55 protein-coding genes and 1 tRNA gene (2 of these 56 only partly in view) are annotated in these 57,671 nt (G+C 52.9%); 47 read left to right on the top strand and 9 right to left on the bottom strand.

The window, feature by feature from the left end:
- The 36 genes from D5270_RS01935 to D5270_RS01760 form a co-directional block, all read left to right on the top strand.
- A protein-coding gene (locus D5270_RS01935) for a DUF3795 domain-containing protein (protein WP_166542498.1) crosses the window boundary here: on the top strand, positions 1–152 show its final stretch. 316 nt of this gene lie to the left of the window's left edge; only the last 152 of its 468 coding nucleotides appear in the window; the start codon falls outside the window, past its left edge; the stop codon is at positions 150–152.
- Complete coding sequence (gene pyrH / locus D5270_RS01930; RefSeq protein WP_161473824.1) at positions 149–853, top strand: UMP kinase; 705 nt, start codon at positions 149–151, stop codon at positions 851–853. Before D5270_RS01935 ends, pyrH begins: the two co-directional genes overlap by 4 nt.
- Before the next feature lie 53 nt (positions 854–906).
- Positions 907–1,461 (top strand): ribosome recycling factor, encoded by a 555-nt coding sequence (gene frr, locus D5270_RS01925; protein ID WP_166542765.1) that lies wholly within the window; start codon positions 907–909, stop codon positions 1,459–1,461.
- A gap of 9 nt (positions 1,462–1,470) precedes the next feature.
- Positions 1,471–2,199, top strand: a complete 729-nt coding sequence (locus D5270_RS01920; protein ID WP_166542497.1) for an isoprenyl transferase — start codon at positions 1,471–1,473, stop codon at positions 2,197–2,199.
- A gap of 28 nt (positions 2,200–2,227) precedes the next feature.
- A complete protein-coding gene (locus D5270_RS01915) occupies positions 2,228–3,049 on the top strand; it encodes a phosphatidate cytidylyltransferase (protein WP_166542496.1) in 822 nt (273 codons plus the stop codon).
- A 14-nt stretch (positions 3,050–3,063) separates the two neighbouring features.
- Positions 3,064–3,627, top strand: a complete 564-nt coding sequence (locus tag D5270_RS01910) for a hypothetical protein (RefSeq protein WP_166542495.1) — start codon at positions 3,064–3,066, stop codon at positions 3,625–3,627.
- Between the two features lie 17 nt (positions 3,628–3,644).
- A complete protein-coding gene (locus tag D5270_RS01905; RefSeq protein ID WP_166542494.1) occupies positions 3,645–4,808 on the top strand; it encodes a 1-deoxy-D-xylulose-5-phosphate reductoisomerase in 1,164 nt (387 codons plus the stop codon).
- Positions 4,809–4,835: 27 nt separating this feature from the next.
- Positions 4,836–5,903 (top strand): M50 family metallopeptidase, encoded by a 1,068-nt coding sequence (locus D5270_RS01900; RefSeq protein ID WP_207709273.1) that lies wholly within the window; start codon positions 4,836–4,838, stop codon positions 5,901–5,903.
- Positions 5,904–5,982: 79 nt separating this feature from the next.
- Positions 5,983–7,032 (top strand): flavodoxin-dependent (E)-4-hydroxy-3-methylbut-2-enyl-diphosphate synthase, encoded by a 1,050-nt coding sequence (ispG, locus tag D5270_RS01895; RefSeq protein ID WP_166542493.1) that lies wholly within the window; start codon positions 5,983–5,985, stop codon positions 7,030–7,032.
- Positions 7,033–7,845, top strand: a complete 813-nt coding sequence (locus D5270_RS01890; RefSeq protein WP_166542492.1) for an alpha/beta fold hydrolase — start codon at positions 7,033–7,035, stop codon at positions 7,843–7,845.
- The gene (locus tag D5270_RS01885) at positions 7,842–8,456 is read left to right on the top strand and encodes a histidine phosphatase family protein (RefSeq protein ID WP_166542491.1); all 615 of its coding nucleotides are present in this window, start codon (positions 7,842–7,844) and stop codon (positions 8,454–8,456) included. The genes D5270_RS01890 and D5270_RS01885 overlap by 4 nt, the downstream gene beginning before the upstream one ends.
- A gap of 28 nt (positions 8,457–8,484) precedes the next feature.
- Entirely contained in the window at positions 8,485–12,816 is a 4,332-nt protein-coding gene (locus tag D5270_RS01880; RefSeq protein ID WP_166542763.1) for a PolC-type DNA polymerase III, read from the top strand.
- 25 nt (positions 12,817–12,841) lie between these two features.
- A complete protein-coding gene (locus D5270_RS01875; protein WP_166542490.1) occupies positions 12,842–13,858 on the top strand; it encodes a S66 family peptidase in 1,017 nt (338 codons plus the stop codon).
- A gap of 110 nt (positions 13,859–13,968) precedes the next feature.
- Positions 13,969–15,171 carry an ATP phosphoribosyltransferase regulatory subunit gene (gene hisZ, locus D5270_RS01870; RefSeq protein ID WP_166542489.1) on the top strand — a complete coding sequence of 401 codons (1,203 nt, stop codon included), beginning with the start codon at positions 13,969–13,971 and terminating at the stop codon, positions 15,169–15,171.
- Complete coding sequence (gene hisG / locus D5270_RS01865; RefSeq protein ID WP_166542488.1) at positions 15,168–15,797, top strand: ATP phosphoribosyltransferase; 630 nt, start codon at positions 15,168–15,170, stop codon at positions 15,795–15,797. Before hisZ ends, hisG begins: the two co-directional genes overlap by 4 nt.
- Positions 15,798–15,818: 21 nt before the next feature.
- The gene (gene hisD, locus D5270_RS01860) at positions 15,819–17,108 is read left to right on the top strand and encodes a histidinol dehydrogenase (protein WP_166542487.1); all 1,290 of its coding nucleotides are present in this window, start codon (positions 15,819–15,821) and stop codon (positions 17,106–17,108) included.
- Complete coding sequence (locus D5270_RS01855; RefSeq protein WP_166542486.1) at positions 17,108–17,395, top strand: hypothetical protein; 288 nt, start codon at positions 17,108–17,110, stop codon at positions 17,393–17,395. The genes hisD and D5270_RS01855 overlap by 1 nt, the downstream gene beginning before the upstream one ends.
- 11 nt (positions 17,396–17,406) lie before the next feature.
- Positions 17,407–18,462, top strand: coding sequence for a pyridoxal phosphate-dependent aminotransferase (locus D5270_RS01850; protein WP_166542485.1), 1,056 nt, complete (start codon positions 17,407–17,409; stop codon positions 18,460–18,462).
- Positions 18,459–19,034, top strand: a complete 576-nt coding sequence (gene hisB / locus D5270_RS01845) for an imidazoleglycerol-phosphate dehydratase HisB (RefSeq protein WP_166542484.1) — start codon at positions 18,459–18,461, stop codon at positions 19,032–19,034. Before D5270_RS01850 ends, hisB begins: the two co-directional genes overlap by 4 nt.
- A 14-nt stretch (positions 19,035–19,048) precedes the next feature.
- On the top strand, positions 19,049–20,116 hold the full coding sequence (locus D5270_RS01840; RefSeq protein WP_166542483.1) for a radical SAM protein: 1,068 nt from the start codon (positions 19,049–19,051) through the stop codon (positions 20,114–20,116).
- On the top strand, positions 20,113–21,204 hold the full coding sequence (gene hisA, locus D5270_RS17105; RefSeq protein ID WP_166542482.1) for a 1-(5-phosphoribosyl)-5-[(5-phosphoribosylamino)methylideneamino]imidazole-4-carboxamide isomerase: 1,092 nt from the start codon (positions 20,113–20,115) through the stop codon (positions 21,202–21,204). The genes D5270_RS01840 and hisA overlap by 4 nt, the downstream gene beginning before the upstream one ends.
- Positions 21,201–21,524 (top strand): phosphoribosyl-ATP diphosphatase, encoded by a 324-nt coding sequence (gene hisE, locus D5270_RS01830; protein ID WP_166542481.1) that lies wholly within the window; start codon positions 21,201–21,203, stop codon positions 21,522–21,524. Before hisA ends, hisE begins: the two co-directional genes overlap by 4 nt.
- A gap of 2 nt (positions 21,525–21,526) precedes the next feature.
- Complete coding sequence (locus tag D5270_RS01825) at positions 21,527–21,907, top strand: hypothetical protein (protein ID WP_166542480.1); 381 nt, start codon at positions 21,527–21,529, stop codon at positions 21,905–21,907.
- A 10-nt stretch (positions 21,908–21,917) separates the two neighbouring features.
- Positions 21,918–22,598, top strand: coding sequence for a DUF3795 domain-containing protein (locus D5270_RS01820; RefSeq protein ID WP_166542479.1), 681 nt, complete (start codon positions 21,918–21,920; stop codon positions 22,596–22,598).
- A gap of 161 nt (positions 22,599–22,759) precedes the next feature.
- A complete protein-coding gene (locus tag D5270_RS01815) occupies positions 22,760–23,536 on the top strand; it encodes a YdcF family protein (protein WP_166542478.1) in 777 nt (258 codons plus the stop codon).
- Between the two features lie 22 nt (positions 23,537–23,558).
- Positions 23,559–24,821, top strand: coding sequence for a dihydroorotase (locus D5270_RS01810; protein ID WP_330587332.1), 1,263 nt, complete (start codon positions 23,559–23,561; stop codon positions 24,819–24,821).
- Between the two features lie 25 nt (positions 24,822–24,846).
- Positions 24,847–25,791: an orotidine-5'-phosphate decarboxylase gene (pyrF, locus tag D5270_RS01805; protein ID WP_166542476.1), complete on the top strand. Its 945-nt coding sequence runs from the start codon at positions 24,847–24,849 to the stop codon at positions 25,789–25,791.
- A gap of 21 nt (positions 25,792–25,812) precedes the next feature.
- On the top strand, positions 25,813–27,798 hold the full coding sequence (gene ligA / locus D5270_RS01800; protein ID WP_166542475.1) for an NAD-dependent DNA ligase LigA: 1,986 nt from the start codon (positions 25,813–25,815) through the stop codon (positions 27,796–27,798).
- A gap of 57 nt (positions 27,799–27,855) precedes the next feature.
- Entirely contained in the window at positions 27,856–29,091 is a 1,236-nt protein-coding gene (locus D5270_RS01795) for a galactokinase (protein ID WP_166542474.1), read from the top strand.
- A 21-nt stretch (positions 29,092–29,112) separates the two neighbouring features.
- Entirely contained in the window at positions 29,113–29,583 is a 471-nt protein-coding gene (locus D5270_RS01790; RefSeq protein ID WP_166542473.1) for an NUDIX hydrolase, read from the top strand.
- Between the two features lie 3 nt (positions 29,584–29,586).
- Positions 29,587–30,486: a 4Fe-4S dicluster domain-containing protein gene (locus D5270_RS01785; protein WP_166542472.1), complete on the top strand. Its 900-nt coding sequence runs from the start codon at positions 29,587–29,589 to the stop codon at positions 30,484–30,486.
- A gap of 130 nt (positions 30,487–30,616) precedes the next feature.
- A complete protein-coding gene (locus tag D5270_RS01780; RefSeq protein WP_166542471.1) occupies positions 30,617–30,802 on the top strand; it encodes a FeoB-associated Cys-rich membrane protein in 186 nt (61 codons plus the stop codon).
- Positions 30,803–30,962: 160 nt separating this feature from the next.
- Positions 30,963–32,549, top strand: coding sequence for a PASTA domain-containing protein (locus tag D5270_RS01775; RefSeq protein ID WP_166542470.1), 1,587 nt, complete (start codon positions 30,963–30,965; stop codon positions 32,547–32,549).
- A 181-nt stretch (positions 32,550–32,730) separates the two neighbouring features.
- On the top strand, positions 32,731–33,753 hold the full coding sequence (locus D5270_RS01770; RefSeq protein WP_243150050.1) for a rod shape-determining protein: 1,023 nt from the start codon (positions 32,731–32,733) through the stop codon (positions 33,751–33,753).
- 42 nt (positions 33,754–33,795) lie between these two features.
- Positions 33,796–34,842: a lysylphosphatidylglycerol synthase transmembrane domain-containing protein gene (locus tag D5270_RS01765; protein WP_166542468.1), complete on the top strand. Its 1,047-nt coding sequence runs from the start codon at positions 33,796–33,798 to the stop codon at positions 34,840–34,842.
- A 3-nt stretch (positions 34,843–34,845) separates the two neighbouring features.
- Positions 34,846–35,436 carry a histidine phosphatase family protein gene (locus tag D5270_RS01760; protein WP_166542467.1) on the top strand — a complete coding sequence of 197 codons (591 nt, stop codon included), beginning with the start codon at positions 34,846–34,848 and terminating at the stop codon, positions 35,434–35,436.
- Here D5270_RS01760 and D5270_RS01755 read toward each other — a convergent pair whose 3' ends face one another.
- On the bottom strand, positions 35,437–36,018 hold the full coding sequence (locus D5270_RS01755; RefSeq protein WP_166542466.1) for a uracil-DNA glycosylase: 582 nt from the start codon (positions 36,016–36,018) through the stop codon (positions 35,437–35,439).
- A gap of 110 nt (positions 36,019–36,128) precedes the next feature.
- Between D5270_RS01755 and D5270_RS01750 the strand changes: the two genes are divergently transcribed.
- The 3 genes from D5270_RS01750 to D5270_RS01740 all read left to right on the top strand — a co-directional run bounded on the left by D5270_RS01750 (position 36,129) and on the right by D5270_RS01740 (position 39,426).
- The gene (locus tag D5270_RS01750; protein ID WP_166542465.1) at positions 36,129–36,743 is read left to right on the top strand and encodes a class I SAM-dependent methyltransferase; all 615 of its coding nucleotides are present in this window, start codon (positions 36,129–36,131) and stop codon (positions 36,741–36,743) included.
- Between the two features lie 90 nt (positions 36,744–36,833).
- Complete coding sequence (locus D5270_RS01745) at positions 36,834–37,400, top strand: PduL/EutD family phosphate acyltransferase (RefSeq protein ID WP_207709271.1); 567 nt, start codon at positions 36,834–36,836, stop codon at positions 37,398–37,400.
- A 79-nt stretch (positions 37,401–37,479) separates the two neighbouring features.
- A complete protein-coding gene (locus D5270_RS01740) occupies positions 37,480–39,426 on the top strand; it encodes an elongation factor G (RefSeq protein WP_166542464.1) in 1,947 nt (648 codons plus the stop codon).
- A gap of 23 nt (positions 39,427–39,449) precedes the next feature.
- Here D5270_RS01740 and D5270_RS01735 read toward each other — a convergent pair whose 3' ends face one another.
- The 6 genes from D5270_RS01735 to D5270_RS01710 form a co-directional block, all read right to left on the bottom strand.
- The gene (locus tag D5270_RS01735; protein WP_166542463.1) at positions 39,450–40,451 is read right to left on the bottom strand and encodes a Gfo/Idh/MocA family protein; all 1,002 of its coding nucleotides are present in this window, start codon (positions 40,449–40,451) and stop codon (positions 39,450–39,452) included.
- 111 nt (positions 40,452–40,562) lie between these two features.
- A complete protein-coding gene (locus D5270_RS01730; protein WP_166542462.1) occupies positions 40,563–41,438 on the bottom strand; it encodes a sugar phosphate isomerase/epimerase family protein in 876 nt (291 codons plus the stop codon).
- A gap of 47 nt (positions 41,439–41,485) precedes the next feature.
- Entirely contained in the window at positions 41,486–41,962 is a 477-nt protein-coding gene (locus D5270_RS01725; RefSeq protein WP_166542461.1) for a GyrI-like domain-containing protein, read from the bottom strand.
- 63 nt (positions 41,963–42,025) lie between these two features.
- A complete protein-coding gene (locus D5270_RS01720; protein ID WP_166542460.1) occupies positions 42,026–43,102 on the bottom strand; it encodes a 6-phosphofructokinase in 1,077 nt (358 codons plus the stop codon).
- Between the two features lie 37 nt (positions 43,103–43,139).
- Positions 43,140–45,266, bottom strand: coding sequence for an RNA degradosome polyphosphate kinase (locus D5270_RS01715; RefSeq protein WP_166542459.1), 2,127 nt, complete (start codon positions 45,264–45,266; stop codon positions 43,140–43,142).
- 10 nt (positions 45,267–45,276) lie between these two features.
- A complete protein-coding gene (locus tag D5270_RS01710; RefSeq protein ID WP_166542458.1) occupies positions 45,277–46,818 on the bottom strand; it encodes a Ppx/GppA phosphatase family protein in 1,542 nt (513 codons plus the stop codon).
- A gap of 171 nt (positions 46,819–46,989) precedes the next feature.
- Between D5270_RS01710 and D5270_RS01705 the strand changes: the two genes are divergently transcribed.
- The 7 genes from D5270_RS01705 (at position 46,990) to asnS (ending at position 51,070) form a co-directional block, all read left to right on the top strand.
- On the top strand, positions 46,990–47,460 hold the full coding sequence (locus tag D5270_RS01705; RefSeq protein ID WP_166542457.1) for a GNAT family N-acetyltransferase: 471 nt from the start codon (positions 46,990–46,992) through the stop codon (positions 47,458–47,460).
- Between the two features lie 86 nt (positions 47,461–47,546).
- Positions 47,547–47,633: transfer RNA gene (locus tag D5270_RS01700), tRNA-Ser, on the top strand.
- A gap of 54 nt (positions 47,634–47,687) precedes the next feature.
- Positions 47,688–48,146, top strand: coding sequence for an 8-oxo-dGTP diphosphatase (locus D5270_RS01695; protein ID WP_166542456.1), 459 nt, complete (start codon positions 47,688–47,690; stop codon positions 48,144–48,146).
- A 20-nt stretch (positions 48,147–48,166) separates the two neighbouring features.
- On the top strand, positions 48,167–48,628 hold the full coding sequence (locus tag D5270_RS01690; protein WP_161473864.1) for an 8-oxo-dGTP diphosphatase: 462 nt from the start codon (positions 48,167–48,169) through the stop codon (positions 48,626–48,628).
- 176 nt (positions 48,629–48,804) lie between these two features.
- A complete protein-coding gene (locus D5270_RS01685) occupies positions 48,805–49,107 on the top strand; it encodes an 8-oxo-dGTP diphosphatase (protein ID WP_330587328.1) in 303 nt (100 codons plus the stop codon).
- A 71-nt stretch (positions 49,108–49,178) separates the two neighbouring features.
- Positions 49,179–49,655, top strand: coding sequence for an 8-oxo-dGTP diphosphatase (locus D5270_RS01680; RefSeq protein WP_243150049.1), 477 nt, complete (start codon positions 49,179–49,181; stop codon positions 49,653–49,655).
- Positions 49,656–49,678: 23 nt separating this feature from the next.
- The gene (gene asnS, locus D5270_RS01675) at positions 49,679–51,070 is read left to right on the top strand and encodes an asparagine--tRNA ligase (protein ID WP_161473865.1); all 1,392 of its coding nucleotides are present in this window, start codon (positions 49,679–49,681) and stop codon (positions 51,068–51,070) included.
- A 47-nt stretch (positions 51,071–51,117) separates the two neighbouring features.
- On the opposite strand, the gene murC is transcribed toward asnS, so the two are convergent.
- Entirely contained in the window at positions 51,118–52,488 is a 1,371-nt protein-coding gene (murC, locus tag D5270_RS01670; RefSeq protein WP_166542455.1) for a UDP-N-acetylmuramate--L-alanine ligase, read from the bottom strand.
- Between the two features lie 155 nt (positions 52,489–52,643).
- Here murC and D5270_RS01665 point away from each other — a divergent pair, with 155 nt between their 5' ends.
- On the top strand, positions 52,644–54,224 hold the full coding sequence (locus D5270_RS01665; RefSeq protein ID WP_166542454.1) for an ABC transporter substrate-binding protein: 1,581 nt from the start codon (positions 52,644–52,646) through the stop codon (positions 54,222–54,224).
- Positions 54,225–54,297: 73 nt separating this feature from the next.
- On the opposite strand, the gene nifJ is transcribed toward D5270_RS01665, so the two are convergent.
- A protein-coding gene (gene nifJ / locus D5270_RS01660; RefSeq protein WP_166542453.1) for a pyruvate:ferredoxin (flavodoxin) oxidoreductase crosses the window boundary here: on the bottom strand, positions 54,298–57,671 show its 3' portion. 298 nt of this gene lie beyond the right edge of the window; 3,374 of the gene's 3,672 nt are visible here — the last part of the coding sequence; its start codon lies off the right edge, out of view; it ends in the stop codon at positions 54,298–54,300.

Raw genomic sequence — 57,671 nt, 5'->3', positions numbered from 1 at the left:
GGGTGTATCTTGGCAATCAGCTTGAGAAGCTTGGCAGCGGCCGCTGCTACGGACTTCTGGCGGACGAGAAATACCTCATGGTCTGCGAGTACGGCCAGGACGGGGCGGACCCGGAAATAATCATATTCAAGAAACGGAGTGTGGGTTTATGACACCAAAATATAAGAGGGTGCTTTTAAAGCTCAGTGGTGAGGCCCTGGCAGGTTCTTTAGGCCACGGCATTGACTTCGACACAGTTGTGGACATCTGCAGGCCGGTGAAAACCCTTCATGATATGGGCGCTGAGGTGGCCATTGTGGTGGGCGGCGGCAACTTCTGGCGCGGACGGAGCAGCGGCAGCATGGACCGTACCCGGGCCGACCATATGGGTATGCTTGCTACTGTAATCAACGCCCTGGGTGTAGCCGACGGCCTGGAGCAGATGGGCCTTGATGTGCGGGTGCAGACTGCTATTGCCATGCAGGAGGTGGCTGAGCCCTATATCCGTAACAGGGCAGTGAGGCACCTGGAGAAGGGCCGGGTGATAGTCTTTGGCTGCGGCACAGGCAACCCGTTCTTTTCCACGGACACAGGAGCTGCCTTGCGCGCGGCTGAGATTGAGGCGGATATTATCCTAAAGGCCACGATGGTGGATGGGGTTTACGACAGCGACCCCAAGAAAAATCCCAATGCCAAGCGCTATGACGAGCTAACCTTTATGGAGGTCCTAAACCAGAACCTGGGCGTTATGGACATGACAGCCGCCTCCTTCTGTAAGGACCGGGGGATACCCTGGCTGGTGTTCAGCATAGAGGACCCGGAGAATATCGTTCGTGCGGTCACTGGTGAAGCGGTGGGCACACTGGTAAAATAACTTAAACTATAATATTAAAACCAACTATCAGGAGGGAAATCAAAATGGCAGAGATGAAGGATGTTTTTGACAAGGCTGAAAGCAAGATGAAAAAGGCAGTGGGCCATCTCCAGGAGGAGTATGCGGCTATACGCGCCGGGCGGGCAAATCCCGCTGTGCTGGATAAAATTATGGTAAACTACTACGACACCCCCACGCCCATAAACCAGCTGGCGGCGGTGGCTGTTACCGAGGCCAGGGTGCTTACCATCCAGCCCTGGGACGCCTCTGTGCTTAGGGGTATTGAGAAGGCAATACAGACTTCGGACCTGGGAGTGAATCCCCAGAACGACGGTAAAATTATCCGCCTCACTTTCCCGCCGCTGAACGAGGAGCGCCGCAGGGAGCTGGTTAAGGAGACCAGCAAGCTGGCGGAAGAGGCAAAGGTGGCTGTGCGCTCAATACGCCGGGACGGCATTGAGAAGCTGAAGGATATGAAGAAGAAGTCCGAGATAACCGAGGACGACCTGAAGCAGGCTGAGAAGAAGGCCCAGGAGCTCACCGACAAGTATGTAAAGAACATCGACACCTGCGCCGCGGACAAAGAGAAAGAGATTCTGGAGATTTAAGGAGAGCCTATGCCGGAGAAAGAGAGCGCTGTCATGAAACAGCCTGTACCCGCGCATGTGGGTATAATTATGGACGGCAATGGGCGCTGGGCCAAGAAGCATTTCCAGCCCCGCTCCATGGGGCATAGGGCCGGGGCCCAGAATTTCCGCACTATCACCAAGTATGCCTCAAAAATTGGGCTAAAGTATCTGACGGTATACGCTTTTTCTACAGAAAACTGGTCTCGCCCGGCAGATGAGGTTGGGGCATTGATGGGCCTTTTCAAAGACTATCTGCGGGAGGCCCTTAGGGACTTTATGAACGAAAACATCCGGGTGCGTTTCATCGGGGATGTGGGTGCCTTTTCCCGGGATTTGCAGGAGCTTATCGCCGAGGTAGAGGAGGTCAGCTCCTCTAAGACGGGCATGGTGCTAAACCTTGCCATGAATTACGGCGGCAGGGCAGAGATTTTACACGCCGCCCGGAACTTTGCGGAAGATGTGCGGGCGGGTAAATTTGAGCCTGCGGCGCTTACTGATGAACTGTTTGACAACTATCTCTATACCGCCGGGCAGCCTGCCCCTGACCTTATCATCCGTCCCAGCGGTGAGCAGCGTATCTCGAATTTCCTTTTGTGGCAGTGCGCCTATGCGGAGTTTGTCTATTTTGACATTCTCTGGCCGGACTTCAAGCCCGGGGACCTGGACCAGGCCATTGCCATATACAACTCCCGTCAGCGGCGCTTTGGCGGGGTGTGAATTTCTCAGGAGAAAGGTGAATTTCACCATGGTACAACGAGTTTTATCCGGTATTGTGCTGGCGGTGTTTATGATTGCCGTTATAGTGTTTGACAAGATATTCCCTCTGGCTCTGAATATTGCCGTTGCAGTTATATCGGTGATGGCGGTGCATGAGCTGGCCGCCGCTTTGGGACTGCAGAATAAGTGGTTTTTGTGCCTGCCTTCACTGGCAGCGGCGGCGATTGTGCCCTTCTGCAACGAGCAGTTCCAGTTCATGACATACTGCGTCTACACCCTAATTATCTTTTCTGCGCTGATTGTCTGCCATAGGGAGACCACCTTTAAAGAAGTGGCGGTGCTGTACAGCATGGTGGTGATAATACCATGCGCGCTGCACACGCTGGTCTCTTTAAGGGAATTAAATCTAAGCCATGGCATGTTCTATGTGCTCATAGCGGTACTGGCGGCGTGGGTGGCAGATGTTGGGGCGTACTTTGCGGGGACACTTTTCGGACGGCATAAGCTATGCCCTGAGATTAGCCCAAAGAAGACTGTAGAGGGCCTTGTCGGAGGCACGGTAGTGGATATGGTGGTCATGCTGCTCTGCGGTGTCTGGTTTTCTGCGGTGTTTTATCAGGGCCAGGTGGGGGTCAATTATATTGCCCTGCTGCTTATCGGCCTTTTCGGCTCACTGATATCTGTGCTAGGGGATTTGAGCTTCTCCATCATCAAGCGCAGCTGCCATATAAAAGATTTCGGACAGGTGATACCGGGACACGGCGGTGTGCTGGACAGGTTTGACAGCGTCATATTTACGGCGCCATATGTGTATCTATTGGTAATGTTCCTGCCTCTGGCGGGAGTGTAGGAGAGAAGTTCAGAATGGATATAAGCATAATGCCGCTGACCCCCGGAATGGCTGGGGAGTTCTTCCGATACTTCGAGGAGAGCGCCTTTATGCCCGGAGACCCCAGGGCAAACTGCTACTGCCTTGAGAGCCATATGGCTGACGAGGCAAGCTACAAAGAGGTGTTCGACCGCAGAATGCTGGCGAAAAACCTAATAGATTCCGGCAGGATGACCGGCTATCTTTTGTTTGATGGAGATTTGCCGATGGGCTGGTGCAATGCGGGAGATAAGTGCTCCTATGAGACAGTCTATGGGGATGAGAGGTTTTATTCCACGGACTGCGCTCCTGGGCAAATAAGTATAATGTACTGTATGGACATAGCCGAGGGTTACAAGTGCAGAGGACTTGGAACAATGGTCTTGGAGCGCTTTCTGAATGACGCCAGGTCCCGGGGATATATTTATGCCGAAGGATATCCCTTTACCAATGGCGGATACCCCTGGCAGTACCACGGTACGGTGGGGCAGTATGAGAGGCTGGGATTTAGTCTTTTTGCAGAGCGGCCCGGTTTCTACATCTATAGGAAAGAGCTATGAGAGGAGAGTTTGCCAGAATGAAAACCCTGTCTATCCTGGGATCCACCGGCTCGATTGGCACTCAGGCGCTGAAGGTTGTGAGGGAGCTGAACAGGACCGGACGCACACAGTTCCGTGTAGCTGTGATGGCGGCGCACCATAATGTGGAGTTGCTGGAACAGCAGGTGCGTGAGTTTTCCCCGGAGGCTGTGGCGGTGTATGACTCGGCAGCAGCGGCAGATTTACGCATACGCCTGCGGGATATGGACGTGAAGGTGCTGGAGGGTATTGACGGCCTCTGTGAGGCCGCGGCATGGGAAGGCGTTGACATTACATTAAACTCTGTGGTGGGCATGGTAGGACTGAGGCCTACGCTTGCGGCTATAAAAGCAAAGAAGACTCTGGCTCTGGCAAACAAGGAGACACTTGTGGCAGGCGGAGCGCTGGTTATGGAGGCCGCGAAACAGAACGGCGTGGATATTTTGCCGGTGGACAGCGAGCACTCTGCCATATTCCAGTGTCTTCAGGGAAATAATAAGAGAGAGTTGCGGAGAATGCTGCTGACAGCCTCCGGCGGGCCGTTTTTTGGCAGGACCAGGGAGGAACTGGAGAATGTGACCCCGGAACAGGCCCTTGCTCACCCCAACTGGTCCATGGGGGCGAAGGTCACTATAGACTCAGCCACTATGATGAACAAGGGCCTGGAGGTCATGGAGGCCAGGTGGCTGTTTGATGTGCTCCCGGATAAAATACAAGTAGTGGTACACAGGGAGAGCATTGTACACTCTATGGTGGAGTATGACGACCGCTCGGTGATAGCCCAGCTGGGTGTGCCGGACATGTGCCTGCCTATACAGTACGCCCTCACCTATCCTGAGCGCCTGCCCTCACCGGTGGGGGAGCTGGATTTATTTGCTGTACAGTCTCTGAGCTTTTACCCGCCTGACTTAAATGCGTTCCCCTGTCTTGATATCGCTATACGTGCCCTGAAAAGAGGAGGGCTGGCTCCGGCGGCAGTGAACGGTGCAAATGAGGAGGCAGTGAGTGCTTTCCTGCAGGGCAGGCTTGGGTTTATGCAGATACCTGAGCTCTGCGCCCAGGCGATGGAGCGTCAGCCGGACCAGCCGGCTGACAACGTTGAGGATGTTTTGGAGGCTGATATTGCTGCACGGGAATTTGTGAAATCGGTACTTTTCGCTTAGTAAAGTTATAGTTTAGGAGATGGTAGCTTGCAAATACTCTACACGGCCCTGCTGATAATCATTGGCATACTGCTTTTTGGCTTCGTAGTATTTTTCCATGAGCTGGGGCATTTTCTTATGGCGAAGCTCTCAGGTATCAGGGTAAATGAATTCGCCGTGGGTATGGGACCGAAGCTATTTGGATTCCAGCGGGGAGAGACCCAGTATGCCCTGCGACTGTTTCCAATAGGAGGCTTCTGCGCCATGGAGGGTGAGGACGAGGAGAGCAGCGATGAGAGGGCTTTCGGCAATAAGCCGGTATGGCGGCGTTTCCTGGTTGTGGTTGCCGGAGGGATATTCAATATCATTTTGGGCTTTATCCTTATGATTCTTGTGCTGGCTCCCCAGGAGACATTTGCTACAACTACCTTCTCGAAGTTCACGGAGAACTCAGCCACAGAAGCTGCAGGGGCCCGGGCAGGGGACAGGATTGTGGAGATAAACGGCTATGCTGTCTATACTGACCGGGATTTGTCATTTGCCATGGCTCTTGCTGACCCTAAGGCAGTGCACATGACTGTGGAGCGTGACGGAGTGCGCGTAGAACTTAATGAGTTTGCCATGCACACCCGGGTGCTGGAGGACGGCAGTGAGGCGCCTGCCTTGGATTTCTACGTTATGCCGGAGCAACGCAGTTTTTCCGGTGTGCTGCGCAGGGCCGGTACTGACACCTTTTCCATGGCTCGCATGGTGGTGGAGAGCCTTAAGGGACTGCTCACCGGCAGGTTTGGGCTCAATGAGATAGCCGGGCCGGTCGGTACTGCACAGGCCATTTCCCAGGCGGCGGGAGCGGGGTTGAGCCAGGGATTCGGCCAGGCGGTGAGCAATATAGTGTTCATGATGATAATGATAACCGTGAACCTGGGCATTATCAACCTGCTGCCACTGCCTGCCCTGGATGGCGGGCGGCTGCTGTTCCTAATATGGGAGGGAGTGACCCGCAGGCCAGTGCCCGCGAAATACGAGGGATATGTGCATGCGGCGGGCTTTATGCTGCTTATAGGCTTGATGGTGCTTATCACTTTCCATGATATATGGCGTATTGTAACAGGATAGGAAAATAAACTTAGCATAGCAAGGTCTCGCCCTGAGGGGTGGGGCCTTATATTTGCAATTTGCGGAAAGGAAGTATAATATGAACAGAAGGCAGACGCGGCAGGTTAAGGCCGGAAACGTACTTATAGGCGGGGGAGCGTCCATACCGGTACAGTCCATGCTCAGCACACGGTCAACAGATATTCCCGGCAGCGTGGCCCAGGCAAGGGCGCTGGAAAAGGCAGGGTGCCAAATACTGCGCATTGCCATACCCGACATGGCGGCGGTGCGGGAGCTGATACCCGCCATAAAGCAGGCGGTGCATATCCCTGTGGTGGCTGATATACATTTCGACTATAAGCTGGCTCTGGAGTCGGCGGCTGCGGGCATAGACAAGATTCGCATAAACCCCGGCAATATTGGCGACGACAGCCGTGTAAAGGCCGTGGCAGACGCGTGCCGGCAGAAAAACATACCCATTCGTATTGGCGTGAACGACGGCTCGCTTGAGAAGCATATCCTGGCGAAATACGGTCACCCCACCCCTGAAGCGCTGTGTGAGAGTGCTCTTTATCATGCCTCTTTGCTGGAAAAATTTGATTTTACCGACATTGTGCTGTCCATGAAGGCCTCTTCAGTCGACTTTGCCATACAAGCCTATCAGCAGGCCTCAAGCCGGTGCAACTACCCATTGCACCTGGGTATTACACATGCGGGCACCGCACGTATGGGGACGGTTAAGTCCGCAATAGGAATTGGAAGCCTCTTGCAGCAGGGGATAGGAGATACCCTGAGGGTATCATTGGCGGCTGACCCGGTGGAGGAGGTGCGTACAGGTATAGATATCCTCAAGGCCCTGGGGCTGCGGGGAGGCGTGAAGCTGATAGCCTGCCCAACCTGCGGACGCACGCGCATTGACCTGATACCCCTGGCAAATCGCGTAGAGCAGGCGCTTTCAGCCTGTGAAAAAAATCTCACGGTGGCAGTGATGGGCTGTGCAGTCAACGGACCTGGTGAGGCCAGAGAGGCTGATGTGGGCGTTGCCGGCGGCAAGGGCGAAGGGCTGATATTCAGCAAGGGGGAAATTCTGCGCAAGGTGCCAGAGGACAGGCTTCTGGAGGAGCTTCTCCTGGAGATAGAGAGGCTGTAAATGACAGAGAAAATATTTCACACAAAGCTGGGAGATATACACTACAGGATAGGCAAATCAAGCGGGAACCGGCTGTGGCTTGCATTTCTGCCGGGGCTTACGGCAGATTTCCACCTTTTCGACAAGCAAATCGAGTATTTTGAGGGCAGATATAACTGCTTCGTGTGGGACGCACCCGCTCACGGCAGTTCACGGCCCTTTAAGCTGGAATTTTACATGGACGAGCTAACGGCATATCTCTATGATATTTTCCAGAGGGAGGGCATAGACAGACCCTTTCTGGCGGGGCAGTCCATGGGTGGATATATCGCTCAGGCATACATAAAGCGCTTTCCCGGCACGGTGCAAGGCTTTGTGTCCGTCGACTCCGCGCCGCTGAGCCGCAGCTATTTTTCCGGCTGGGAGCTGGCGCTCTTAAAGCACGCCTATTGGATTTACCGCTGCATTCCCTGGGAGTGGCTGGTGAAGCTGGGCAGCACAGGCACGGCCCAGTCAGAGTATGGGCGCGGGCTGATGGAGCGCACTATGAGGGAATATACGCCCAAAGAATACTGCAAGCTTGCCGACCATGGATACAGGCTGCTTAGCCTTGCGGCCCAGGCCCACGGAGATTGGGAGCCGGACTGCTCGGTGCTGCTGCTCTGCGGCGAAAAGGACGGCGCGGGCTCTTCAAAGCGTTATAATAGGCGGTGGACAAAACGCACAGGCTTCCCGCTTATCTGGCTCAAGGGGGCTGGACACAACTCAAATACAGACGTACCGGATGAAGTAAACAGGCTTATTGAGACATTTATGAAGGAGAATACGGCATGAAGCGTATAATCACTATCCAGCACTGCCAGTCGGAGCAGCATATAAACGGAATGATGGGCGGCTGGAATGACTGGGAGCTTACAGAACTTGGCAGGGAGCAGGCACGGAGAATAGGCGAGCGGCTTGGCGCAGAACTTGAGGGACAGTCGGTAAAGCTGTACTCCTCAGACCTGAAAAGAGCCAGCCAAACTGCCGCGCCGTTGGCTGAAAAGCTTGGGATTGAGGTAGAGTACCGCCAGGAGCTGCGGGAGAGAAATTCTGGACCGCTGGTCATGGGAAAGAGCAAGGAGTGGTATCGTGAGCATTGTGATAATTTCGGCGATATGATTGACGAGCGTCCTATGCCCGGTGCGGAGACAAAGAGGGAGATGTATGAGCGCCTTCTGCCCTTCTGCCGGGAGGTACAGGAGCGGGCGGAGGATACTGTTATATTTGTCTCCCACGGTGGGGCTCTCAGTGTATGGAACATAGTATGGCTTGGTCTGCCGCCGGAGGTTATGAACACCTGCGGTATCTTTGGTAGGGCCGGGGCCATAGGCGAGTTCGATGTGTATAGGGGCTGGGAGCACAGGATTTTGCGAATTGGAGATTTGTCGTACATCAGGGATTAAGCCATAGGGAGGAAAGAGCTTGAGCAGCATAGGAGCATTTTTTCAAAAGGAGATAAACGGCGTAGCTTTTCCCCAGCCGCTTTTAGATGGGATTATAGAGGCCATTGACCTCTGCCGGGAGGACCGCTCTGCGCGGCTGACAGCCAGGTTTCAGGAGGCCGTGGAGTATAAGGAGCTTCAGCGATTTGGAACGCAGGTTGCGGGAGAAAAACTGAGGAGGGTGTCGGTACGGCCCCGCTTTCCGGCAGAAGTCTTCGACCCGAAGCTGCTGGATTCCTTTGCCGCGGCACTGAAAGAAAATGACGCCTCATTAAACGGCAGCCTGCGCGGGGCTCAGGCGGTATTTCATGAGGGGAAGCTCACCGTTACCCTGGCCCACGGAGGTTACGAGCTGCTCACAGCAAGGGGCACCGCTGAGAAGCTTGCGGGGCTGATTGGAGAATGGTTTGGCATTGAATGTACCGTGGAGTTTGCAGGGAAGCTCACAGTAAAAGAGGGGGACGGCTCGCTTCTTGAGCAGGTGCACCATCAGGAGGAGAAGCTCCAGAGGGAAGCTGTAGTCCGGGAGATAGAGGCCTACGAGGAGTCCATGGCTCGGGAGACCGCCAAGCGTAAGATAGAGATACGCGAGGGCGACAGCCTTCTGCCGCAGATAATCCCGGAGACAGCCAGGCCGCTGCTGGGACAGGTGCCAAAGGGCAGGCCGGTGCCTCTGAGCAGCCTGACTCTGGACCTGGGGACTGCCATTGTATGGGGAGAGATATTTGATATCGAGAGCAAGGAGACAAGGGACAAGAGTAAGAAGATATACTCCATAGACATAACAGACTATAGCGGCTCCACAACTCTGAAGGTAATACAGGACTTAAGCCAGTGCAAGGAGCTGGATAACCTGAAAAAGGGGCGGTCCATACTTGTGCGGGGCAGCCTTGAGTATGATAAATACGACCGGGAGAACGTGCTGCGTCCAAAAGCCATAGCTACAGTGGACCAGGTGGAGATAGTGGACAACGCCCCAGCCGACAAAAAGCGTGTGGAGCTGCATATGCACACAAGCATGTCTGAGATGGACGGAATTACCCCTGCCGAAGACCTGATACAACAGGCATATAAGTGGGGGCACCACGCAGTCGCCATCACAGACCACGGCGTGGCCCAGGCCTTCCCGGACGCAATGAATGCCCAGGCGGCCATAAATAAGGAGGACCCGGAATTTAAGGTTATTTACGGCACTGAGGCATATTTTATCAACGACCTGGTCCCTGCCACTGTGGGAGAATGTGCCAGGAATCTGGACGGCGAGTTTATCTGCTTTGACTTGGAGACCACCGGACTTTCGGCGAGAAAGGAACGTATCACCGAGATAGGCGCGGTACGGATGAAAAACGGGAAGATTCTGGACCGTTTCGACACATTTGTGAACCCCGAGAAGCCAATCCCGCCTAAGATAACAGAACTTACAGGGATTACTGACGAGATGGTAAAGGACGCGCCGGATGAGCAAACGGCGCTGATGATGTTTTTTGAGTTCTGCGGAGAGGACCCTGTGTTGGTGGCGCATAACGCGGGATTTGACATGAGTTTTCTGAGGGCTGCGGGGCAGCGCCATGATATGGAAGTCAACTGCCCATATATTGACACAGTACCTATGTGCCGCTCACTTTTAAAGGACATAAAGGACTGCAAGCTGGATACCGTTGCAAAATACCTGAAGCTGGGCGACTTTAACCACCACCGTGCCGACGACGACGCGGCAATGCTGGGGGAGATATTTGCCGCTCTAAAAAGCAGGCTTACAGAGGACCAGGGAGCCCTCACGGTTGCGGACATAAACCGTGCGCTGGTGGGCGGCGACCATAAAAAGCTACGCTCATACCATCAGATAATCCTTGTGAAGAACAATACCGGGCTCAAGAACCTGTATAGGCTCATTTCAGCCGGACATCTTGACTATTTCAACCGCCGCCCGCGTATACCAAAGAGCCTGTTAAACCAGTACCGGGAGGGACTTATAATTGGCAGTGCATGTGAGGCCGGGGAGCTGTTTAGGGCCATAGTCAATGGGGAGAGCTTTGATGAGCTGTGCAGGATAGCCGAGTTCTACGACTATCTGGAGATACAGCCTATTGGCAATAATATGTTTATGGTGAGAAACGGCGATACGGACGAGGCGGGCCTTAGGGAGTATAACCGCACGGTGATAAAGATAGGCGAGAAGCTGAAGAAGCCAGTGGTAGCCACCGGGGACGTGCATTTCAAGGACCCTAAGGACGCTGACTACCGCCGGGTCATTATGAAGGATTTTGACGACGGAGACCAGCAGGCGCCTCTATATCTGCGCACCACAGCCGAGATGCTGAAGGAGTTTGAGTATCTGGGCAAAGAAAAGGCTTTCGAGGTGGTAGTTACTAATCCAAACTTAATTGCAGATATGTGCGACAGTATCAGGCCGGTGCCCATGGGCAACTTCCCTCCCTTTATTGAGGGAGCTCAGGAGCAGCTGGTTGATATCACCTGGACCAGGGCGAAGGAACGCTATGGAGACCCCTTGCCCGAGATAGTTGAAGCACGGCTCAATAAGGAGCTGGGTTCAATAATCAAGCACGGTTTCTCGGTGCTGTATATGACTGCCCAGAAGCTCGTGGCTGACAGCGAGGCACATGGATACTTGGTGGGCTCCAGAGGCTCGGTCGGCTCGTCCTTTGTTGCCAGTATGTCCGGTATCTCAGAGGTAAACCCGCTTGAGCCCCACTATATCTGTCCAAAATGCAAGCACAGCGAGTTCATAACCGACGGCAGCTATGACTCGGGCTTTGACCTGCCGCCTAAAAACTGCCCGGTCTGCGGCGAGCCCATGGACCGTGACGGACATACCATACCCTTTGAGACGTTCCTGGGCTTTGATGGTGATAAGGTGCCGGATATTGATCTGAACTTCTCCGGCGAGCAGCAGAGCAGCTCCCACCGCTATACAGAGGAGCTATTCGGCAGGGACAACGTGTTTAAAGCGGGGACCATATCCGGCGTGCAGGAGAAAACAGCCTACGGCTATGTAAAGAGCTATTCTGAAAAGCGGGACCGCACACTGCATAAGGCCGAAGAGAAGCGGCTGGCCCTGGGCTGTACCGGCGTGAAGCGCACCACGGGCCAGCATCCCGGCGGCATGATAGTAATTCCCAGAGGCATGGAGGTCTACGATTTCTGCCCAATACAGCACCCGGCCAATAAGCAGGACTCCCCAAATATAACCACCCACTTCGATTTCCACTCCATACACGACAACGTATGTAAGCTGGACGAGCTGGGCCACGATGTGCCCACCATATACCACTATCTTGAGGAGTACACAGGTATTCCTGTGATGGAGGTAAGCATGAGCGACCCGGAGGTCATGAGCCTCTTTAACTCTCCGGCGGCTCTGCATGTTACCCCGGAGGACCTGGACGGCGTTAAGACAGGCACCCTGTCCCTGCCGGAGCTGGGCACCAATTTCGTGCGCGGTATGCTGGAGGAGTGTCAGCCAACTACATTTGCAGACTTTTTGCAGATATCCGGTCTTTCCCACGGCACGGCGGTGTGGCTTGGCAACGGACAGGAGCTTATCCGCAATGGTACCTGTACTATAAAGGAGGTCATAGGCACCAGGGACAATATCATGAAATACCTGCTGCTGAGAGGTATGGAGCCGAAGCTGGCCTTTAAAATCACGGAGATAGTCCGTAAGGGAAAGGCCAAGAAGCTGCTTACCGAGGAGCATGTTGCCGCCATGAAGGACCACGGTGTGCCCCAGTGGTACATTGATTCATGCTTTAAAATACAGTACATGTTTCCTAAGGCACACGCAGCGGCCTATATGATAGCAGCCCTGCGCCTTGGATGGTATAAGGTGCATAAGCCCATAGAATTTTACGCCGCTTACTTCACTGTGCGCAGCGAGGATTTCGATGGGGCAACGGCCTTGGGAGGCCGTGACCAGGTGCTTCGCCGGATGCATGACATCGACCAGAGGATAAAAAACCGTGAGGCAAGCGCTAAAGAAGAAGGCGAGTTTGAAACCCTGCAGATTGTCAATGAGATGATGGCCCGGGGTATAGAGCTCCTGGGTATAGACCTATACAAATCCTCAGCCACGCGCTTCATTGTGGAGGAAGGCAAGATACGCCTGCCCTTCTCCAGCTTAAAGGGCGTGGGTGAATCGGCGGCGCTGAGTCTTGAGGACGCAAAAAAGACCGGCGGCGAGTATATATCTATCGACGACCTGCAGGACAGGGCCAAGGTGTCCAGTGCAGTTATAGACACATTGAGACAGGTGGGCGCCCTGCGGGGCCTGCCGGAGAGCAGCCAGACCACGTTATTTTAAAATAATCGCATAGGAGTGTACAAGTATGAAGGAATTTATTAAACCGGAGCGTCTGCGCCCGGGAGACACGGTAGCCACTATTTCCATATCAGGGGGCCGCGCGGGGGACGCGGACATGCTCTGGCGCTATGAGCTGGGCAAAAAGCGGCTGGAGGACATATTCGGCCTGAAGGTGGTGGAGACCCCCCACGCCCTTATGGGCAGCGAATATCTGTACAGTCACCCGGAGGACAGGGTGGCGGACCTCCATTGGGCGCTGGAGGCCCCGGAGGTCAAAGGCATAATAACCAACATGGGCGGGGACGACTCCTACCGCCTGCTGCCTTACCTTGACTATGAGCTTATCCGCACCCACCCCAAAATCTATATGGGCTTCTCCGACATCACCACCACGTGCTGCTGCTTTGCCCATGCCGGGGTCATGAACTATTACGGCCCGGGCCTCCTGACACCCATAGCCCAGCCCGGCAGGCTGGATGAATATACGGAAAACGCCATGCGCAAAGCGCTCTTTTCCGGGGAGACGATAGGCCGGGTGGAGCCATGTCGGAGGTACACGTCCATCGAGTGGCGCAATCTGCCGGAGAGTGATATCCCCTGGCAGGATAACCCCGGCTACCAGCTCATCCAAGGCCATGGAAAGGTCTGCGGTAGGCTGATAGGCGGCTGTATGGGGCCGCTTCAGCAGATCATGGGCACGGAGATTTTTCCCGGGCGAGAGCTCTGGGAGGGGAGCATACTGTTCATAGAGAACCTCTCCCCATATAACAGCGCCCTGGCAGCACTTCACGGCTGGCGGGCCCTGGCGGCCAGCGGAGCGCTGGACGTATGCGCGGGACTTATCACCCCCATGATGCCCGAGGAGGACCGGCAGGTCCTGCAAAAGGTGCTGAAATATGAGGTGAACAGGGAGGACCTGCCGGTGCTTTCCAACGTGGATTTCGGGCATAGGACACCCATGACCGTACTGCCCATAGGGGCCATGGCCGAGGTCGACTGTGATTCGTTGACTTTCACAATATTGGAGAGCGGCGTGGAGTGAGAACATATATAATTTACTATATTACTGCGTTAGTGCGATAAAGTGCTTGACAATATAAAGCGGAAGCCTTATTATATTAGCACAGTAAATTGCGAGGAGAACCAAAGCCCATGAAAAATTACAGCAAGCTTACCCCTGAGGGCGTCCGTGATGTGCTCTTTGATGAGTGCCGGGCCCATAGGGAGGCCCAGCGACGGCTGACAACTATTTTTACAAGGCGCGGATATAGGGAGGTAATTACCCCGGGTCTGGAGTATTACGATGTGTTCAGTCTTCTGGGCGCTGCAATCCCCCAGCAGGAGATGTATAAATCCACCGACAGCGGCGGCAGACTCCTGGTGTTTCGGCCCGACTCAACCCTGCCGATAGCCCGTATGGCGGCGGCAAGGCTGCAGGGCCACCGCAGGCCTATACGCCTATACTACAGCCAGAGCGTATACCGCACATGGCCCGAGCTCTCCGGGCGAAGCCACGAATCCTCACAGATGGGAGTGGAGCTGCTGGGAGCGGCGGGCCTGAGGGCGGACCTGGAGGTAATCGGAGCCGCCATAGAGGCCATTAAGGCTGTGGCGGGGGATTACCGTATAGAGCTGGGCCATGCCGGGCTGTTCAGACACCTTGTGGAGCGCTTAGACCTGCCGCCGGAGGCTAGGGAGGAGATAAGGGCTACAATAGAGGCGAAAAACTACGGTGCGTTAGGCGGACTGCTTGACCCGCTGGGGAACAGCCCCGAGGCCCAGGCGCTGCGGCGTCTCCCCAGGCTTTTTGGCGGTGAGGAAGTCCTCTCTGAGGCTGAGAGCTGGGAGCTGGACGGAGGCGCCGCCCAGGCACTGGGTTATCTGCGTACACTGTACACAGCCTTGCAGGAGCTGGGATTGGGCCAGCGGCTTATGGTGGACCTGGGGCTTGTACAGCGCAACGACTATTACACCGGGGTGGTGTTCAGCGGCTATGTTCAGGGCCGAGGAGGCCCGGTGCTCACCGGCGGGCGCTATGATAATCTCTGCGGGCGCTTCGGCCCGGAGATGCCAGCTGCGGGCTTTGCTATGGATATGGACGCCGCCGCTAGTCTTTTAGAGCCGCATATGTTCCAAAACGGAGCGGCCCAGGTGCTGGTCCATGGCGAGCCAGGCTTTGAGCCAAAGGCCCAGCATGAGCTTTTAAAACGGACAGCCGCGGGACAGGTATGTGAGGGCTCGGTATGGGAGACCATTGACGAGGCGATGGAATATGCCAGGGCCGAGGGCATACCTACAGTAGCCATAGTTGGTGAGGATACCAGGACCATAGATATCATGGGGGGAAGAGTATGAAGCCGCTGCGTATTGCAATGACAAAAGGCAGGCTCGAGAACTCCACGGCAAAGCTCATGGAAAAATCAGGCCTGGACTGTACTGCTCTGCGCGACAAGGGCCGCAAGCTTATACTGCCAATAGGGGACAATCTGGAGGCTGTTTTGGCAAAGGCAGGAGATGTGATAACCTACCTGGAGCACGGCGTCTGTGACCTGGGTGTTGTGGGCAAGGATGTGATAATGGAGCGGGGCGGCCAATTTTTTGAGATACTTGATTTACGGTTTGGCAAGTGCAGCTTTGCGTTGGCGGCGCCAGAGGGCGTTGATTTCTACGGAGGGTATGGACGCAAGACCATAGCAACAAAGTATCCGAATGTTGCGAGACGTTTTTTTCAGAGCAAGAATATGGATGTGCGTGTCATAAAGATAGAGGGCTCGGTGGAGCTGGCGCCGCTATTGGGCCTTGCGGACGGCATCGTGGACCTTGTAGAGACCGGCGCAACGCTCAGAGAAAACGGCCTTGGGGTGGTTGAGCCGGTAGCGGAGGTATCTGCGCGGCTGATAGTAAACGCGGCAAGCTTAAAACTGCGTAAACGTGAGATTGAGGACTTGGCTGCGAGACTGGAAGCCCACCTGGAAAAGTAAATAAAAAGGGAGGATTACACTATGATAAAGACAGTAAACGCCGGTGAGCAGGAACGGCGTGCATTTATAAAGGAGCTGAAGCTTCGGGTTGGCAGGACTGACCCGGAGATAGAGCGAAAGGTAGCTGAAATTGTAGAAAATGTGCGCACCGGCGGCGACGAGGCGGTGAAGTCATACTCGAAAAAGTTTGACGGCTGGACGCCGGATGTTCTTGAGATGAGCAGAGAGGAGATGGAAAAGCTTTCGGGCCAGTGCAGTAAGGAATTTCTGGACTCCCTGCGCCGGGCAGCCAATAACATCTACGACTTCCACAGCCGCCAAAAGCAGCAGAGCAGGATAGACCCCCAGCCGAATGGGATTATAATGGGTCAGAGGGTGCGCGGGCTGCACCAGGCAGGGGTCTATGTGCCCGGAGGCACGGCAGGCTACCCGTCATCGGTGCTCATGAATGTGATACCCGCTAAGGTGGCGGGTGTTAAGGAGATAGTTATGGCTACCCCTCCTGGGCGGGCGGGACACCCCGACCCCAATATAATAGCTGCCGCGCTTGTAGCCGGAGTTGACCGTGTTTTCCTTATGGGAGGGGCACAGGCTGTGGCGGCGCTGGCGTACGGTACCGAGAGCATACCGAAGGTTGACAAGATAGTTGGCCCGGGAAATATATTCGTGGCAACGGCAAAGAAACAGCTCTACGGCGTGGTCGACATCGACATGATTGCCGGGCCAAGCGAGATACTGATAATTGCCGACAGCTCCGCTGACCCGGAATACCTTGCCGCCGACCTGATGAGTCAGGCGGAGCACGACCCTATGGCCTCGGCAATTCTCATAACTGACGATAAGAAGCTGGCTGAAAATACGGTCGCTGCGCTGTACCGGCAGCTGGAGACTCTGTCACGGAAGGATATAATCGAAAAATCCCTTGACGGATACGGTGCGGTGATAGTCTGCGGAAATATGGATGAGGCTGTAGAGTTTGCAAACGAGCTGGCTCCTGAGCACCTGGAGGTCTGCTGTAATAACCCCTTTGAGTATCTGGGCAAGCTGGACAACGCCGGGTCGGTGTTTCTGGGCAATTACTCCCCGGAACCGCTGGGGGACTACTTCGCCGGAGCAAACCATGTGCTTCCTACCGGCGGTACCGCCAGATTTTTCTCCCCCCTTTCAGTAGATGACTTTATCAAGAAATCCAGCTTTATCTATTACCCCAGGGAGGAGCTGCTGAAGGCTGCTGATGACATCATACTTTTGGCAGAGACTGAAGATCTCACGGCTCACGCCAACTCCATAAAGGTGAGGCTAAAGGATTGATGAAGACTCTCGAGGAGGTCTACAGTGCGCTGACAGGCCAGGGACGCCTGGAATGGATAGGCGAAAAGAAAGCTGCTGCGGTGCTGTATTTTAACCGGGGACGGAAACAGTATAAGGTATATTTTGACGAGAGCAACGTGGAGATATCAGTAAAGAAAAGCTTCTTCGGAAATGAATACTGGGATAGCATTGGACTGCGCCGGTATATTACTCCCGGAGACTCCCCGGACGACGTGTTCGACACCGTAATGTGGTGCATAAAAGAGTATGGCTGGAAAGACAGATAAAGGAGTAGGCTATGTATGAATTAAACAAAAAGCTGAAGGCGCTTAGAGCGTATGTCCCGGTGGAAGCAGAGGGCTGTGTGCGCCTTGACGCCAACGAGTCATTCCTGAGCCTGCCGGAGGAGATTATTGCCGAGGCAAAGGCTGCCATAGACAAGCTCGACTTCAACCGCTACCCCGACCCATCGGCGGCTGAGCTCTGCCGGGCATTTGCTGAGTATTATAAGGTGGATTCTGGACATGTGGTAGCAGCAAACGGCTCGGACGAGTTAATATCCATAATATTCTCAGGCTTTATTATGCGCGGTGAAGCATTTGCCACCATTGAGCCGGATTTCTCCATGTACGCCCAGGGGGGGCACTTAGCTGAGGCAAGACATGTAGCAATCAGCAAGCACGGCTGGGCTGTTGACGTGGACGAGGTGATAGAAACCTGCAACAGAGAGAACGTGCGGCTGCTGATATTCAGCAACCCCTGTAACCCCACCTCTCTGGTGCTTGGCAGGGAACAGGTGCGCTGGCTGGTGCATGGAGTAAACGGCTTAGTGGTGCTGGACGAGGCCTATATGGACTTCTCAGGTCAAAGCCTGCTGGGTGAGGAGGAGAGCTTTGATAATCTGATTATCCTGCGTACATGTTCAAAGGCTATGGGTATGGCGGCACTGAGGCTGGGCTTTGCCATAGCTAAGCCGGAGCTCATAAACGCATTGAGGGCAGCGAAATCACCGTACAATGTAAACAGTATGTCACAGGCTTTGGGAATTGCGGTGCTGAAACACCCGGAGCTGCTTCGGGAGGCCCTGGGACTCATTATGCTCTCACGCAAGGAGCTGCTGGGAGGATTAGCGGAAATAGGCGCAAAGTACCCGGGCAAGTTTATACTGCTTCCAGGTGAGACCAACTTCGCTGCTATAGATATGGAAAACGGCAGAGCAGTACAGCAGCAGCTTTTAGAGCGAGGCGTGGCTGTACGGTACACCGGCGGGCTGCTGCGTGTGACCTGCGGGGCTCCTGAGGAAAACCGGGAGTTCCTGGAAAAATTTGGGGAAATACTGGAGGAGACCAAATGAGGGCGGCTGAGATACACCGTAAAACCAATGAGACCGATATAGAACTGAGCCTCTCCCTGGATGGAGGCGCCCGTAACATTTCTACCGGTATCGGATTCTTCGACCATATGCTCACGGCTTTGAGCGTGCACGGCGGTCTGGGGCTGGAACTGAGGGTCAAAGGAGACCTTGAGGTTGACTGCCACCATACAGTTGAGGACACAGGTATCGTACTGGGGCAGGCTCTTGCAAACGCCCTGGGGGATAGGTCGGGAATAAGGCGCTATGGTCACGCGTTTATCCCAATGGACGAAGCTCTGGGCTTTTGCGCTCTGGATATCAGCGGAAGGCCGTTTTTGGTATTTGAGGGAGATTTTCCACAGGCTGTTGCAGGGGCCTTTGACTGCTGCATGACCGAGGAGTTTTTTCGAGCTGTATCGGTAAATTCCGGGCTGACCCTGCACCTTAGGTGTGAGTACGGCAAGAACTCCCACCACATGATAGAGGCGCTGTTTAAGGCCTTCGCCCACGCCTTAAAGGGTGCGGTGGAGGTCACCGGCGGGGGAGTGCTCTCCTCTAAAGGGGTATTATAGGTAGGAGGTACCAAGTGAAGTATGATAATATATTGATAGCCCTGGACATGCTGGGCTGTCCAAACCGCTGCTGCCACTGTTTTGTAGGCTGGCGGCCAAATCCAAAGCTGTCAGAAAATGACCTTATCTCTACTGCCGAGGCCTTTAGGCCATTTGCAGAAACGCTCACAGTCTATGACTGGAACCGTGAGCCGGACTTTGGGGACGATTATAAAGAGAAGTGGGAGCTGTGCAACAAGCTTTCCTCCAAGCTGCCGGAGCACTACGAGCTGGCTAGCGTATGGCGTTTGGCTAGGGATGAAGGGTACGCTCTATGGCTCAAGTCACTTGACGTAAAGTACGTACAGCTCACCCTGTTTGGAGGGGAAGAACTAACGGACTATTTCACCGGTCGAAAAGGGGCATACCAGGACATACTAAAGGCGATAGACGTGTTGCTTGAAAATGGAATCGCCCCAAGGATACAGGCATTTGTAAATAAAACGACTGCCCCGGAGCTTGTGAAGGTGGCAGAGCTCATAGACCGCCTGGAGCTTGAGAAGCGCTGTGAGGCAATAGGCATACCATTTGTGTGCTTTGTGCACCAGGGCTCCTGTGACGGAGAGGCAGAGAAGCTTTACTCAGTTTGGATAACAAGCGATGACGTGGAAAAGATACCCGAAAAGCTGGCACAGTACACGGTTAGGCATTTTAAGAAGCAGTCCATACAGGAAGTCCTTGGTAGGGAAGAGCGGGAGATATACAGTGAGCTCATAAACGACCACACAACAGAGAGCCTGGGCACGACAGCTCCGGCGGTGTTTTATATAGACGGTGAGTTCAATGTAACACCCAATATTGGCGTACCCGCAAGGCAGTGGTTTTTGGGGAATCTTAGGGAAGACGGCGCAGGGGAGATACTGTCCAGGCTGGCAGGGGACCAGAGCCGTGCCCAGCACATACGGGCTACTGTGCCGCTGAGCGAGCTTGTCAAAGTCTGCGGTGCTCCTGATAGCAAGAGGCTTTTTGATAGAGAGGACTATATAGAATACCTGCTAAACAGATACTGCCAGAGGCAGGAAATACAGGGGGAATTATTATGATACTTTTACCTGCCATAGACATACACGAGGGCAAATGTGTAAGGCTATTCAGGGGCGACTACTCAACCGCGGAGGTGGTTGCCGGGGACCCGATGGAGACGGCAAAGAGCTTTAGGGAGCAGGGAGCCCACTGGCTGCATATGGTAGACCTTGACGGAGCAAAGGCCGGTAAGCCCATAAACCATGAGCTGATACTCAGCACGGCTGATACAGTGAACATGCACGTGGAGGTGGGAGGCGGTATACGTACCATGCGGACGGTGGAGGATTACCTGATGGGTGGTGCCTCAAGGGTGATACTGGGCTCGGCGGCTTTGGAGGACCCGGCCTTCGTGAAGGAGGCAGTTAGAGCCTACGGCAGGCAGATAGCCGTGGGCATAGACGCACTGGACGGCATTGCTGCAGCTGAAGGCTGGACCAAGCAGAGCGGCATGGACTATATTGAAGTGGCTAAGCGCATGGAGGATATCGGGGTGCAGTATATAATCTGCACAGATATCCATAAGGACGGCACCCAGTCAGGCCCTAATTTAGAGATGCTGGACAAGCTCAACCGTGCAGTAAGCTGCAATATTATAGCCAGCGGCGGGGTAAGCAGCCTGCTTGACATTATCAATCTCTATGATTTGGGCCTGTATGGAGCGATAGCGGGCAAGGCTGTGTATGCCGGGACTTTAGACTTAAAGGCGGCAGTTAGAGTCTGCCACAAATTTTCTGGTAAGAGGGCCAAGACTCAGGAGGCGGTGAACGACGAGCTGGAGCGCTTCTTTACAAAGTCCAGCCTAATACCGGCTATAGTGCAGGACGCTGATACTAACGAGGTGCTGATGCTGGCATATATGAACAACGAAGCGCTGAGTAAAACCATTGAGACTGGGTATACCTGGTTTTATAGCCGAAGCCGTGCGGCTCTTTGGAATAAGGGGGAGACATCCGGCAATACCCAGCAGGTTGTGAACATAACCGCTGACTGTGACAACGATACCCTGCTTGTGCGGGTACACCCAAACGGCCCGGCATGCCACACAGGAAGCAGAACATGTTTCTTTAAGGAGCTGGTGAGTGAGAAGAAGGAGGGAAATAAATGAACGCAATGGAAAAGCTCTATCAGGTAATATTGGAGCGTAAGGCCTCAGCCCAGGAGGGTTCATATACAGGCTATCTGTTCGAGCAGGGGCTTGATAAGATACTCAAAAAGTGCGCAGAGGAATGCGGCGAGGTAATAATAGCTGCCAAAAACGGCAAGGCTGAGGACACCATAGGGGAGATAAGCGACCTTCTCTACCACCTCACCGTGCTCATGGCTAACGAGGGTATCGCCTGGGAGCAGGTGGAGGCTGAGCTTGAGCGCCGGGCTCAGAAGCTGGGAAACCTGAAGAAGTTCCACCAGGTTGATAAGGATACCTGAGTATGGTATGGCAGAGGGGCCCGCTCCCATGGAGCTATGAACAGAAGGTGGAGGATTTCTTAAAGCCGGGTGTGCGCAGGCTGGATATATGCGGGAATGTGCCGGACTGCGGGCCCGACAGTTTTGACTTAGTTACCGCATACCAGACAGAGCTTGATTTGAATGGGATAGTCAGAGCGCTGTGCAAAAACGGTTTCATTGTGACCCAGCAGATAGGCGCCAGGAACCGGCCTGAGAGACCGGATTATAACCTTGAGAATGAAGGCCCGAGGCTGGAAGCGGCGGGCTTTCGCATAATGTACAGCCACCAGGGATATTACCAGGATGAAAGAGGCACATTACAGCACCGTTTCATAATGATAGGCAAACTAATACAAAAGTGAGGTTTATAATATGACAGAGTTTGAAAAGCTGTGCGATTCTATAGATACATACTGCGGTTTGAGCTGTACAGCCTGTGAGTTCAAAGAGTCTATGAATTGTGGAGGCTGTATCGCTACAGGCGGCAAGCCATTTCACGGTTCCTGTGCGGTAGCCGACTGTGCTATTAGCCGGGGGAAGAAATTCTGCGGAGAGTGTCCGGATTTTCCATGTGATACGCTGAAAAGCTATTCCGACGACCTGGAGCATGGCGACACGCCTTCCGGCGCACGTATAGAGAGCTGTGCAGAAACTAAGGCTGTATTGATAAAGGCTGCCCGTGATGGTATTGACCCCCAGGGAGTTTGCGGGCACCACTGTGACCACTGTCCGTTTACAAAGTGGTGCGGCGGGTGCAGGAGCCAGTATCCCGGCTGTTCCTTTGCCACGCTCTTTGATAATAGGCGCTGTCCCAATGTGACCTGTGCCGGTAAGAAGGGGCTTGACGGCTGCTATAGCTGCCCGGAGGCTGTGGACTGTCAAAAGGGTTATTTTGGAGCGGAGGACGGTTATACTGCTAAGGGAGCAGCGCTGTATATTTCACGTCACGGCAAAGAAGCCTACGCAAGAGCCCTTAGTAAAGGTGCTGAGCGTCCGGAAGGTATTGACACTCCCGAGAAGTTTGCAGCATTTATTGAGTCAATAAGTATCTAACATCACAAAAGCGGCCCCGTGCATGGCTAAACTGCAGGGGCCGTTTTTGCGCGGGTGGAGCATTTGTAAAAAAATTTGGGAACAGAAAAAGAATGGTTTACCTCTGAAGGAAAATGATGTATAATACAAGAGAGCAGGGGATATAGAAGAAAGGCGAAGATATGAAAAAACACAAAAAATGGTGTAAGGTGCTGTTCATCGTGCTTTGCGCCGCGGGGATATTATGGTTTTGTCTGCCGCTTCTGCACGGAGGTTTTGCGGAGGGCTCAGTATTTGGAGTAGCCGTCTGTGCTTTTGGGATAGCAATAGCGCTGCGGTACGGTAAGATGGTATCAAAGGGAGGCTGGCATAAGGTGCTGGCAAGGACGATAGCGGTGTGTTACGCCCTGGGCCTGTGCTGGGCGGGGTATTTGACTGTGCTGATAGTCTCATACCAGGCCGCGCTCCCGCCGCCCGGACGAAATGTGGTGGTGCTGGGAGCGCAGGTGTACAGTGCAGAGCGGATGGGCATGAGCCTGAGAAACCGGGTGGAGCGTGCACACCAGTATTTGCAGGACAACCCGGAGTCCAAGTGTATTGTTACTGGCGGGCAGGGGAACGATGAGCCCTGCCCTGAGTCACTGACAGCAAGGAACGCCCTTATACGCATGGGTATTGAGCCGGAGCGAATCTACTTTGAGGACAAGTCCCGGAACACAAGGGAAAATTTGAGGTACGCTATGGAGGAGGCAGAGAACAAAGGCCTTGACACCGAGGTGGTGGTCGTAAGCCAAAACTTCCATCTGTACCGTGCGGTACGCCTTGCGGAAAGCGCGGGATTTACAGCCAGCGGACTGCCGGCCGAAACTGACCCTATAATTTATCCAAGCTATTACGGCCGTGAACTGTTGTCGCTGACGAAATGGTATATAGAGGAACTGATACTTAATATGGGCTGAGGCCCTGGAAGGAGCGTTGTCCGTGAAAATACTGCTAAAAGGGGCCAGGATAATCGACCCGTCTCAGGGATTGGACGGTCCGGGGGATATTCTGATAGACGGAGAGTCCATAGAAAAAATTGGCGAAATCCTGGACACAGAGGATTGTGATGTAGTTGACTGCCGTGGGCTTGTAGCAGCGCCGGGACTTGTGGATATGCACGTCCATCTCCGGGACCCGGGACAGACACATAAGGAGGATGTATACTCGGCCTGCCGCGCGGCAGCAGCGGGGGGCGTTACCAGCCTGCTTGCCATGCCAAACACTACGCCGCCCATGGATAGCCCGGAGCTTGTTGCAAATCTCCTTGACCGGGCGAAAACTGCCGATGCCAGAGTTTACACTGCCGCCTGCGTAACTAAAAATATGTCAGGTAGTGAGTGTACGGATATGGCCGCGCTGCAAAAGGTCGGAGCCATAGCCGTCAGCGACGACGGCAAGCCGGTGGGGAGCGTGGGCTGCCTTATAGATGGCTTAACTAAAGCTTATGAGCTTGGTATGGTGTTTACCGCCCACTGTGAAGATATGGAGCTGGCTAAAGGCGGGCTTATGAATCTAGGGCCGGTTTCAAAGAAGCTGGGTGTTCAGGGAATACCTTCCGCTGCTGAGGACAATGGAGTCGCCAGAGAAATTGACGCTGCAGCCAGAATGAAAGTGCCGGTGCATATATGCCATGTGAGCACAAAGGGCTCCGTGGAGCTGATTCGTGACGCCAAGCGCCGTGGAGTGCAGGTTACGGCTGAGACGTGCCCGCACTATCTTATGTTGACAGATGAAGCACTTGAGTCTATGGATGCGGACTACCGCATGAACCCACCCCTGGGCAGTTGGGAGGACCGTGAGGCGCTGATAGAAGCGCTTTGCGACGGCACGCTGGACGCTATATCCACCGACCATGCACCACATACTTCGGAAGAAAAGGCAGACTTTACCAAAGCGCCAAATGGCTCAATAGGCATGGAAACTTCTTTTGCTGCCGCATGGACGGCTCTGAAGGATAGGCTTGAGCTCAACGCGGTGATATCGCTTATGAGTACAGCACCGGCAAAGATACTTAACATACCTGCTGGAACCCTGAAGCCAGGGACAAAGGCGGATATTGTGCTGATAGACCCGGACGAAACATGGGTTGTTGACACCAATAAGCTCCATGGCAGGAGCAGGAACACCCCATTCAAGGGCATGGAGCTTACCGGCAGGGTGCGGGCTACTTATCTAAATGGTAAAAAAGTGTTTGAACTGTAAATAATAATTTAAAGGAGCGATATGTATGTCAATGGACAGACTGCTGGAGAACATCATGCGCAAGCAAAACCCCACCGTGGCAGGGCTTGACCCAAAGCTAAGCTTTATCCCGGAGCACATCAAAGAAAAGTGCTTTGAGGAGCACGGTAAAAACCTTGAGGGCGCTGCAGCGGCGCTGCTGGAGTTTAATAAGGGGCTTATAGACGCGTTATTTGATGTTGTGCCTGCCGTGAAGCCTCAGGCGGCCTATTATGAGCAGTACGGATGGCAGGGCATGAAGGCACTTGCAGAGACTATTGCCTATGCTAAGTCAAAGGGGCTGTTTGTTATTACGGACGGCAAGCGTAACGATATAGGGGCAACCATGGAGGCATACGCCGCGGCACACCTGGGAAAAACGGATGTGGAGGGCGAGACCTTCGAGGCCTTCGGCACTGACGCTCTGACAGTGAACGGATACCTTGGCAGCGACGGAATTGAACCACTGCTGAAAGTCTGTGCCGCTGAGGACAAGGGCATATTTGTGCTGGCAAAGACCTCCAATCCATCATCCGGGGAGCTGCAGGACCAAATGCTCCATGCCATGTATGAGCCGGTGTATAGAGCCATGGGCAATATGTGTCAGCAGTGGGGCCTAAAGCTCCAAGGCAAGTACGGCTATAGCGGTGTCGGCGCGGTGGTGGGAGCCACCTATCCGAAGCAGCTTAAGGAGATGCGCAAGGCTCTGCCAAACACCTTCTTCCTGGTGCCCGGCTATGGGACTCAGGGCGGCGCGGCTGATGATGTAGCCCCCGGCTTTGACAAGCACGGCTGCGGAGCAATAGTCAACTCATCCCGTGGTATTATGTGCGCATGGCAGAAGGAGGGCTGTGACCCGGAGGATTATGCAGGCGCAGCCAGGCGTGAGGCCATCCGCATGAGGGATGAGATAATGGCGAGGCTGGGAGGCATAAGCCTGCCGGTAGTATGAAAAAGCAAGACGAGGTAGTTTATGGACAAAAAATCAGTGGAGCAGGAGCTTGATGTACTACGAGAGCAGATACGCTACCACAGCAGGAAATACTATACTGAGGACGACCCGGAGATAAGCGATTTTGAGTATGACAAGCTGTACCGGCGTTTGGAGGAGCTTGAGTCACAGTATCCCGAGCTGGTGACGGCGGATTCGCCCACCAGACAGGTGGGGGGGGCGGTGTATAATACCTTTGCGGAGGTAGTGCACGAGGTACCGATGGAGAGCCTGCACGACTCCTTTTCCGAGGACGAGCTGCGGGACTTTGACCGGCGTGTACGGGAGGCAGTTGATTCGCCTGAATATATAGTTGAGCCCAAGTTTGACGGCCTGTCAGTAGCGCTGGAGTATGTAGAAGGCGTGTTTGCCAGAGGTTCCACTCGGGGAGACGGACGGAGCGGGGAGGACGTGACCGAGAACATCAGAACCATCCGCGCAGTGCCGAAAAAGCTACCCGAAGCTATACCGTTTTTAGAGATCCGGGGAGAGGTATACCTTTCAGACTCAGGCTTTGAGAAGCTCTGTGAGCGGCAGGAGCTTTTGGAGGAAAAGCCATTCAAAAACCCACGAAATGCCGCCGCAGGCTCCCTGCGCCAAAAGGACCCGAAGATAACCGCCTCCCGGGGACTTGAGATATTCGTCTTCAATGTCCAGCAGGCCAGGGGGGAGGAATTCACACGCCACGACCAGGCGCTGGAGCGACTGAGGGAGCTGGGGTTTCCGGTACCGCCCATATACTTTAAATCTGGGGACATGGAGGAGATAATCCAGTTTATCCGAGAGATAGGCGAGAAGCGTGGAGAGTATGACTTTCCCATTGACGGGGCCGTGGTAAAGGTAAACCAGTTTTCTCAGCGGGAGGAGCTGGGCAGTACGGCAAAATTTCCGCGCTGGGCTGAGGCATTCAAATATCCGCCGGAAGAAAAGGAGACGACACTTCTTGATATTGAGATAAACGTAGGGCGCACCGGCGTACTGACCCCCACAGGAGTATTTGAGCCGGTTACTTTGGCGGGTACAACAGTCAGCCGCGCAACTCTCCACAACCAGGATTTTATCACTGAGAAGGATGTGCGGGTTGGCTCAAGGGTAATTCTTCGCAAGGCCGGTGAGATAATTCCCGAGGTGGTGTCGGTGGTGGAAAACCCGGTAGAAACTGTGCCGTTCCTGCTTCCTGATACTTGCCCGTCTTGCGGAGAGCCTGTTTCCCGTCCCGAGGGAGAGGCTGCTGTCCGCTGTACTAACCCCCAGTGTCCGGCACAGCTTCTGCGCCACCTTATCCATTTTGCCAGCCGCGATGCCATGGATATCGACGGCCTGGGACCAGCAATATTGGAGCAGCTTACCCGGGAGGGCATGGTAAGCTCCCCGGCAGACCTATACTGCCTCACAGTGGAGCAGCTTGCCGGGCTGGAGCGTATGGGACAAAAGAGCGCTGAAAACCTTATAAACGCCATAGATAAATCCAAGCAAAATGACCTGCACAGGCTGGTCTATGCTTTGGGGATTCCCCATATCGGGGCAAAGGCCGCGCAGCTTTTGTGCAGAAGCTTCCCCAGTATGGAGAAGGTCATATCCGCAACGGCTGAGGAGCTGGCAGAAATAAACGGCTTCGGTGGAGTGATGGCTAAGGAGATAGTGGAGTTTTTTTCTCACGCTTCAGCAAGAGAACTTGTAGACCGTTTGGCGACGCTTGGAGTAAACATGCAGGCGGCGGAACAGGAACAGGCGGGCTCCATCTTTGAAGGCAAGACCTTTGTGCTCACAGGGACTTTGCCCAACTTAAGCCGTAAGGAGGTCTCTGAGCTAATACAGCGCAACGGCGGCAAGGTGACCGGCTCAGTCTCAAAGAAGACCTCGTATGTGCTGGCGGGAGAGGACTCAGGAAGCAAACTGGATAAGGCGAATACTCTGGGCATTGCGGTGCTCAGTGAGGAAGAGCTTATGGCGATGCTGAACGGATAAGTTTTCATGCCATAATATATTATTTCTTATTAAACAAACTAGAGAGAGGGCAAAGCTATGACAATCAATCTAAAAGACCTGTACAGCAGCCAGTATGCGGAGCAAGCAGAGCGTTATCAGCAGATACGAAAGGGCTTTGAGGAGACCTTCGGCAACTCTGAGGGGGCGGACTTCTACAGCGCTCCCGGGCGCACGGAGATAGGCGGCAACCATACCGACCATAACCACGGCCGTGTACTGGCGGCTTCCATAGACTTGGATATTGTGGGTATGGCAAGGAAAACCGATAACGGCGTGGCAAAGCTGCGTTCGCTGGAGTATCCCCGCATGGACGAAGTTGACCTTAGCGACTTGAATGCCCGCCAGGAGCAGAGCGGCTCCCAGGCCATAATCAGGGGTATCTGCGCCCGGTGTAAAGAGCTGGGCTATAATATAGGCGGCTTCGAGTGCTATACCCAGACCCGGGTGCTCAAGGGCTCAGGCCTGTCCAGCTCTGCGGCCTTTGAGATATTGGTGGTGACAGTTGTGAGCCATCTTTATAACGACGGCAATATTGACCCCATAACCGCCGCAAAGATAGCTCAGTACGCCGAGAATGTCTACTTCGGAAAACCCTCTGGCCTGCTGGACCAGATGGCAAGCTCCATGGGCAGCGTCACAGCCATGGACTTTGCCGACCCGGAGAAACCCCAGGTGGAGAATGTGTCCTTTGACCTGAACGCCTATAAACATGCCATGTGTGTTGTGGACACCGGCGGCAACCATGCAGACCTGACCGCTGACTACGCCTCTATCCCCCAGGAGATGAAGGATGTGGCGAAGTTCTTCGGCAAGGAGTTCCTGCGTGAGGTTGACGAGGCAGAGTTCTACAACAAGCTTGGCGAGGTCCGCAAGGCTGTTGGTGACCGCCCTGCACTGAGGGCCATGCACTTCTTCGACGACGACAGGCTGGCCCACGAGGAGGCTCAGGCGCTGAGGGATAGGGACTTTGACAGGTTCCTCACGATGGTACGTGCATCAGGAAAATCCTCTGTCCAGCGGCTTCAAAATGTCTTTGCTCCCGCCAGCCCCATCGAGCAGGGGATTACCTTGGCTCTCGCTGTAGCTGAGCGCCTGTTAAATGGCAGGGGGGCGTGCCGGGTCCACGGAGGCGGCTTTGCGGGCACTATCCAGGCCTATGTGCCATTCGATATTCTCGGCAGCTTTAGGGCTGGTATGGAGAAGGTGTTTGGCGAGGGCAGTTGCTATGTGCTGTCCGTGCGTGGGTGCGGCGGAGTGAAGGTTGAGGAATAAAACTTTCTGGAGGTGGAATAATTGACAGGGTATATAGGATTTCTGCGCAACTACGTAGGCCACCAACCCATACAGATGTGTGGGGCCGGGGTGTTCGTTGAAAATGAACAGGGCGAGCTTCTTTTGGGATTGCGGACAGATAATCATTGCTGGGGTATTGCTGGCGGCGCGGTAGAGCTGGGTGAAACTGTTGAAGCAGCAGCCATGCGTGAAATGTTTGAGGAAACAGGGCTTATCGCAGACGAGCTGGAGCTTTTAGGGGTATTTTCCGGAGAAGACACCCATTATACCTATCCCAACGGCGATGAGGTCTATATTATCGATGTTAAGTTTGTGTGCAGAAAATATCACGGAACGCTTAAATCCCAGGATAACGAGGTCAGCGAACTGCGGTTCTTCCCTGTTGATAAGCTGCCGGAAAATATCTCGCCGCCAGAAAAGGAATCTTTTAAGAAATACATCGAGCTGCGAAAAACTCAATCAAGGAGCTAAGATATGTTGAATGCAACTAAGAAGCCCAGCATACCGGCCGAGGAGATAGCCAGGGTCAAGGGCTTAGGATTTCTCTGGGATAAAAACACTCCCGACTGTTTCAACGGCAGGGTTATAACGCGTAATGGCAAAATGAACGCTCAGGAGCTGGCTGCTGTAGCCGAGGCCGCTGAAAAATTCGGCAACGGCGAGGTAACTTTAACCGTGCGCCTTACCGCCGAGATACAGAAGGTTCCCTTTGAAAACATTGAGCCGTTGCGGGCATTTTTGAAGGAGCGCGGTCTTGAGACTGGCGGCACCGGGGCCAAGGTGCGTCCAGTGGTGTCCTGCAAGGGGACCACCTGCCAGTACGGCCTTATTGACACCTTCGCCCTCTCCGAGAAAATCCATAAGAAATTCTATGAAGGCTGGCACGACGTGAAGCTGCCCCATAAGTTCAAGATAGCCGTGGGCGGCTGCCCAAACAACTGTGTAAAGCCCGATTTAAATGACCTGGGCATTGTAGGCCAGCGGGTGCCAGTGATAGATTTGGAGAAGTGCCGGGGCTGCAAGGTCTGCCAGATTGAGAAGAACTGTCCGATACACGCGCCGAAAGTTGTGGACGGCAAAGTCCTGCTGGATGACGCCAAGTGCAACCATTGCGGGCGCTGTCTGAATAAATGTCCCTTCAAGGCCTTCGAGGAGTATACCCAGGGATATAAGGTGTATATCGGCGGACGCTGGGGCAAGCAGGTAGCCCGAGGCAAATACCTTAGCAGGCTGCTCACAAGCCCTGAGGAAGTTATGGACGTAATAGAGAAGGCTATAACTCTGTTCCGGGACCAGGGACAGCAGGGGGAGCGTTTTGCGGACACTGTGGCCCGCATAGGCTTTGAGGAAGTTGAGAAACAGCTTTTAGGCTGATTAGTTAAGCAAAACCGTTGGACATATGGGCCGGCGGTTTTGCTTTTTTAGTTTGAAAATTATGGTGGACCTCTTGACAGAAGCAAATAGTTAGTGTAGACTAATTATATAACAAATTAGGAGGAAAGCTATGCTTTTATCTACAACAATCAATCTGCCAACTATAATAATAGGCGCCATAATAGCGGTCATATTTGCGGCGATAGTTATTCGCGGTATTATAAAGCGCAAGAGAGGAGAGGGCGGCTGTGGCTGCGGCTGTTCAGGATGCCCCAATAGTGCTGTATGCCATAAAAATAATTCGACACAAAAGTAGGACTATATATCTTTGCAGTATCTCAAAATAGATAAAAACCGGGCCTTGTTTTTTGTGACGAAATATGTTAAAATAGCATATAAATATTACATTTCGGGCGAGGGATACAGCCTTCACCTGAAAAGAGCAGTGGGGTAGGAAAATGTCCAGCAAACTCTGTATGAATTGTTTTTCCGGCTACAACCCAGAGACGGGTATAAGCCAATGCCTGACATGTGGATGGGACAATAATAAGCCCCAGCCCCATGGGGCGCTGCCGTACGAGACAGAGGTTGCCTCCCGGTACATAGTAGGCCGCGCGAAAGCCGCTAATGGTGAGGGCTTTACCTACTGTGCCCTGGATAATACTACACAAAAAACCGTGACACTCAGGGAGTTTTTCCCGAGGGCCATTTCCAGCCGTGAAGAGACCGGCATAATAGTGCCCAGCCCGGACCATGCCCGTACTTTCCGTCAATACAGCCGGGATTTTCTCGAACTTTCCAGAAGTGTAAGCAGGCTGCGTGAGGTCACTGTAGTTGAGTCGGTGCTGGACATCGTTGAGGATAACGGGACAGTCTATACCGTCTACTCTGACGAGGGAACCGTGTCACTGAGGCGTTATGTGCAGGATTCCGGCGGACGGCTTACGTGGAACGAGACGAGCAGGCTTTTCACACCGGTGATAACAGCCCTCAGCCTTATAAACTCCCTTGGAGTCAGCCACCTAGCCCTGTCACCGGATACCCTGAGGGTGAACAGTGAAGGTAATATGGTGATAACCGGGTTTCATATTAACGCCGTACACAGGGCAGGCGCGCTCCTGGACCTGGAGCTGCATAAGGGGTTTGCAGCAGTGGAGCAGTACAGCACCAAGGCCGCCTGCGGAGAGGTCAGCGACGTATATGCTCTGGGAGCGTGTATGCTCTTCTGCCTGACCGGGTTGGTTCCAGACGAAGCCACGCGAAGGCTTCAGGACCAGCGCCTTATGATATCAAAGGAAGTGCTAAGGATTGTACCGCCCTTTGCTGTAACAGCTATAGCCAACTCCCTGCAGGTCAAGCAGGGCAACCGTACCGGCAGTTTTGAGACCCTCCGAATGGAGCTTAATTCTGCTCCGGCGCTGGTAGATGAGGTGGAGGAGACGGACGCTATACGCCGTCTACCGCCGGTCTCAAGGGACCTGCCCAGAAGACGATTTTATTTGCCGCCGGTGGCGTGGCTGATAATCTCCTGTGTAGTTACATTGGTAATTCTGTTCACTATAGCTTCTTCATGGCTGGGCAATCGTGGGATGTCCTTTAATGACCTGAGCGGGATATTTGACAATAGCAGTATTGGTGAGCCTATAGAGGTGCCGGACATGAAGGGCCAGAGCTTCACACAGTGGGAAAATCGCACAAAGAGCGGCGAGTTTGATTTCAAGCTGGTTGTGAAAAGCAAGGAGTATAACAATACCATTGCAGAGGGTTACATAATAAGCCAAATCCCGGAGCCTGGCGAAACCGTAAAGCCGGGCGGTACCGTATCCGTAACAGTTAGCCAAGGCAAGGCCATTCGCCCCCTGCCGGATTATGAGGGGTTGAGCTTTGCTGAACTGCAGGGCCTTCTAAGGGACGACGGTTTCTCTCCCGCAAAAGAAGAGGTTTTTAGCAGCGATGTAGAGCTGGGCTATGTTATCGGCTATAAGGACCATGAAGCCGGGGACCAGGTGGATTACGGCGAGACCATAACGGTTATTGTCAGCGCCGGACCGGAGGAGGAATAACATAATATCAGCACAAATCGGGCTGCTCCTGTCGGTATAGATGGAGCGGCCCGCTCATATTCAGCGCGAAATACCGGCCCAATATTTAGTGCGTATCTGCCCTTGCATTATAGCAGAAATTGTGGTATCATAATAAGAAAGTTATTTACTCCCCTGGGAAAAGTGAAGGATGGGTTTCACGATGGGTAATGATATAGCCATTGATTTGGGCACCGCACGCTTTAAGGTCTACCAGGAGGGCAGAGGTATTGTTCTCAATGAGCCTGCTGTCATTGCGGTGGACAATATGACCGAGGAAATAATCGCCATCGGCTCCGAGGCCTATGGTATGCTGGGCCGTACCTCCAACCGTATCACGGTTGCGAAACCCCTATGCAACGGCGTTATCTCAGACCTGACATTGGCGGAGCACCTTATTGCCTACTATCTCCGCAGGCTTGGGCGCAGCCGGGTGTTTATGCCAAGAGTGGTGGTAAGCGTGCCCTGTGGTATAACAGAGGTTGAGAAGCGCGCCGTTGTGGACGCTATAAGTGCCGCAGGTGTACGGAAGGTGTGCCTTATAGAGGAACCGGTCGCGGCAGCCATTGGAGCAGGGGTTGATATAGCCGCGCCCCATGGCTGTATGATAGTTGATGTGGGAGAGGGCACAACTGACATGGCAGTTATATCCCTTAACGGTATTGCCATAGCCAATTCAACACATATCGCCGGTAAGGATTTTAATGAAGCAATAATTAAGCATGTGCGCAGGAGGTTTAACCTGATTATTGGTGACCGTATGGCTGAAGACGCCAAAATAGCTATTGGCTGTGCCTATCCTATGCACAAGCTGATTTCATATACATTAAAAGGTCTAGATACTATCAGTGGACTCCCGCGCACCACTACGATGACTTCAGACGACATGATAGAGGCCCTGATAGAGCCAGCCATCTCTATTGTCAGAATAGTTCAGGCTACCCTGGAGCTGACTCCGCCGGAGCTGCTGGCAGACATTTTTACTGACGGTATATACCTGACCGGCGGCTCCGCGAATCTGTATGGATTGTCAATACTGCTGTCCAAAAAGACCAAAATTCCAGTAGTGGTGGGCAGTGAGCCGGAGAATTGTGTTGTCAACGGAGCTGGCAGGGCTGTCAAGTTCATCGACAAGATGGACCGCACAGACCATGGGCGCATAAACCCGCTGATGGCATACAACTAATATAAAAGGACGGGAGCACTATCGATGAATGGACCAAATCCAGTGAAAAAGCGAAAGATACCCTGGAGTATGCTTTATATCGCCGCGACGATTATAGCTGTCATTTTATTCGGCATATTCAACCGCGAATTTGGCAATGTATTCTACACCATAACCCATCTGGCCCCGGGTTTTCTGGCGGCGGGAGTAGTTATAACAATAATATACTTTTTCTTCGAGGGCGGTATTATCCGGCTCCTGATGCACAGCCAGAATATCCCCATGACCCTGGGCTCCAGCATGAAAATAGGGCTTATCGGAATCTACTACTCCTATATTACCCCCAGCTCCACCGGAGGCCAGCCAATGCAGGCGGCCTATCTGCGGCGTGACAATGTGCCAGTGGGCCTCTCTACAGCGGTGCTGATAATGAAATTCTTTTGCTTCCAGTGCGCATTTGTTTTTTGCTCGATTCTCTCACTACTGTTCCTCCATGGAAAAATTGCCCGGGAAAATCCGGGTATTCTGCCGTTTATTTATGTAGGCATGGCGATAAACGGCGGCTCCATCCTTTTTTTCGGCTCTATGTTTTTCCGGCCGGTGCTGGGGGCCATATGCCGCTTTGCAAAATGGCTTACAGGGCGCTTCCCAAAGCTTGCCGCCCGGTTTCACGCTGAAGAGGCCATCGATAAGTTTGAAGCCGACTTTGACAGCTATACTGACGACTTTAAAGAAAAGAAAAACAGTGTTATCTGTGGTATCCTGCTGTCGATACCACAGTTTATACTACAAATGAGCGTACTGTACTTTGTGTTCCGCTCCTTTGGCTATAGCCAGGTGGGATATCTGGAGATACTGGCAATTCAAAGCCTATTGCAGCTGTCCGTGTCTTTCATGCCCATGCCGGGGGCGTCGGGGGCGCAGGAGATAGGCTTCTCCAACTTTCTGCGAAACTATTTTGTAAATAACGACCTATACGCGGCGGTGATGGTCTGGCGTTTTTTTACATATTATCTGGTGGTTATTGCCGGAGCCCTGGTAGTCGTGGCAGACCAGCTTTTATATGGGCGAAAGAAAACAGCCCTGCCGCCGGAAGAAGGGGAGGGCTGACTTATGGAGCTATATCTTGTACGTCACGGCGAAACAGACTGGAATGTTCAGGGAAAGCTGCAGGGCCGCGAGGATGTACCGTTAAATGAGGACGGCAGGGCCCAGGCAGTCCTATGCAGCGAAGCGTTGAGCGGCGCAGGATTCTCGGCAATATACAGCAGCCCTTTGAGCCGGGCCGTTGATACAGCTGCACAAATCGCCGTCTACCACACCAGGAAGGTTTCACTGGACCCGGCGCTCATAGAGCGCGACTACGGCAAACTTTCAGGGATGACCAAGGACCAAAGGGAGCGGTGGGAGGCCCGGGGCATGCCGACAGGGATGGAGCCGTGGAAAATGCTGGCAGGTCGGGCTATGGCGGCGGTAGACGGCTGCGCCCGGGTGTACAGTGAGGATGAGCGTGTGGCGCTGATATCACATGGAGCGTGGATAAACTCGGTTCTGGCGGTAATCTCCCGACACAAGATTGGTACAGGAAAGACCCAGCTGAAAAACACATGTATCTCTGTACTGCATCGAGAGCCTAAAGCGTGGGAGATAGTCTGCTATAATTTATCTCCAGAGGAGTATATCGAATGGGCAGAGGCACAGTAGCTATTCCGGCTTTGCAATATCGCAGCCGAGCTCGTCTATTTTTTCCCTGAGCTTCAAAAAATCCTCGAACGCCGCGGGCTTTTGTCCGGGATTCCGAAGCAGCGCGGCAGGGTGAAGGGTTGCCATCATCAAGGTGCCTTTTTTGTCAATAAACTCACCGTGCTCCTTAGTTATCTTGATGTCGGGCTTCATAAGGCGCATTGCCGCAACACGGCCCAGGCAGACCACTATCTTCGGGCGTATCAGCGCAAATTGGTTACGAAGCCAGTTAATGCAGGATTCCTGCTCCTCCGGCAGCGGGTCGCGGTTTTGGGGAGGCCGGCATTTTACAATATTTGCAATGTAGATATTGGATTTTCTGTCCAGGTCAACAGCGGTCAGAAACTTATCCAGCAGCTGTCCGCCGCGGCCTACAAATGGCTCTCCCTGCAGGTCCTCGTTTTCTCCGGGGCCCTCGCCCACAAACATCACCTTGGACTTGCGGTTGCCAACGCCAAACACTACATTATGCCTGCCAGAGCATAGCCCGCACTTCTGGCACTGCAGGCAGGCTTTTTCTAAATCAGCCCAATTATTATACATATCGACACCTCCATATCTGGTACGATTTTACCATATTAGGGATATAAAGTCAAATTTCCATTGATTTTTTCTTTTTCTGGGAGTATAATGTAAAGCATAGGAGGCATTTTATGGAAAACGGCGCACGGCCCTTTTGGGAGGAGACATACCGCAGCGAATCCCAGACGTTTTCCGTTGAGCCGAATGCAACTCTCAAGGAGTTTGAGCGGCTTCTCAGCAAACAGGCGGGAGCCCTTGACGTAGGCTGCGGGGAGGGGCAGAACTGCCTCTATCTTGCCAGGCAGGGGTGGACGGATGTAGACGCTTTTGACATATCAGTTTATGGGATAGAGCGGGTTCGGCGTCGCTGTGAAGCTGAAAGGCTCAAAATCAATGCCTTCACCGCTGATTTGCGCGAGTTTCAGTTCAAGAGGAGCTACGATTTGGTAATGTCCTTCGGCACTCTGCATTTCGCCAGCAGGGAGGAGTGGAAGGAATTTATCTTCCGGGCTAAGGAGAATACCAGACACGGAGGCATACATATTATGCAGATATTCACCGATACCCTGCCAGCCTCACCCGATATTGCTGAATTTGCCATAGGACTGGCAAGAGATGGGGAACTGAAGGAACTCTATGAGGACTGGGAAATCCTACAGTTTAAGTCGTACACATTTGAGGATGAACATCCGGGAGTACCAAAGCATTACCACGCGTCCAACAAGCTGGTTGCACAAAGAAAATAATACGCTGTAAAATCGCCGCAGCGTCGGACAATCCGGGAGCGGTAATTTTCTATATTTTTATATGACTTTATATTTCAGGAGGAAATTCAAATGAAAATTATGGTCGAAACTTCAGCCCATCATGTCCACGTATCAGAGGCAGACCTGGCGACGCTGTTCGGGCCTGGTGCTACTCTCACAAACAAAAAAAACCTGTCTCAGCCAGGGCAGTTTGCCTGCGCTGAGAAGGTAGAGGTTGTCGGACCCAAAGGCTCCATGTCTATGTCCATACTGGGCCCCTGCCGCAAAGAGACTCAGGTGGAGATATCTCTGACCGACGCCCGCAAGCTTGGCGTCACAGCGCCCATCCGCGAGTCCGGCGATTTAGAAGGCACTCCCGGCTGCACATTGAAGGGGCCTGCAGGTGAAGTGGCTATTGAAAAAGGTGTCATTGCAGCTAAGCGTCACATTCACTTTAACCCCGACGAAGCCAAGGAAGCTGGGGTCACAGATAAGCAGATTGTCTCTGTAAAGGTTGATTATAACGGTCGCAATCTGACCTTTGGCGATGTGGTCTGTCGTGTCAGCCCAAGTTATGCCCTTGCAATGCATGTGGATACTGACGAGTCCAACGCTGCGGCGCTGCCTGGGACTGTGGATGGGGAGATAATCCTGTAAGAAGCACAGGTATTAAAGATGTAAGCGGAAAAACCGGGGAGGCAGGCGCTTTCCCGGTTTTTGTATATGGAGGGAGCATATGGAGGACATAATAAATATCGGCATAGTAGCCCACGCCGACGCTGGAAAAACCACTCTCACAGAGCGGTTGCTTTTCGAGGCCGGGGAGCTGCGCACCCTGGGAAGCGTGGACAGCCGCAATACTCAGACAGACTGGTTGGATATCGAGCGGCAGAGGGGGATATCGGTAAAGGCTTCATCATCGCGGCTGTTCTGGAAGAAGTGCCAGATAAACCTCATCGATACGCCCGGACATGTGGACTTTGCCGGAGAGGTACAGCGCAGCCTCTCCATGTTGGATGCGGCTATTTTGGTGATTTCAGCGGCAGAGGGAATACAGGGCCAAACCGAAGTGCTCTGGGAGGCGCTGGACAAGCTGGATGTACCAACACTGATTTTTATAAATAAGATAGACCGCCTTGGGGCAGAACCCAGGGAGTTGATAAGCGAACTCTCCACAAGATTTTCCCCTAGTCTGGCTGTAATGGAGAGTTGGGAGGATGCACAGTCGCGCAACTGCCGGGTATTCTGTTTAGAGCCAAAGCAGGGGCCATTGAACGAGTGCCTTACCGAGTTGGCAGTTGAAAATGACGCCAAAGCCCAGGAATGTTTTTTGAACGACAGCCCAATCCCAGAGGACATATTGCTAAGAGCTTTGAGAGAAAGCATTGCAGTCCGCAGAGCGTTTCCGGTTTATCTGGGCGCTGCGGCGCTAAGCGTGGGTATCCGTGAACTGCTGGACGGAATAATGCTCCTTCCGAGGGCCAAGCGGCAAAGTGATTCACCGCTGTCCGGATTAGTATACAAGGTAGAACATGATAAGTCGATGGGCAAAGCTGCCCATGTGCGGCTCTTCTCCGGGGTTATTTCAAACCGTGAGCCGGTGCCCGTGCGGGGCAAGGAAAAGGTGGAAAAGGTGACACAGATACGCCGGGTGCTGGGCCAGCGCACGGTTGATATGGGGCAGCTTACCGCCGGAGATATTGGCGTACTGTATGGGCTTTCGGATATACGCATTGGAGACGTGATAGGGGAGATGGCACTCTCAAGGGAAGTGGCCATTGCCGCGCCTCTGCTTAAGTCCCAGGTATTTTCAAAAAAGCCTGAACAGTTGACAGACCTGGTAGCGGCCCTGCGCGAGCTGACAGAGGAGGACCCTCTGTTGGACATGGAGTGGGAGCCGGAGGAGCGGGAACTATATATAAAGATAACCGGCATGATACAGCTTGAAGTGATTGGAGCGTTTCTGAGGGACCGTTTTGGCCTTGAGGCAGAGTTTGCCAGCCCATCGGTGATTTATAAGGAGACCCCGTCAAAGCCGGGGGTTGGCATAGAGAACTATACCTGGCCCAAGCCCTGCTGGGCATGTATTGAGTTTAATATCGAGCCAATGGAGCGGGGCAGCGGATTTAAATTCCAGTCGGCAGTGGGGGATAGGGTGATACTCTCACGCTATCAGGCCCATATAGCCCAGACTCTGCCAGAGGCACTAAAGCAGGGCTTATATGGCTGGGAGGTCACAGATTTAAAAATAACACTCACCGGAGGGAGCCACCACCTGATACATACACACCCACTGGACTTCTTCACGGCAACCCCAATGGCGCTGATGAACGGACTTGAGAACACTGGCTCAACGCTCCTTGAGCCCATGGTAACTATGCGCTTCATGGCACAGGAGCAGCACGCTGGAAGCCTTATCCACGACATAGTGGCCATGCGCGGCAGCTTCGACAGCCCTGTTATACACAAAGATAGGCTTACTATGGAAGCACGGGTACCTGTAGCTACTTCCATGGATTATCCGGTCACCTTCGGCAGTCTTACCGGTGGCAAAGGCGTTATCAGCAGCCGCTTCTCCGGCTACGAGCCATGCCCTCTGGAGTTGGGCAAAACAACAAAGCGCCGTGGGCTGGACCCCAGGGACAGGGCCAAGTGGATACTCCACTCCCGCAACGCTTTGTAGTAGAAAACTATTTATTCATATTTTTAGCGTCCAATAGCGTCACTGGGAAACCGCACACCTGAGGAGCTGCGGGCCTGCTCCATGAACTCAGCGGTTTCAATACTCAGCTCGGTACACCGCAAGTATTCCTCCCGAGTCACGTTTGGCTCGGTGATATAGCGGTAGAAGTCCCTGGCCTCATGGCTCATAAGCAGGTATTTCTCGTCCCGCCCAAACAGCGTCTCAGTGGAGCCGTCCTTTAGGCGTAGTGACATATTTCCAAGCGTTGAGATGGACTCTACGGAAACCGTGCCGTCAACTCCCTGGAAGTCAGACCCGGCCCCTGCCTGGCCTACCTTAGAGTATGTGATGCTTACCAGCTTGTCCGGGTACTCCATAGTTATGGCCCCGGACTGGTCCGCGCCGGTTTTCATCAGTACGCTTGAGGCAGACCAGCGCTCTGGTCTGCCAAATAGGTATAGCGCCGGATACACACAATAAACCCCCAGATCCATGAGCGCGCCGGTCTCCATCTTAGGGTTAAAGATATTCGGCAGGACTCCGGCAAGATATGTGTCAAGCTTGGACGACCGCTGGCAAAAATCCAACCGTGCCATATTTACATGCCCTATTCTGCCAATGGCCTCATCTAATATCTTCCTCTGGGGCAGGTGCATGAACATAATAGCCTCCATGAACACCAAACCTTTATCAGCAGCCAGCTGGACCAGCTCACGCACTTTCTCAGCCTGAGCACAGAGGGGTTTCTCGCATATAACGTGCTTGCCGTGGCTAAGGATGGTCTTGCACTGCTCGTAGTGCAGAGCGTTGGGGCTTGCTACATATATAGCGTCTACCTCCGGGCAGGAGGCCATAGCCTCGATATCAGTGAAGCTGAGCCTGGCGCCGTGCTTTTCGGCGAACGCCTCAGCCCGGGCCTTGTCCCGAGAGTATACGGCGGTCAGCTGCCACAGGCCGGTATCTTTGGCGCCGTGGATGTATTCCTCACATATCCAGCCGGAGCCGATGGTTGCAAAATTCAGCATAGATAAATCTCCTTACAGCATACAGACTTAATGGTCTAATTTCAATATTAAAGATAAGAAAACTGCCAAATAAGGATGGACCGCACCCAATCAGGCTGCGGTCCTCTGCTGTTACGCCTCTTCCCAATACTTCTTCAGATTGGCAAGGCCGACTCTAATGGCAGTCAGTGCAGGTTCCATTCCCTCAAACTCGATGGCGATAGTGTCGTCATAACCAGCACGCTTGAGGATACTTAGACACTGCTTAACCGGTACGTTGCCATGTCCTATAATAGTGCCACGCAGATAATTGCCGGCCCTGGTCTGGAATGCGCCCTCACCGGGGTCGTTGTCGTAGTAGCTCTTGATTATGAAGTCTTTAGCGTGGACATAGCGGGTGTAGGGAGCAACTCGAGCCACGGCAGTTGCGGGATTCTCGTCGGCGCAGGTAAAGTTGCCGATATCGCACAGAAGGCCGAAGTTGGGATGGTTTACGGTGTTATACAGCAGCTCCACCCTCTCGGAATCCTGGGAGAAGAACCCATGGTTTTCGGTCATGGTGACAATGCCCTCACCGGCGGCGTACTCGGTTATCTCTCTCACTGCCTCGGCAAGCTCCGGCACCAGAGCGGCATAGCTTTTGGGGGAATCCTTTTGACCCATAGTGATATCATGGCGCATACGGGGGGCACCAAGTATTTCGGCAATATCCACCATGTGCTTGACACGCTCGATTTCAGCTTTTTTGTCGCCGCTGCCGTCCAGTCCGTTCAGAAGGTCTGCCCCCACTGCAAAGGATGAGATGGACAATCCCTGCTTGTCTGCTTCCTCGCGGAGCCGCTTTGCAGCCTCAGGCATTTCATCTGGGGAGGAACAGCCCATGACGAAGTCTACCGCCTCTATAGCGTCAAATCCGAACTCTTTTGCTTTTGCCACACACTCCAGCGGAGTTATCCCCCCGCTGCGGATGGCGCTGAAAAAGCTGTAAAGGCTGACTGAGAATTTCATGATAATGTTTCCTTTCTGGAATATATTTAAATTGGTGGGACAACAAATTAAGTATTCTTGAGCTTAACCGGGATGAAACACTCCATAACCGCATAGCCCTGAGCGCTTATAAGCTCAGGAGGGGTTATGATATGGCCCATAGAGTAATGATTGGGCCGCTCATCAAGCTCGAGGACATCGCTTTTCTCTATATACTCAATAGCTTCCTGGTATAGCTTATTATTTGTGTCTTCATCATGGTCGCGGTAAATGTACGTCAGATACATCCCTCCGTCAAACTCGACTTTAGCAAGGCTGCCGTCAGGTATATTCTCCTCAATGGCATACCACCACTCCAGCCCATTGGCCTCTTTATTATAGAACAGGAAATCCCTGGGCATAAAGCTATCCCTGGGGGAGGGAGTTATAGCGCTAAAATACTCATTGAACTTGCCCAGTATACCTGTCGGAGAGAAGTCAAACTCCGGGTCTGGCCCTGATGTAACGGCGGTAAATGGTGGAAGGGAAATAATACGGACTTCCATAGTAAAAGCTCCTTTATGTTTTATTTTCTGAAAATCTAAATCATCAGAATAAATTAAAGTAAATCAATCACCAAAGCTTATACCTATCTGCCTGGCGGCTTGTACTTCCCCGCAGTCTACCGGCACAGCCTTAAGTTTTCCGGCTACTTCCTCCAGCGGTACCGGCACGCACTCACCGTTTACCATGCCAACCATAACTCCAAATGTCTTTTCCTTAATGAACTTAGCAGCTGTAGCACCAAGACGCGTGCACAGCACTCTGTCATACGCGCATGGACTGCCGCCTCGCTGGAAATGCCCGGGTACACAGACGCGTATTTCGTTATCAATTTTATCCTGAAGTTCCTCGGCAATGCGGTATACAATGGAGGGGTAGTTCTCAGCAGCCCTTGCCTTCTTAAATTCTTTCTTGGAAAGCTTGGCCTCCTCTTTTGAAATAGCTCCCTCAGCTACAGCCAGTATAGAAAATTTCTTGCCGTTTTCAATACGGTTGTTGAGGGTCTTTGCCACCTTGTTGATGTCATAGGGAATTTCAGGCAGCAGGATAACGTCCGCACCACCGGCAATGCCAGCCGACAGGGTCAGCCAGCCAACCTTATGTCCCATGACCTCCACAATGAATATTCGGCCATGGGATGTAGCAGTGGTGTGCAGGCAGTCAATAACATTGGTGGCAACTTCGACCGCGCTGTGGTATCCGAAAGTAACATCAGTGCCCCATACATCGTTATCGATGGTTTTGGGCAGATGTATCACATTCAGGCCCTCCTCACGCAGGAGGTTAGCAGTTTTTTGAGTGCCGTTGCCGCCTAGAATTACCAGACAGTCAAGCTTCATCTTCTTATAGTGTGACTTCATAGCAGCGACTTTATCCACGCTGTTCTCGTCAATAACTCTGATAGTCTTGAATGGCTGGCGGGAGGTGCCTAATATAGTACCGCCCTCTGTAAGAATGCCGGAGAAGTCCGAGGGCTCCATCAGCCTGTATTCCCCGAAGATAAGCCCTTTATAGCCGTCTTTAATGCCGTATATCTCTACATTCTTGCCAAACTCCTCATAGAGCCCCTTTGCAACGCCTCTTATGGCGGGATTCAGTCCCTGGCAGTCTCCGCCGCTTGTTAAAATACCTACTCGCTTCATGATAAATCATCCTTTCATTCTAATATGATATATTGTCTTACCGCACATCCTCCGCTGAGTGTATGGGAATGAGCGGGCTGTCATTCTCAACATGCTGCAGTGCTTTCAGCCTATCCTGGGCCTGCTTATAGAAGGTAAGCTGACTGCTGAATATCGAGCGGCCCCTGCGGTTTACATGCTGATAGCTGGTGTCCGCCTGCATGACCCGGGCGTTAGTGTTGTCTGAGAGCAGAGTGTCTAGAATCCCAAAGGCACGCTCCTTTAAGTCTGCGTCCTCAATGGGGAAGACAAGTTCAACCCGGCGGTCAAGGTTTCTGGGCATCCAGTCGGCGCTCCCCATATATATCTTAGGGTCCCCGCCGTTTTCAAACCTGAATATGCGGCTATGCTCCAGCAGCTGGCCCACTATACTGATTATCTGTATATTTTCGCTGACTCCCGGAAGGCCGGGTATCAGACAGCAAATTCCCCGCACAACGACCCTCACCGGCACGCCGGCTTCACTGGCCTCATAGAGCATGGAGATTATCTCCGGGTCCACCAGAGAGTTTACCTTAGCAGTAATACCGCATGGCAGGCCGTTTTTAGCATTATCTATTTCCTGCCTTATGCGCCGGACGAAGAAGCTGCGAAGCCCATGGGGGGCCACGGCGAAGTGCTGGTACTCAGGGGGGCGTGAGTATCCAGTTATCACATTGAAAAGGGAGGAGGCGTCAGCGCCATACTGACTGTTACAGGTGAAAAGCCCAACATCGGTGTATATCTTGGCGGTGGAGTCGTTGTAGTTGCCGGTGCCAAGGTGCAGATATCGGCGTATACCGTCGTCCTCCCGGCGCACAACCAGAGCAATTTTACAGTGGGTCTTCAGTCCGTGCAGGCCGTATATAACATGGCACCCGGCTTTCTCCAGCTTCTGGGCCCAGTTAATGTTGTTTTCCTCGTCAAAGCGTGCCTTTAACTCCACAAGCACCGTCACCTGCTTGCCATTTTCAGCGGCCCTAATAAGTGCGGCAATAATAGGCGAGTTACCGCTGACCCGGTAGAGGGTCTGCTTGATAGCGAGCACATCCTCGTCCTCAGCGGCCTGTTCAATAAACTTAACCACACAGTCGAAGCTCTCATAGGGGTGATGCACCATCCTGTCTTTATCCCTAATAGCCTCGAATATATCGTCATACCCCCAGAAATCTGCCGGAGACACGGGGATAATGGGCTTAAAGCACATGTCCTCACAGCCCTTGACGCCTGCGAACTTTGAAAAGAAGGTCAGGTCCAGAGGGCCGGCTAGCTGGTATATCTCGTTTTTCTTTATTTTCAGCTGGTCTATGAGAAAGCTGCGCAAATCCTTATCACACTTTTGCAACAGCTCCAGCCGGACAGGACGGCCGCGCTTTCTGCGCTTGATGGACTTCTTCACTTCACTCATGAAGTCCTCAGCCTCCTCGTCTATCTCCAAGTCTGAATCCCTGGTGACCCGGAAGGGACACGCGGCCTTTATACTGTGCAGTTCAAAGAGCTCGGGCAGGTTATCGGTAATGATATCCTCAAGGAGAGTAAAAGCCCTTCCTTCAGTGCACGGCAGCTCCAGGAATCGGGGAAGTATGGCAGGCACCTGTACAACAGCAAACTGCTTATCTTTATTTTTCTCCTTTTCCTTGCTGTCCTTGCTCTCAAGCCGCACGGCAATGTTCAGCGACTTATTGGCAAGCTGTGGGAAAGGCCTGCTGCCGTCAACTGCCAGCGGTGTGAGCACAGGGAACAGCACATTTGAAAAATATTTGTCAAGGTACTCCTTTTGCTTTGCGTCCATATCCCCGATAGAGAGAAAGCGTATCCCGCTGCGCTCTAAAGCGGGCAATATTGACCGGTGCAGGCAGGAATACTGCCGTTCCATAAAATGGTGGGTCTTCTCCTCTAGGGCAGTTAAAAGCTCCTGCGGAGTCAGGTCAAAGCTCTCCTTTGGTTTATACCCAGAGTTTACCTGAGCTTTGACCCCGGCAACACGCACCATGAAGAACTCGTCCAGGTTTGAGCCGGTGATAGCCAGAAAGCGCAGGCGCTCTATTAGAGGGTTCTCTTTCTTTGTAGCCTCCTCAAGCACCCGTGCGTTAAAGTCCATCCAGCTCAGTTCCCGGTTATAATAGGCCATCTTTTTATCAGCCATGCTAAACACCTCATATTATGTCAAATTTCACAGAAAGTTCAGGCGAGAGCCCGAATACGTCCTTGAAGAATCTGGCGGCGCACTCAAAGTCCCACCGCTCCAGCAGCGTATTGGAGGATGACTGTGCCTTTATGAGCACCCTATCCTCCTCCAAACTCATTTTCACATTTTTCAGCTTCTCAAGATGGGATTTATCCATTGCATTAGCCAGCTGGAAAATGGCGGAAAGCTTTGATACCACAATCTGCTCCCTGGAGGAGAGGGCCGCAAACTCCGGGTCATTCAGGTCGTTGGAGATACTGCCAGCTACAAGGGCAACCTCCAGTACCTCTTTTGAGGACATCCCGAATATGTCCATTCCTCTGATAATGTCAAAGGTACATCTGCTGTGCTGTCTCATACTTACGTAACTGCCGCAGCTATGCAGCGCCGCAGCCAGCTCCAAAATCAGACGCTTTGACGGGTCCAATCCATGTATCTTTTTTAGCTTGTCAAACAGTTTCCCGGCATATTCACCGATAAGCCTGCTATGTTTTTTATCGCAGTGAAACGCTCCTGCGGTAGTCATAGCGCAGTCTAGGGCATTTTCCCGCAGGAAAGCCGCCCACTCGCTGTCGGCCTTGGGGCTTAGCATATAGCGAATGACTGCCTGAGTCAGGTCAAACGGGGGAGAGAGTATCTCACGGGCCTCGGGACAGAAGCGTACCATGCCCCGGTATATGAACAGCGCCGTATATAGTAATGACGCCTGGCTTTCGGTGATACCGTACCTGAGGGCAATGTTCTCCGCTGTAAGGGAGCGTACCGAATCATACAGCCCCTGGAGCTTTTGCACGTCAATATGGAACACCGGGCCTATCTGCTTGCTGCCGCAGAGCTTTGCAATAAGCTTGATTTGAGTGCCGGTGAGCACCAGATTGCGTATGGGGAATCCGGAGAGATTCATGCGGTTGAGCATGGTGTCCATATATTCTTCAAGGATATAGTGGAAATCGTCGGCGTTGCGCCGCAGCTCACCCATTACATCGTGGAGCTTCAGGGCCCCCATGGGGATGTTCTGAAAGTAGACTATCCTCCCGCCGTCCAGAACAGCCAAGCCGACGCTGCCAGAGCCTATATGTGCTGCCAGTGTGCAGCTGTCCTTAACTGAAGCCTCGCCACCCAAACACTTTTTCAACTCGGAGAATATATAGGCCTTCTCCTGGCTGCCGTCCAGGACGGTAACGTCCATATTATTGCGCACTTTTAGCTGGTCCACAACCAGCGAGCGGTTTTTTGCTTCAAGCAGAGCTGTGCCGGATACCACCCGAGGCTTCTCAATGCCATATGACAGCAGTGCCTCTGAAAACTTATCCAGTGCCGAGGACAGCTGCCTGAGGCTGTTAAAACTAATAGCTCCGGTTTCAAACACATCGTGGTCCAGGCTTATAGGGTATTTCAGGTAATCCAGGCTGCGTATCTCGCCCTTGACAAGTTGAGCCACCCGCATGGCAATATTGTTCGTGCCTATCTCAATGACCGCCGCTGTATTGGCGGCGCCTTTTTTGTTCAAGGATATCCCTCCTAAAGCAAGTCTATGTTCTGATTATACCAAATTACAAAAGAATATTCAAACATTCTTTTTGAAATTTTCCAATTTTTTTCATCATAGGCAGCAGCCTTGCTTGACACACAGCAACCAACATGATATAATCGAAAAAATTCCAGTTTAGGGGTATTGGGGATGGAGACAGAGAGACTGTATATACGTAAGTTTGTAGTAGTGGATACTGATGACTTTTGCGAGCTGATTAGGGACAAGATGGCTTCACCATACGCTATATACGACAGTGCCTTCCCTACAGACGATGCTGGCCTGCGTGAGGTCTTGGGCTATTTTGCCAGCACGGATGAGTTCTGGGCGCTGGAGTTAAAAGAGGAGCGTAAAATTATCGGGTTTATCAGCCTTAACCACGTAGACGATACCTCACGCAACCTTGGTTATTGCCTTCATACCAAGTGGCAGGGAAAGGGCTATGCAACAGAGGCTGCCCGCCGCATGATTAGGTATGCCGCAGAGGAGCTGGGACTTGAAAAGCTTGTGACCGGCACGGCAGATGAAAATCTCCCTTCGGTCAGGCTGTTGGATAAGCTGGGATTTGTAAAAGTAGGGCTGGGAAGCTATGAATTGTCCTTAAACTTCAAAGGGGAATAAAATAGTTGTAATTTAGCTTTGATTTTTTTGCAAAAAACTCTTGATTTTTTTGGCGGGATAAGGTATAATAATCGAGCCGGGGATACGGAGAGGTATTCTAATTGGTAAGGAGCCACATTGGAAATGTGGTGTGCCGCAAGGCATTGTGCGTTCGAGTCGCATCCTCTCCGCCAACAAAGGGAGCGTCGGAGCTTTTCCGGCGCTCTTAACTTTTTCGGAGGTTGAGTATGTCCAGGAAAGTACAAGCTGAGCTGGTGACCATGTGCATGATATATGACGGAGATAATGTACTGGTACAGGACCGTGTCGACTCCGGCTGGCCTGGTATAGCCTTTCCGGGAGGCCATGTTGAGCCCGGTGAGCCCTTCACTGAAGCGGCGGCCCGGGAGGTTTATGAGGAGACCGGACTTACTGTGTTGCACCCAAAACTCTGCGGAGTGAAGGAGCGTATGGACAGTGACGGCTCCAGATATATCGTATTTTTATATAAATGCTGTGAGTTTTCCGGTAAACTTCGCTCGTGCATCGAGGGAGAAAACCGCTGGGTCAATAAATCAGACCTTAAAAATATGAAGCTGGCTGATACCATGTATGAATTGCTGCCGCTCTTTTTTGAGGACAGCTATAGCGAGTTTGTTTTAAGGCGAGGAGAGAATGGAGAAGTGCAGGAGCTGAGGCTCCTGTAAACATAGAGGATGGGATACAGATGTCCAGAGAGATAAAAGCAGAGCTGACAAATATGTGTATGATATATCGGGGCGGCGAGGTGGTCGTACAGCGCCGCAGCCCGGAAAAAGGCTGGCCTGGGGTCACCTTCCCAGGCGGGCACGTTGAACCGGGGGAGAGTATAACCCAGTCGGTTATCAGAGAGGTCTATGAGGAGACCGGGCTTACTATTACACACCCGCTCCTATGCGGTATCAAGAATTGGATAGAGGACGATGGCTCACGCTATATCGTCTTTCTATATAAATGCAGTACGTTTTCCGGGGAGCTCACATCCTCGGAGGAGGGGGAGGTCTTCTGGGCAAATCGCGCCGATTTGCCCGGTATGAATTTGTCCAGTGGCATGGAGGAGACCTTCGAGGTGTTCTTTAGAGAAGATATCAGTGAGCTATCTTATTTCCGGGAAGACGGGGAAAATGACTGGCAGATAGTGCTGGAGTAAATACGCATTCTTAACATTGTGAGGGGATATCATGAATACAGTGGCTGAACTAACCAATATGTGCATGATAATGGATGGTACAAAGGTACTGGTACAGGCCAGGTCAGCCAGTGACTGGCATGGCATAGCTTTTCCTGGCGGGCAATATTGAGCCGGGGGAGAGCATAGCTGAGTCGGTGATAAGGGAAATCAGAGAAGAAACAGGACTTACTATAGAAAACCCCAAGCTGTGCGGATTCAAGGATTGGATGAAAGATGACGGCTCACGTTATATTATATTTTATTATAAAGCCTGTAAATTTTCCGGAAAACTGAAGCCTTCGGAGGAAGGAGAGGTCTTTTGGGCGGAGCTCAATGAGCTGCCTGAGATGAATCTGGCAGAGGATATGGAACTGACCTTGAGGGTTCTGCTTGAGGACGAATTGAGCGAGTTTTACTACAAAAAGGTAGACGGCAGAGGCGAGAGACAGCTGTTGTGATACATATACTTAATTCTACAATGGGCAGATAGTGCTGGAAAAGACTGTGCTATTGAGATGGAGGCGAGATTTTGAATTTTTTAACTGAACTGACCAATATGTGTATGATATGTGATGGCAGTAAAGTACTGGTTCAAGACCGCCTAGACCCTAAGTGGTCGGGTATCACATTTCCTGGCGGGCATGTTGAGCCGGGTGAATCCTTCGTCGACGCAGTCATCAGAGAGGTTCTGGAAGAAACCGGGCTCACGATTTCTGGCCCGAAGCTTTGCGGTGTCAAGCAGTGGATAAGTAAGGACGGTACGCGTACGATTTCTTTCTTATATTTAGCATACAATTTTACCGGGGAGATAAAATCTTCAGATGAAGGGGATATCTTCTGGACGGAAAAGAGCAAGCTAGCCGCCATGAATTTGGCAAGCGGTATGGAGGAGACCTTGCGGGTCTTTCTCGATGATAATATCAGTGAGTTGTCATACGCGCCTAAAGACACAGCTGATATGGGTTCGGATTGGCGTTATGAAGACTGGACATATAGCTTGAATTGATAATTTTATAAGGAGCAAACACAATGAAACATCATGACGTATCAGTATTTTATAAAGACCTGGACGCCTACGCTGGCAAGACCGTAACAGTCTGCGGCTGGGCCCGCTCTATAAGGGACTCCAAGACTCTTGGATTTATCGACCTGAACGACGGCACCTGCTTTAAGGGTGTTCAGGTGGTATTCGAAGCCGGCAAAATCGACAATTTTAAGGAGATAGCAGCCCAGAATGTAGGCGCTGCCCTCGTTGTAACCGGCGAGCTTATTGCCACTCCCGAGGCCAAACAGCCATTTGAAATCCACGCCGCTGAGATAAAAGTGGAGGGTGCGTCCACGCCGGAGTACCCGCTGCAGAAGAAGCGCCATACTGTCGAGTATCTGCGTACAATCCCACATCTAAGGCCACGCACAAACCTGTTTAGCGCAGCCTTCCGCGTGCGCTCTGCGGCGGCATTTGGTATGCACAAGTTTTTTCAGGAAAACGGTTTTGTATATATCCACACTCCGGTGATAACCACCACAGACTGCGAGGGCGCTGATATGTTCCAGGTCACGACTTTAGACCAGGAGAACCTGCCCAAGGCCGAGGACGGCAGCGTGGACTACCGCCAGGATTTCTTCCAGAAGAAGGTGTTCCTATCCGGCTCCGGCCAGCTTCAGGTGGAGTGTACGGCACAGGCTTTTTCAAAGGTTTACACCTTCGGCCCAACCTTTAGAGCTGAGCGTTCCAACACCCCCCGCCATGCTTCGGAGTTCTGGCACATTGAGCCTGAGATGGCATTTGCGGACCTGAGCGACGATATGGATGTTATCGAGGCGGCAGTGAAGTATGTGATAAACTACGTGCTGGAAACCTGTCCCCAGGACATGGAGTTCTGCAACCAGTTTGTTGATAAGGGACTTTTAGAGCGTCTGCGCCATGTGGCTGGGTCGGACTTTGCGCGGATAACTTACACTGAAGCCATTAAGATTCTTGAGGAGCACAACAGCGAATTCGAGTACAAGGCAATATGGGGTGAGGACATCCAGACTGAGCACGAGCGTTTCCTTGCCGAGAAGCACTTCGGCCACCCGGTATTTGTCACAGACTATCCTAAGGATATCAAGTCCTTCTATATGCGTCAGAACGACGACGGCAAGACAGTCGCTGCAACAGACCTGATGGTGCCTGGCATTGGCGAACTGGTGGGCGCAAGTCAGCGTGAGGAGCGCTATGATGTACTGAGAGACAGAATGCTCGAGCTTGGCATGGGAGAGGAGGACCTGTACTGGTACCTGGACCTGCGCCGCTTCGGTACTACGGTCCACTCCGGCTTTGGCATTGGCTTCGATCGCCTGGTGATGTACCTCACCGGAATCAGCAACATTCGGGACGTGCTGCCATTCCCTCGCACCACCGGCGTTGCAGAGTTTTAAGCTAACACAAAAAGAGCCTCCGGGTCAAATCCGGAGGCTTTTACTGTTCACTTTCTATTTTTATACCGCTCCACAATCAAATTAGCGCACTTATAAATATCGCCGCCGCCTAAAGTAAGTATCAAATCACCAGGCTTGGCATTTTCCATTACATATTCCGCAATTTTATCAAAGCCATCAAACCAGACGCTCCCTGGAACTTTTGCCGCCAGGTCACTGGTGTGGATATTATAGGTGTTTTCCTCGCGAACTGCCAGAATCTCTGTCATTATAAGGTGGTCGGGGAGAGCCAGGGCTTCTGCAAAATCGTTGAGGAAAGTATATGTGCGGGAATAGGTATGGGGCTGGAACACGGCCCATACCTGCCTATAGCCCATGCGCATGGCGGAGGACAGCACGGCGGTGAGCTCGGTGGGGTGGTGGGCAAAGTCATCAGCCACAGTTACTCCGTCAAACTGGCCTAGTATCTCAAAACGACGGTGTACGCCGCCAAAATGTTCAAGAGCAGAGCATATGGCTTCTGGCGCTATACCCAGGGAATGTGCCGCCGCCGCTGCTGCCAATGCGTTGAGCATATTATGTTTGCCGGGAACAGCCAGATTTACCCTGCCCAAGGCCTCCCCACGGCACATGAGCGTAAAATCCTCGCAGGCAGATGGCTCCTCATTAAGGTCAGCGGGGTAATAGTCACAGCTGCTGTCAAGGCCGAAGGAAACTATCTCCCGCTCCAGCCCTTCTACAGCCTCCATAACACTTGGGTTGGCGGCATTCACTACCAGCAGGCGGTCTGTCTGCACGGCAAACTGCCGGAAGGATTTGACAATATTGTCCAGTGTCTTAAAATAGTCCAGATGGTCCGGCTCTATGTTAAGTATCAGAGACACCGCCGGGTGCAGCTGCAAAAATGTGTCAACATACTCGCAGGCCTCGCATATAATCGTGTCGCTCTTGCCCACGCGACAGTTACTGTTAATAATGGGCAGCTTGCCGCCAATAATGGCGCTGGGGTCCGCTCCGGCCTCAATAAAAATCTGGGTGAGCATGGCCGTGGTAGTAGTCTTGCCGTGAGTACCGGAAACAGCTACAAGCTGGGGATACTTCTCAGTGAGCATTCCCAGCATCACCGAGCGCTCTAAAGCCGGCACACCCTTCTCCCTTGCAGCCACCAGCTCAGGGTTGTCAGACTTGCAGGCGGCGGTATAGACCACAGCCTCAGCGTCCCCGATATTCTCAGGGCTATGGCCCATATACACCGGGATACCCCAACTCTTCACCCTGTCGAGAGTGTCAGACTCGTTCTGGTCTGAGCCTCTTATCTCATATCCTCTGTGCATAAGCAGCTCAGCCATAGGGCACATACCGGAGCCGCCGATGCCGACAAAATGCAGTTTTTTTGCACTATCCAATATGTTATCCATTCTAAACTTCCTTTCGGCAGATAGTTTTCTTTTCTATTATATTACAAAACAGCCGCAAAATAAAGGGGTTTTGGCGTTTTCTCTTTACAAATTTACCGTTTCAGGCTATAATAAATTTGACTATGGAGTTATCATAATGAGAGGACGCGGTACATATGAAAAAATTTTCAGCGTTCCTGCTGGCAGTGCTAATGCTTATGAGCCTGTTTTCGTGTTCAAGGCCCAAGGAGCACCAGGAAAGTGAGACCCCGCCGGAGCCAAGGATAGAGGAGAGCGAGATTAATGGTACGCTGAAGATACTCAGCGAGCGTTTCTGCTGGGGATGGGACGTAGATACGGTGCATTATAACCACTTTTCCTCACCCCGGGACAATATCGCAAATATTTTGTTCTATTTCCGAGAGATTTACCCTGATGTGAAGATTGATATAGAATATCTTCCAACAAAACAGGAGGAACGGGAATTTTACATCAAAAATCGCCGTATCTCTATGATGTCTGGTAAAGAAGTGCCGGACATCTATCTTATGCCAACTCTGAGCATAGCTGAGATAAGCTATTACCCCATGGAGCCTCTTTTTAAGGATGTGGCCCAGACTATGAGAAACGGATGGTTCGCGGACATCAGCGGCCTGTATAACGGCGATACCGAGCTGCATACCGAAGAACTAAACAAGCCAGTGATGGACGCCGGTACTGTTGGAAGTGCCAGATATGTGCTGCCACTGGGCTATGAAATGCCGATTTATATAACTCGCAAGGACCTGTTAGACAAGGCCGGACTGGACTGGGAGAGGCTCAACTCCGGGGTGGACAGTATGATAGACGCGTTTCTTGAACTTAACGAGCAGGGAGACTCCCGGTGGGCTTCAAATGCCTTCTTTACCGACAATCTGCCTCTTTCACTGCTGCCAAATCCTTGTGATTACGACACCGAGGAGGCACTGATAGAGGGGAAACAGGTAGAAGAGCTACTATTGGACTTTGCAGAATGTACAAAGATAACCGCCGCTGAATGGAAGAAGCGCCAGGATGCTGGGGAGGGGATAAGCGGGTGGGGCTTTTCCCTTTTGACATACCTGGATACAGGTAATAAAGGCCATAAATTTGCCATTGATGAGGACTCGCCCGGCGCGAAAGCCAGCATGAGCGAGATTATTAGTGTTGTGGGCATTGGCAAAGCAATGGATGAGGAGATAATGATACTGCCTATGCGGGCCGCGGATGGTACTCTGAATGCAGAGATAACTTATTGGGGAGCTATCAGCGCAGGCTGTGAGAACAAGAAGCTGGCCTATGAATTCCTGCGCCTGTTTTTGACACCGGAGGTACAGCATGAAGGCCAGCTGAAAACCTCTGCAAAGACATATGAGATGAACTTCAAGCTGTCAAAGGACAATACTGACGCAGGACCATTTCCAGGCTGGCCGGTACGGTATAAAGGCTTTGCAGATAAAAGATGGGGAAGGATGCTGAACGGCATTGAAAACACCGGCGGGTATGACCAAAAGAGAAAGGAAGCCATATTGCAGGTGACCATAGACGACAACGACCTGCCTATTCTGGACGCACCTATTGACAATGCAAGATTTACCTCGTCACTTGACCAGGAGTTCTACACATTTATACGTCCACTGGAGAACTTTATTGATGTGAATACATATACCCAGGCCGACGCGGTAAAGGCTGGAAATGAGTTTGTAAGAAATCTGAAGTACCATTTAGCCGAGGGATAAAGAACGGCAAAGGACCCACCCAGTCACCCGGGCGGGTCCTTATTATGCTATTTTACAGTTCTCAAGGGAAATCTTACTCAGCCATCTTCTTCAGCTTAGCATACTTCTCCTCTGCGAACTTCTCAGCATTGGCGAACAGCTTCTCAGCGCGCTCCGGGAAAGCCCGGGTCAGGCTGTTATAGCGGACCTCGCCCATGATGAAGTCGCGGTAGGAGGCGGTAGGCTCCTTGCTGTCCAGCTGGAAGGGATTCTCACCGTTGTCGGCCCTGCGGGGGTCGAAGCGGAAGTTATGCCAGTAGCCAGCAGCTACAGCCTTCTTCTCCTCAACCTGAGAGACTCCCATGCCACCCTTGATACCATGGTTAATGCAGGGGGCGTAAGCCAGGATGATGGAGGGACCCTGATAGCTCTCAGCCTCATGGAAGGCCTTAATGCACTGGTTCATGTCAGCGCCCATAGCAACCTGAGCTACATACACATAGCCATAGCTCATGGCGATAGCAGCCAGGTCCTTCTTCTTCTGAGCCTTGCCGGTGGCGGCAAACTGTGCAACAGAGCCGCAGGGAGTGGACTTACTGGCCTGACCGCCGGTGTTGGAGTACACCTCGGTGTCGAATACCAGCACGTTAATGTTCTCGCCGGAGGCCAGAGCATGGTCCAGACCGCCGAAGCCGATATCATAGGCCCAGCCGTCGCCGCCCAGAATCCAGACGGACTTCTTGGCAAGGTAGTCCTTGTCCTTCAGAATCTCGTTGCACAGAGTGCAGGCCTCACAGTCGCAGTACTTGTCGCCGGCGGCCTTGCGCTCCTCATGGTGAGCCAGCATCTTATCGGCTGCTTCTTTGCTGCCGAATGCCTGTATAGCGGCATCGGACTTGCAGAAGTTGATGGTCCAGTCGATGGAGGCACGGCTGTACTCAAGAGCGGCGATATAAGCCTCGGCAGCGGCTTCGTTAGCCTTGGAGTCATTCATGGTCTCCAGCCAGGCCTTGCCGGTGTCCTTAACCTCCTGCTCAACATAATCAACTGCAATCAGCTTTTCGGTAAGCTCAGCCAGGCGTCCGCGTACGGCGTTCTGGGCCAGGCACATACCAAGACCGAATTCAGCGTTGTCCTCAAACAGGGAGTTCTCCCAAGCGGGGCCGTGGCCCTTCTTGTTGACGGTGTAGGGAGTGGCGGGAGCGGAGCCGCCCCAAATGGAGGAGCAGCCGGTGGCGTTGGCAATGAACATCTTGTCGCCAAAGAGCTGGGTAGCAAGCTTGGCGTAAGGAGTCTCACCGCAGCCGCCGCAGGCGCCGGAGAACTCAAGCAGGGGCTGCTTGAACTGGCTGCCCTTAACGGAGGTCTCCTTGAACTTCTCGGCAACAGCCTCCTTGGCGGGCAGCTCGATACCGTAGTTGAATACGGCCTGCTGGGGACGCTGGGAGTCGATGGAAGCCATCTGCAGAGCCTTGGTCTTGGCGGGGCAGGTGGTGACACAGCTGCCGCAGCCGGTGCAGTCAAGGGTGGAGATGACCATTGCAAAGTTCATGCCGGGTACGCCGGTCATGGGCTTGCTCTTTGTGCCTTCGGGAGCGTTTGCCAGCTCCTCATCGGTCATGGCGATGGGACGGATGACCGCATGGGGGCACACATAGGAGCACTGGTTGCACTGGATGCAGTTCTCGGGGAGCCATTCAGGAACGTCAACAGCAACGCCGCGCTTCTCATAGGCAGCAGTGCCCTGGGGAGAGGTGCCGTCGGCATACTTCTCAAAGGTAGAAACAGGCAGGTCCTTGCCATGGAAGGTGTTCACAGGGAACACAACATTGTTTACATAGTCTACCAAATCCTGACGGCTGCCGGTGGCGACCTTCTTAACGGAGTCGTCAGCAGCGTCCTTCCAGGAGGCAGGCACGTCCACCTTGACATAACCGTTGGCACCGCGGTCAATAGCGTCATGGTTCATCTTGACGATGGCCTCACCCTTCTTGCCGTAGGACTTGGTGGCGGCGTCCTTCATATACTTAACGGCGTCTTCCTCGGGGATAATCTTGGCGATGGAGAAGAACGCAGACTGAAGCACGGTGTTGGTGCGGGTGCCAAGGCCCAGTTCCTTGCCGATGGCAAAGGCGTCGATGGTGTAGAAGTTAATCTCGTTGTCGGCAATAAACTTCTTTACCTTGCCAGGCAGGCGGTTATCCAGCTCTGCGGCGTCCCAGGAGCAGTTCAGCAGGAAGCTGCCGCCTTTCTTCAAATCCTGTACCATGTCATAGGTCTCAAGGTAGGCAGGGTTGGAGCAGGCAACAAAGTCGGCCTTGGAGATATAGTAGGTAGACTTGATGGGGGTATGGCCGAAGCGCAGGTGGCTTATGGTCAGACCGCCGGACTTCTTGGAGTCGTAGTCAAAGTAGCCCTGTGCATACATGTCAGTGTGGTCGCCGATAATTTTGATGGAATTCTTGTTGGCGCCAACTGTGCCGTCGGAGCCGAGACCCCAGAACTTGCAGGAGGTGGTGCCGGCAGGAGCGGTATCGGGGTCCTCCTTGACCTCCAGGGACAGATGGGTCACATCGTCCACGATGCCGATGGTGAAGCGCTTCTTGGGCTCGGCGCTCTCCATGTTCCTGTAGACAGCGATGATGTCGCTGGGCTTGGTGTCCTTGCTGCCCAGACCGTAGCGGCCGGTATAGACCGGGCAAGCGCCGAAGCTGGTGCCGTTGATAGCTGCCAGCACGTCAAGGTACAGGGGCTCGCCGATGGAGCCGGGCTCCTTGGTACGGTCCAGCACGGAGATGGTCTTCACGGTGTCCGGCAGAACGTCCAGAAGGTACTTGGCAACGAAGGGGCGGTACAGATGGACCTTTACAAGGCCGACCTTCTCGCCGGCAGCCAGCAGGTAGTCGATGACCTCCTCGATGGTCTCGCAGGCAGAGCCCATAGCGATGATTACCTTGTCGGCATCGGGAGCGCCGTAGTAGTTGAAGGGCTTATAGTCGGTGCCGAGCTTCTCATTCACCTTGTTCATGTACTCGACGGCGACCTCAGGAACGGCGTCATAGTACTTGTTGCAGGCCTCACGTGCCTGGAAGAAAATGTCGCCGTTCTGAGCCTGGCCGCGCAGCACAGGGTGCTCAGGATTCAAAGCGTGGCGGCGGAACTCATTAACTGCGTCCCAGTCAAGCATTTCGCCCAGATCCTCATAGTCCCAGGTCTCAATCTTCTGTACCTCGTGGGAGGTACGGAAGCCGTCAAAGAAGTGCAGGAAGGGCACCTTGCCCTTGATAGCGGCCAGATGGGCCACAGCGCCCAGATCCATGACCTCCTGAGGGGAGTTGGAGCAGAGCATAGCATAACCGGTCTGGCGGCAGGCATACACGTCGGAATGGTCGCCGAAGATATTCAGGGCATGGGTAGCCACTGTACGGGCGGAGACGTGGATAACGCTGGGCAGTAGCTCGCCGGCGA

Origin of the sequence: Acutalibacter sp. 1XD8-36 (assembly GCF_009917525.1) — a bacterium.
Taxonomy (GTDB): Bacteria; Bacillota; Clostridia; order Oscillospirales; family Acutalibacteraceae; genus Acutalibacter.
This window is presented reverse-complemented; position numbering and strand designations above follow the sequence as displayed.

What these genes read in the sequence shown, in the direction of transcription:
- pyrH (WP_161473824.1), top strand. Translation starts at nt 149, where the DNA reads ATGACACCAAAATATAAGAGGGTGCTTTTAAAGCTCAGTGGTGAGGCC.
- frr (WP_166542765.1), top strand. Translation starts at nt 907, where the DNA reads ATGAAGGATGTTTTTGACAAGGCTGAAAGCAAGATGAAAAAGGCAGTG.
- D5270_RS01920 (WP_166542497.1), top strand. Translation starts at nt 1,471, where the DNA reads ATGCCGGAGAAAGAGAGCGCTGTCATGAAACAGCCTGTACCCGCGCAT.
- D5270_RS01915 (WP_166542496.1), top strand. Translation starts at nt 2,228, where the DNA reads ATGGTACAACGAGTTTTATCCGGTATTGTGCTGGCGGTGTTTATGATT.
- D5270_RS01910 (WP_166542495.1), top strand. Translation starts at nt 3,064, where the DNA reads ATGGATATAAGCATAATGCCGCTGACCCCCGGAATGGCTGGGGAGTTC.
- D5270_RS01905 (WP_166542494.1), top strand. Translation starts at nt 3,645, where the DNA reads ATGAAAACCCTGTCTATCCTGGGATCCACCGGCTCGATTGGCACTCAG.
- ispG (WP_166542493.1), top strand. Translation starts at nt 5,983, where the DNA reads ATGAACAGAAGGCAGACGCGGCAGGTTAAGGCCGGAAACGTACTTATA.
- D5270_RS01890 (WP_166542492.1), top strand. Translation starts at nt 7,033, where the DNA reads ATGACAGAGAAAATATTTCACACAAAGCTGGGAGATATACACTACAGG.
- D5270_RS01885 (WP_166542491.1), top strand. Translation starts at nt 7,842, where the DNA reads ATGAAGCGTATAATCACTATCCAGCACTGCCAGTCGGAGCAGCATATA.
- D5270_RS01875 (WP_166542490.1), top strand. Translation starts at nt 12,842, where the DNA reads ATGAAGGAATTTATTAAACCGGAGCGTCTGCGCCCGGGAGACACGGTA.
- hisZ (WP_166542489.1), top strand. Translation starts at nt 13,969, where the DNA reads ATGAAAAATTACAGCAAGCTTACCCCTGAGGGCGTCCGTGATGTGCTC.
- hisG (WP_166542488.1), top strand. Translation starts at nt 15,168, where the DNA reads ATGAAGCCGCTGCGTATTGCAATGACAAAAGGCAGGCTCGAGAACTCC.
- hisD (WP_166542487.1), top strand. Translation starts at nt 15,819, where the DNA reads ATGATAAAGACAGTAAACGCCGGTGAGCAGGAACGGCGTGCATTTATA.
- D5270_RS01855 (WP_166542486.1), top strand. Translation starts at nt 17,108, where the DNA reads ATGAAGACTCTCGAGGAGGTCTACAGTGCGCTGACAGGCCAGGGACGC.
- D5270_RS01850 (WP_166542485.1), top strand. Translation starts at nt 17,407, where the DNA reads ATGTATGAATTAAACAAAAAGCTGAAGGCGCTTAGAGCGTATGTCCCG.
- hisB (WP_166542484.1), top strand. Translation starts at nt 18,459, where the DNA reads ATGAGGGCGGCTGAGATACACCGTAAAACCAATGAGACCGATATAGAA.
- hisA (WP_166542482.1), top strand. Translation starts at nt 20,113, where the DNA reads ATGATACTTTTACCTGCCATAGACATACACGAGGGCAAATGTGTAAGG.
- hisE (WP_166542481.1), top strand. Translation starts at nt 21,201, where the DNA reads ATGAACGCAATGGAAAAGCTCTATCAGGTAATATTGGAGCGTAAGGCC.
- D5270_RS01825 (WP_166542480.1), top strand. Translation starts at nt 21,527, where the DNA reads ATGGTATGGCAGAGGGGCCCGCTCCCATGGAGCTATGAACAGAAGGTG.
- D5270_RS01820 (WP_166542479.1), top strand. Translation starts at nt 21,918, where the DNA reads ATGACAGAGTTTGAAAAGCTGTGCGATTCTATAGATACATACTGCGGT.
- D5270_RS01815 (WP_166542478.1), top strand. Translation starts at nt 22,760, where the DNA reads ATGAAAAAACACAAAAAATGGTGTAAGGTGCTGTTCATCGTGCTTTGC.
- pyrF (WP_166542476.1), top strand. Translation starts at nt 24,847, where the DNA reads ATGTCAATGGACAGACTGCTGGAGAACATCATGCGCAAGCAAAACCCC.
- ligA (WP_166542475.1), top strand. Translation starts at nt 25,813, where the DNA reads ATGGACAAAAAATCAGTGGAGCAGGAGCTTGATGTACTACGAGAGCAG.
- D5270_RS01795 (WP_166542474.1), top strand. Translation starts at nt 27,856, where the DNA reads ATGACAATCAATCTAAAAGACCTGTACAGCAGCCAGTATGCGGAGCAA.
- D5270_RS01785 (WP_166542472.1), top strand. Translation starts at nt 29,587, where the DNA reads ATGTTGAATGCAACTAAGAAGCCCAGCATACCGGCCGAGGAGATAGCC.
- D5270_RS01780 (WP_166542471.1), top strand. Translation starts at nt 30,617, where the DNA reads ATGCTTTTATCTACAACAATCAATCTGCCAACTATAATAATAGGCGCC.
- D5270_RS01775 (WP_166542470.1), top strand. Translation starts at nt 30,963, where the DNA reads ATGAATTGTTTTTCCGGCTACAACCCAGAGACGGGTATAAGCCAATGC.
- D5270_RS01770 (WP_243150050.1), top strand. Translation starts at nt 32,731, where the DNA reads ATGGGTAATGATATAGCCATTGATTTGGGCACCGCACGCTTTAAGGTC.
- D5270_RS01760 (WP_166542467.1), top strand. Translation starts at nt 34,846, where the DNA reads ATGGAGCTATATCTTGTACGTCACGGCGAAACAGACTGGAATGTTCAG.
- D5270_RS01755 (WP_166542466.1), bottom strand. Translation starts at nt 36,018, where the DNA reads ATGTATAATAATTGGGCTGATTTAGAAAAAGCCTGCCTGCAGTGCCAG.
- D5270_RS01750 (WP_166542465.1), top strand. Translation starts at nt 36,129, where the DNA reads ATGGAAAACGGCGCACGGCCCTTTTGGGAGGAGACATACCGCAGCGAA.
- D5270_RS01745 (WP_207709271.1), top strand. Translation starts at nt 36,834, where the DNA reads ATGAAAATTATGGTCGAAACTTCAGCCCATCATGTCCACGTATCAGAG.
- D5270_RS01740 (WP_166542464.1), top strand. Translation starts at nt 37,480, where the DNA reads ATGGAGGACATAATAAATATCGGCATAGTAGCCCACGCCGACGCTGGA.
- D5270_RS01735 (WP_166542463.1), bottom strand. Translation starts at nt 40,451, where the DNA reads ATGCTGAATTTTGCAACCATCGGCTCCGGCTGGATATGTGAGGAATAC.
- D5270_RS01730 (WP_166542462.1), bottom strand. Translation starts at nt 41,438, where the DNA reads ATGAAATTCTCAGTCAGCCTTTACAGCTTTTTCAGCGCCATCCGCAGC.
- D5270_RS01725 (WP_166542461.1), bottom strand. Translation starts at nt 41,962, where the DNA reads ATGGAAGTCCGTATTATTTCCCTTCCACCATTTACCGCCGTTACATCA.
- D5270_RS01720 (WP_166542460.1), bottom strand. Translation starts at nt 43,102, where the DNA reads ATGAAGCGAGTAGGTATTTTAACAAGCGGCGGAGACTGCCAGGGACTG.
- D5270_RS01715 (WP_166542459.1), bottom strand. Translation starts at nt 45,266, where the DNA reads ATGGCTGATAAAAAGATGGCCTATTATAACCGGGAACTGAGCTGGATG.
- D5270_RS01705 (WP_166542457.1), top strand. Translation starts at nt 46,990, where the DNA reads ATGGAGACAGAGAGACTGTATATACGTAAGTTTGTAGTAGTGGATACT.
- D5270_RS01695 (WP_166542456.1), top strand. Translation starts at nt 47,688, where the DNA reads ATGTCCAGGAAAGTACAAGCTGAGCTGGTGACCATGTGCATGATATAT.
- D5270_RS01690 (WP_161473864.1), top strand. Translation starts at nt 48,167, where the DNA reads ATGTCCAGAGAGATAAAAGCAGAGCTGACAAATATGTGTATGATATAT.
- asnS (WP_161473865.1), top strand. Translation starts at nt 49,679, where the DNA reads ATGAAACATCATGACGTATCAGTATTTTATAAAGACCTGGACGCCTAC.
- murC (WP_166542455.1), bottom strand. Translation starts at nt 52,488, where the DNA reads ATGGATAACATATTGGATAGTGCAAAAAAACTGCATTTTGTCGGCATC.
- D5270_RS01665 (WP_166542454.1), top strand. Translation starts at nt 52,644, where the DNA reads ATGAAAAAATTTTCAGCGTTCCTGCTGGCAGTGCTAATGCTTATGAGC.